The following is a 56954-nucleotide window of genomic DNA, read 5'->3' on the forward strand; positions in this document are numbered from 1 at the left end:
CGGTACGGATCGGCGCCGCCGAGGATCCCGGGCAGCTCGGGCGCCACCTTGGCGACCACGTCGGCCCGTTTGGCGGCCAGGGCCCGGGCCTGCACCCGGATCCGCCGCCGGTCGAACCCCTCGGGCACGGGCGTCCCGGCCACCAGCGCCGACAGCAGCGCGGCCTGCCCGAGCCCCACCCGGGTCCGTGCCGCCTCGACGCTGCCCGAGTCCGGCGCCACCCCCACAGCCTCCGCAGCCCCCGGAACGTCCGCAGCGCCCGCAGCCCCTGAAACGTCCGCAGCGCCCGGAGCCTCCGGCGCGCCCGGGACGTCCGCAGCCGCCGGCAGCGCCGGAGCCGTCAGCACCGCGCGGATCGCCGTCAGTTCGCCCGCGAGCTCCGCCTCCGGCGGGAAGTCGTCGTCCCGCTCCAGCAGCACCCCCGGCGGGTCCACGCGCGAGCACAGCCCGGCCAGCAGGTCGAGCACCACCGGCGGCACCGGGTGCGCGTGGGTGTCGTGCCAGACGCCGCCCTTCTCCACGCCGCCCGCCACGTGCACGTACGCCAGCGCCTCCAGCGGGATCGCGTCGAGCACGGCGGCCGGGTCCTCGCCCCGGTTGACCCGGTTGGTGTGCAGGTTGGCCACGTCGATGAGCAGGCGTACGCCGGTCCGCTCGACCAGCTCCGTCAGGAACTGCCCCTCCGTCAGCTCCTCGTCCGGCCAGGAGAACAGCGCGGCGATGTTCTCCAGCGCCAGCGGCACCGGCAGGGCGTCCTGCGCGATCCGCACGTTCTCGCACAGCACGTCCAGCGCGTCCCGCGTGCGCGGCACCGGCAGCAGGTGGCCCGCCTCCAGCGGGGGCGAGGACGTCCGTACGAAGGCGATGTGCTCGGTGACGAGCGGCGCCCCCAGCGCCACCGCCCGCTCGCCGAGCGCCGCGAGCTTCGCCGGGTCGGGGCGGTCGGCGCCGCCGATGCCGAGCGAGACCCCGTGCGGCACGACGCGGACCCCGCGCTCGCGCAGCCGCACCAGGGAGTCCGGCAGGTGGTCCGGGCAGATGTTTTCGGCCACCACCTCGACCCAGTCCAGGCCGGGCAGCCGCTCGACGGCGTCCGTGATCTCGGGCCGCCAGCCGATGCCCACTCCCAGTCGTGCCATGGGCTTCATGTCCCCCGCCCCCTTCGATCCGGCCGTGTGCCGATGACATCCGTGTGATGGCCCCGCCGAAGCCGGGCCAATCCGCCGGAGGGGACGTTCAGAGCAACATTTGAGGTTCCCCGGGCCACGACGGCCGGGGCACGCTACGGCCTACAGCCGCCCCCGCAGCGCAGGATGGTCCGCGACCACCGTGCAGGAGCCGGGCGCGATCTCCGTGAAACCGGCGTCCCGGACCACGGGCAGCCCGCTCCCGCTCAGCTCCGCCCACCGCTCGCGCGGGGCGGTGCGCACCGCCAGGCGGAAGCCGCCGTCCTTCCACGCCCGCCGCTCCGCCCCGGTCAGCTCCCACCACGCCAGCTGCGCCCCGTGCCCGGCCTGGGCCATCGCCTTGCCGGCCGACATGTCGAGGTCGGGATTGAGCCACAGCACGGGCAGCCCCGGCTCGCTCTCCGGACCGACCGGCTCGGGGTCGTCCAGGTCGGTGCCCGACACCTGGAGCTTCGCCAGTTCCTTGGGCCAGCCGTCGAGCGGCACCGGAGGGAAGACCCGCACCTCGGAGGTGTCGCCGTGCACCGTGACACCCGGCAGGGTCCCGGCCTTGCGCCACTCCGCCCCGCGAGCCCGGCGGACCACCTTGCGGATCCGCGCGTCCTGCCAGTCCCGCACCGCCTCGGCCCACTCGCCCTCGCCGTGCGCGCGCTCGTCGGAGAGCAGCACGAGCACCGCGCGGGCCGCCGTCTCCAGCGCGTCCGTCCGGGCGGGCGGCGCGGTCTTCTCGATCCGGACCACCAGTGGGAGGACGAACTGCGGGGCCTCGTCGCGCAGGACGTGCTCCTGCCGGAACGGGCTGTCCGCCCCGACCGCGGGTACCTGTGAAGCGTCGTGCGCGTGCTGGCTGCTCATCCGGCCAAGCATGCCAGGGTCACCCTCCAGGATGATGCCGAGGGTGCCCGGGCCGGGCGAGGATCGGCGGCATGAAGAGTGATCCTTCCGCCTCCGCTACGGGAGCCCCGCGCTGAACCTCACCGCCGTGGGCCGCCGCTACGGACGCCGCCGCCCCTGGGTGCTGCGCGGCATCTCCCTGGAGCTGCCGCCCGGAGCCCTCGTCCGGATCGAAGGCGGCAACGGGGGCGGCAAGTCCACCCTGCTGCGCCTCGTCGCCGGGATCGACACCCCGACCGAGGGGCGCATCGCCGGGCGTCCGCGCCGTACGGCCTACGTGCCCGAGCGCTTCCCGGCGGCCCTGCCGCTGGGCGCCGCGGCCTACCTGACCCACCTGGGCCGGGTGCACGGCCTGCCGCGCGCCGAGGCGGCCCGGCGGGCGGGGGAGTGGCTGGAGCGGTTCGGGGCCGCCGGGCACGCCCGCACCCCGATGGCAGAACTGTCCAAGGGCACCAGCCAGAAGGTGGCCGTCGCCCAGGCCCTGCTCGCCGGACCGGGGCTGCTCGTGCTCGACGAGGCCTGGACCGGGCTCGACGCCCCGGCCCGGACCGAGCTGGACCGCGCCGTCGCCGAACGCACTGCCGCCGGAGCCACCGTGGTCTTCGTCGACCACGACCCCCGGCGGCTCGCGGGTGCCGCCGACGCGCACTACCGGGTGCAGGGCGGCGCCCTCGCCCCGGTGTCCGGCGCGGCCGGTCCCCTCGTCCGGATCCACGCCACCGCGGCGCCCGGGCAGGAGCTGCCGTCCGGCCTGGCCGGCGCGCCCGCTCCCGGCGGCGGAGTCCTGCTCACGGTGGAGGCCGCCCGCTCCGACGAGGTGCTGCGCTCCCTGCTCACGGCCCCGACGCCCTGGCACATCCGCGCCGTGGAGGAACCGAAGTGACCGCTCTGATCCGCTACCAGGGCGCCCTGCTGCTGCGCTCCCAGCGCTGGATCGCCCCGCTGGTCGTGTACGCCGCCTTCGTGGCCGCGGGGATCCGGCCGGGCGATCCGGTGCCGGACTCCCTCGGCTTCGCCGCCGCCGGTCTGGTCCCGCAGGCAGCCTGGCTGGTACGGATCTGCGTCACCGGCGAGCCCGACGCGGCCCGTGACTGCGCGGCCGCGGCGGCCGGTCCCGTACGGGTGCACGCCGCGGCCCTGGCCGTCGCCCTCACCGGCACGCTGCTCGCCGGAGCGGCGGGAGCCGCGGTGGCGCTGCTGCTCGGCGCCCCCGCGGGGGCGGGACCCGGCCGGGCGGCCCTCGCCGGGGCCACCGCGGTGGCGGCCTGCGCGCTGACCGGCGCGGCCGTCGGAGCCCTGTGCAGCCGGCCGCTGATACGGCGGCGCGGCTACGCGGTGCTGGCCGGGGCCCTCGGCTCGCTGCTGGCCTGGGTCCTCGCCGGCTCCCCGGCCCGCGTGGCGGTGTCCTCGCTGGTCACGGGTTCGGCGTGGCCGCCGCTGGGCGCCCTTGCGGGAGCGCTGCTGCTGGCGGGCGGTGCGGGCGCCGCGGCCTGTCTGCTCGCCGCCCGGCGGGGGTGATCAGTGCACGGCGACCGGTGACGAGCCGTTCGGTACGAGGAGCCGGGGTGCCCCGGTGCCGTCCGCCGGGACCGACCAGACGTCGCTCGCGCGGCCGTCGGCCCCCGGCAGCGCGTAGGCGACGGTCGAGTCGTCCAGCCAGGCCGCCTGGTCGTCGACGCCGTGCGGCTCGGCCAGCGGACGCTCCGTCATGGCCGCCAGGTCGAGGACGTACAGCCGCCAGGGATCGCGGGGATCGTCGGAGACCTTCTTCTTGAAGGCGACGCGGGTGCCGTCCGGTGACAGGGAGGGGCATTCGACGTTCTCGCGCAGCGCCTTCGCCGACCAGTTCCGCAGGTCGCCCTCGACGAGGTGGGTGCGGCCGCCGGTGGAGACGGTGGCGTAGAAGCGGTTGTCGTCGCCGGCGAAGCTCACGCCCCAGTAGTTGACGTCGGGGCTGTGGTGGCGGGCCCCGCCGAGGGTGAGCGGGATCTGTTCCATGGACTTGACGAGGTAGCCGGTGCGCAGGTCCAGGATCGAGGTCCGGGTGGAGAAGCCGGAGGCGGCGTACGAGTCTCCGGCCGCGAAGGTCGTCCAGGAGAGGAGCTGCCCCGAGGCGGAGACGCGGGCCCGGGTGGGGATGCCGGGAACGGTCACCCGGCGGACCTCCCGCAGGCCCCGGTCGAGTACGAGGGCCTCCGTCCGGGCGGGGGAGCCGGGCAGCGCGCGCAGGCACAGGGCGTGTTCCCCGGCGGCGTGGAAGCGGTCGCAGGAGGGCCCGCCGGCCATGCGCCCCGGCGCGTCGCCGGTCTGCCGCGCGACCCGCCCGGTGGCCGCGTCCCGGAAGTACAGGCCGGGCTCCGCGACGCCGAACGAGGCCTCGGCACCGGCCTGCCGGAGCGGCCCGGCGCGGTGTCTGGCGTGCAGTACGTAGCCGAGCGAGCCGCCCGCGAGGAGGAGCACGGCGGTGATGACGAGGGCGAGGCGCAGCCGCCGCGGGCGGGGGCTCATGACGGCTCCACGGGAGGGACGGGGGCGGGGGCAGGGGCGGCGGTACGGGCGGGCAGGACGCGCCGGGCGGCCGCGAGGGCCCCGGCCAGCGCGAGGGCGGCGGCCCAGAGCGCCGGCCGCTGCCCCCAGAAGGTCCAGGCCGCCCCGAATCCGGCGGCGCCGAGGAGCCGGGCCAGTGCCTGGCCGGTCTGCAGCACGGCGAGTCCGCCCGCACGGCCGTGCGCGGGCAGCACGGGCGCGGCGAGTGCCATCAGGACGCCGTCCGTGGCGGCGTAGAAGATGCCCAGCAGGGCCAGTACGCCCACCACGGTCGGCAGGCCGACGGGGGCGAGCAGCAGGCCGTACGCGCCGAGCAGGGCGAGGTGCCCGAGCAGGAAGGCCGCCGGCCGCCCCGTCCGGTCGGCGATCCGGCCCGCCGGGACGGCGAGCAGCAGGTAGACGGCGGCGGCACCGAGCGGCAGCAGCGTGAACAGGGCGGGCGACAGGTCGAGTCCGCGCAGGAGCAGCAGGTAGAGGAAGGCGTCGCCGATGGTGGTGGCGCCCAGCAGGGCCGCGGCGTACAGGATGCGGCGGAAGGCGGGGTCGCGCAGCGCGGTGCGGGTGGGGGCGGGCCTGCGGGCGGCGGCGGCCGGGGGCACGGCCGGGACGTACACGGCGAGCAGGAGCACCCCGAGCAGGCCCGTGCAGAAGCTGACGGCGAACACCGCGTCGTAGGCGTCGGCGGTGGCCCACAGCACGGCGAACGCGGCGAGCGGGCCGAGCAGGGCGCCGGTGGTGTCCATGGCGCGGTGCACGCCGAAGGACCGGCCCAGCGACTCCGGGGGCCCGCTGAGCGAGATCATGGCGTCCCGCGGCGCGGTGCGGATGCCCTTGCCCAGCCGGTCGGCGGCGAGCGCGGCCGCGATGCCGGCGGTGGCGCCGCCCGCGAGGAGCAGGCCGAGCCGGGACAGCGAGGACAGCAGGTACCCGGCCCCGGCGACCCGCTTGTGGTGGCCGCCGCGGTCGGCGAGCCGTCCGCCGAGCAGCCGTACGAGGGCGGTCGCGCCGTTGAACATGCCGTCCAGGAAGCCGAACTGGAGCGGGGACAGGCCGAGTCCGAGGACGAGGTAGAGCGGCAGGACCGCCGTGACCATCTCCGAGGAGACGTCGGTGACGAGGCTCACCGTGCCGAGCGCGAGGACGGCGGCGGGGACGCGCCGCCGGGCCCCTGGGGTGCGGGGCGGCGCGTCCGGGCGGCCGTTGGCGGCCAGGTACATCAGTGGCAGCTGTACGTGGGGCCGGTGTCCTTGACCTGTCCGTCGGTCCCGACGTAGCTCCATCCGTAGCCGCTGTCGGTGAAGTCCAGCTTCAGGACGCCGTACGGACCGCTGATCCGCTTCTGGCTGTTGGGCTGGACCTGTTCGATCGGGTAGGGCTCGGCGCCTCCCATCCCGCCGACGATCTCCACGATCCCGTCGGCGGTCGCCCTGCCCTCGGGGTCCTGCGGGGCGAACCGCTCGTAGTGGTGGTCGTGCCCGTTCAGGACGAGGTCGGCCTTCGCCCCGTACAGGATCTTCCACACCGGCTTGGAGACCGGGTCGTTGCCGTGCCCGCCGGAGGAGAACAGCGGGTGGTGCCAGTAGGCGGCCACGCACTTCTTGCCGTTGGCGGCGAGGTCGGCCTTGAGCCAGTCGATCTGGGCGGCCTGGTCGAAGGAGTTGGAGTCGAGGGCGATGAAGTGCCAGTTGCCCTCGTCGTAGCTGTACCAGCTCTTGCCCTGGGGGAAGGCGATGCTCCCGAAGTACGCCTTGTACCCGGCGAGGGAGCCGGCCGGGTCGTACGTCTCGTGGTTGCCCGGGACCGGCCGGGTCTTCGCCTTGAAGGCGCCCCAGCTCTTGTCGTAGTAGGCGCGGTAGTCGGAGAGCCGGGCGTCGTCGTACTGGTTGTCACCCATCGTCAGGTAGAACTTCGGGTTCAGCTGCTGGGCGAGCGCGGCGGTCTTGGGGTGCGCGCAGCCGCTGTCGGAGGCCGTGCACCGGTCCGCGATGTCACCGGCCGCGACCACGGTGAAGGCGCCGCCGGGCTGCGGCCCGCCGCCGGCGGTGCCGTACACCTCGGCCTCGAAGAGCGAGTAGCCGTACGAGGTGCCGCGCGCGGTCCCGTACACGCGCAGGTAGCGGCCCTTGCCGGACAGGCCGGTCCAGTCGTCGGTACCGCCGTTGCCCGCGGACTCGGTGGCGAGCGTGCTCCAGGCGGTGCCGTCGGCGGAGATCTCGACGCGGTAGGCCTTGGCGTAGGCGGCCTCCCAGGTCAGCCGCACCCGGGAGACGGTGGCGGAGGCGCCGAGGTCGACCCGGATCCACTGCGGGTCCTTGCCCTCGGCGCTGGCCCAGCGGGTGGCGGCGTTGCCGTCGAAGGCGTTCTTGGCGCCCAGCGACGAACTCTCGGTGGAGGAGGCGGTCGCGGGCTTCCCGCGCGATATGAGGGGGTCGGCGGCGGTCCCGGAGGCTCCTGCCGCCCCGGCCCGTTCGGGCCAGGAGACGAGGAGGCCGCCGGCGAGCGCGAGGACGGCGGCGCCGACGAGCAGGAGGGTGCGGAGTTTGGTGCGGAAGGTCTTCAGGTGCATACCTGGACTCCCTGGCCTGGGGGGCGGCGAGAGCTGGACACCGGTGCGGGACGCCGCGCCCCGCCCGCGGGCGGGCAGGAGGCGGCGCCTGGCGGCCGGGTCAGAGCTCTCACTGAGCGCGTCATGCCGGGGGAAGGACCGGCACCGCGCCAAGCCGCCGCCGGGGACACTAACAGGAAGGAAAGTTTCCTACCAGTGGTCGTGCAGTCCGGTGTGACGGCTTGTTGCGGACCAGTCGGAGGAAACCGGGCCGTACCGCCCTGCCGAGCGGGCCCGGGCCGCACCGCCCCTGCCGAGGGGGCCCGGCCGAGGGGGCCCGGTGCGGGCCTACTTCCCGATCAGTTCGGAGACCTTCACGAAGCGGTAGCCCCGCTTGCGCAGCTCCGGGACGATCTTCCGGATGGCCTCCTCGGTGACGGGGGCCGCGCTGCGCGTGCAGTGCATGACCACCACCGAGCCCGGCTTCACCCCGGCGAGCACCTGCTCGGCGACCGGGCCGGGGTCCTTCGCGAAGGCGTCCCCGCTCACCACGTCCCACTGGACCGCCGTGACCTTGGCCGTGGACAGGGCGCGCAGCGCGGCGTCGTCGTAGCAGCCGCCGGGGAAGCGGAAGTAGGGGACGGTGTTGACCGCGCCCGCCTTGCGGAAGGCCTCGAAGGCCCGGTCCACGTCGGCCCGGGCGGCGGCCTCGTCGAGCGCCGGCAGCCCGTAGCAGGGGGACTTGAAGGCATGGTGGCTGTAGGAGTGGTTCGCGATCTCGAAGTTCTGGTCGGTGCCGATGGACTTCGCCTGGTCCGGGTACTCCTCGGCCCAGCGGCCCGTCATGAAGATCGTCGAGGGCACCTTCAGGCTGCGCAGGGTCGAGATCAGCTGGGGGTTGTCGAAGTGCTCCCCCGCCTCGGCGCGCGGCCCCTGATCGGAGGTCATGTCGGCGTCGAAGGTCAGGGCGACGGTCTTCTCGGTGTGCTGCCGGGCCCGCTCGAACACCGGGGTCAGGCCGTTCGGGCCGGGCGCCAGCACGGGGGCCTTGGCGGGGGCGCCGGGCTGCGGGGAGGCCGGGGCGGAGGCGGGTGCCGATGCGCCCGCCGAGGGGCTCGCGGGCGCCGCGGGAGTGCCCATGCGGGCCTGGGGGCCGGCGCCGGCCGTACCGGTGGAGCCCCCGCAACCCGAGAGGCAGACACCGAGGGCGGCACTGAGGGCGGCCGCGGCGGCCGCTTTGCGCACAGAAATGGTCACGCAGGCAAAATATATGACTATGTGGTGAGTGGCCGTCTGCGGCACTCCCGCACGCCGAAGTCACCCTTCCGGCACACGGCCTCCGCCACCGGTCGCACGCGACCGCGGGTCAGTGCCGCCAGGGCCCCGTCACCGCGAACGTCGTCCCGGGCGCGTACTGGTTGACGTACATCGTCCGCAGGCCGGGGGAGAAGGTGACCCCGGCGAACTCCCCGAACTCCGCCGCGCCTCCCGCCGCTCCGGTCTCCTCGGCGTTGCGCGCCACCGGGTAGACCTCGCCGCCCTGCGTCACACCGAAGACGTACTGGTCCCCGCCGCCGTCCTCGCACACCATCAGGCCGCCGTCCGGGGCCAGGCAGATGTTGTCCGGGGAGTCCCCGGGCAGCCGCACGTCCGCGGCCGGCCCGAAGCGCACCTCCAGCCGGATCGTGCCGCGCACCGGGTCGTGGAACCACACCTGGCCGTGGTGGTCGGCCGCCGAGCCCTCGCCGCTGCGGGCGAAGCTGGAGACGAAGTGGACCCCGCCGAGGGGCCCGCCGCCCCAGTAGCAGCCCTCCAGCTTCTGCGCGTGCGTGATCCCGCCCGGCCCGAAGTCCTGGTACCGGATCGGGGTCCCCGCCGCCGAGGGGTCCGGCACCGGCACCCACTGCACCGGGAACTCCGCCCCGGGCCGGTCCACCACCGACAGGTCCGGGAGGCCGGGCACCCGCAGCGCCTCCAGCAGTCCCCCCGCCCGCAGTGAGCCGAGCCCGCCGAGCGGCCGCTCCGGGAGGAAGCGGTAGAACAGCCCGAACGGGCGCACGAAGGCGTCCTCCGTCAGGTAGACCACCCCCCGGTACGGATCCACGGCGACGGCCTCGTGCGCGAAGCGCCCCATCGCGGTCAGCGGGACGGCGCCCGAGCGCCGAGGGTCGGCCGGGTCCACCTCGAAGACGTAGCCGTGGTCCCGGGTGTACCCGGAGGTGCCCGCCCGGTCCTCGGTCTCCTCACAGCTCAGCCAGGTGTTCCAGGGGGTGCGGCCGCCCGCGCAGTTGACGGCGGTGCCGGCCAGCGCGACCCGCTCGGCGGTGACCCGCCCGTCCGCGCCGAGCTCCAGGACCGTGCAGCCGCCGAGCCCCTCCGGGTCATACGTCATCCCCCCGACGGCGGGCACCCGCAGGGCGGCGGTGACCCGGTTCTCGTGGTTGCGCACCAGCCGCACGCGCCCGCCCCCGGCGCCGAAGGCGGCCATGCCGTCGCAGTTGGCGGGGACGGCGCCCTCGCCGGAGCGCAGCGGGTCCCCCGCGCGCGAGAGCACCCGGTAGGAGAAGCCGGCCGGCAGATCGAGGAGACCGCGCGGGTCGGGCAGCAGCGGCCCGTACCCCCGCTCGCGCGCACGGGCGGTCCCGGCCCCGCCGGCGAACAGGGCTCCGAGCGCGCCGCTGAAGGCGATCCCGCCGGCGGCGAGCAGGCTGCGTCGGGTGACGGACATCGGCAACTCCCGGCAGTGGAACAGGACATGTGACCGGGTCGTCCTACCACGCACCCCGCCCCCAGGCCCCCCGCCGCGAGGCGCCCGGCCGCCGGGTCACCCGGGTGGTGGCGGGACCACGGGCGGGCACGCGGAGGTTTGCCGTCCGGTGACGGGTGGGGATCCCTGCTGGTGTGCGGGGGCCGGGAGGACCGGGATCGTCACAAGGGGGTGGGATCGTGCGCAAACCAAGGCTGTTCATCGCGTCGTCGTCGGAGGGGCTCCCCTACGCCGAGGCCATATTCTCCCAGCTGGAACGGACGACCGAACCGAGTCTGTGGACCCACGACCTGTTCAAGCCGAGCGAGACGTTCGTGGAGAGCCTGGAACGCATCGTCACCAGTACGGACTACGCGGTGGCGGTCCTGTCGCCGGACGACGTCCGCGTGATGCGCGGCACGACCACGACCGTGCCCCGCGACAACGTGATCTTCGAGATGGGCCTGCTGGTGGGCAAACTAGGCCGCAGCAAGGTCTTCCTGGTCACCCCCCAGGGCAGGGACACCGGCCTGCCGAGCGACATCTCGGGCGTCTCCCTGCTCGGCTACGCGCAGCGGCAGGACGGGAACGTCGTCGCGAGCGTCGCCACCGCCTGCCGGAGGATCTCCGACAGCCTCACCACCCGCAGCCGCAGCCGCAGTCCGTTCTCCACCGTCGCCTTCTGGAACAACGTGCAGGAGCGCCACCGGGCCGGCCTGGACCTGCGGAGCCTGGTGGAGGACGCACAGGAGTCCGTCTTCGTCTCCGGCATCTCGCTGAGGTACCTGGTCCACCTGTGCTCCAACCAGCTCCGCCAGGCGCTCGCCTCCGGCGCCACGGTCGACGTGCTGCTGCCGTCGGACGAGTCGGTGGACAACGGTCACTACGACCGGCACAAGTCCTACGTCCGGGAGGAGTTCCCGCTGGCCGTCGCCCGCTGGCGGGAGTTCGCGCGGAGCCTCGGCGACGAGGACCGGTCCCGGCTGAGCATCACCCAGACCCCGCTGCTGCTCACCCATTCCATCGGCGTCTACGACGGCGCGATGTACGTCAATTCCTTCTGCGCCGGCCTGGATTCGCAGGAACTCCCCAGCTTCCGCATCGACGCCGACTTCGGCGCCTACCGTGCCTACCTGACCGACATCGACACGCATCTGAGAGCCGGGCGCAGGACGGCGGGGGACCGCACCGGGAACATCGTCCACACCCTGCTCGAACAGACGGACCGGAGTGCATGAGCATCAGCGTTGTCTTCTTCGACTGCTGGGACACCCTCCTCCAGGATTCCGTGGAGCTGAGCGAGGAGATCGACGCGCGCATCGCCGATCTGCTCTCGGCCGCCCTCGGGGTGGAGCGCGGATTCGTCGAACGGGCCGTGCGCGGCGAGGGCGAGGAGTTCTCCGCGGCCATCCGCGACGGCCGCACGGTGGTGACGCCCGCCACGCGCATCGGGTCCGTCCTCGACGCCCTGGCCGCCTCCGGCGCGGTGGCGGCCGTCCCGGAGCGCGCCGGGGAGCTGACCGCCCGGACCCTGGCGGCCGTGGACGACGCGATCCGGCAGGTGCCCCCGCAGGTCGTCCCGGGCGCCCGCGAGCTGCTGCGGGAGCTGCGCTCCGCCGGGGTGCTCATGTGCGTCGTGTCCAACACCGGATGGACCTCGACGGAGGCGGTCACCCGTGCACTCGACCGGCAGGGGCTGCTGGCCTACTTCAGCGCCTGCTACTTCTCCGGCGACGGATACCGCCCCAAGCCGAGCCCGGAGATGTTCGTCCGGGCGCTGCACGACCTCGGGCTCGACCCCCCGCGCGCGCTGCACTTCGGCGACCAGGCCCGGACCGACGCCGCAGCGGCGCTCGCCGCGGGGCTGCGGGGCGTCGTACTGCTGGAAGGAGGATCACGCTACGGTGCCCGCCAGGGAGCAGGACCGGGAGAAGACCGGCGGATCATCAGGGTCGGCTCGCTCGACGCCGGACGCGAACTCGTCCTCGGCCTCATCGGCCGGCCAGGCTGACGAGGAGGGGCTCGCCCTCTGGCTGGGCGGGCGGAGCCGGGACGAGGTCGTCCGGGACCGGCTGTCCGCGTTCGGCCGGAAACCGGAGCGGGTGCCCGCGGAGGGCGCGGCCGGCCTCGCCGAGCACGCCGAGCTGCTGCGCCCGTACCTCCCGCGCATGGACCGGCGCCACTGGCTGCGGCGGTCGCGCGGCGTCGACCCGCCCGTGGACCTGAAGCTGGTGCAGGACAGCTACGTATGGCGGCGGATCCTGGAGGAGACCGGCCTGCGGACGGGCGGCAGCCTGCTCGAACTGCTCCCGGGCTTCTCCCGGACCGTCCCCTTCGCACTGTGCGGGGCGGGCGTCGATTGCCGGCTGACCCGGATCGACCGGGACACCTCCTGGGCCGCTCCCCGGTCCGCCGGGGACAAGGTGGCCCTGCGGCTGCTCGAACTGGACCTCTTCAGCCCGGAGCACTCCTGGGCCGGATACGACTTCGTGGTCGGCAACCACGTACTGGACGACCTGATCATCGCCGCGTGGGACGACCGCAGGTACCGCCTCTCCTTCGGCCGGGCCGAGGAATCGGCTCTGCTGTGGCGGGATTTCCGGTCCTGCGGCGAGAGCGCCCGCGTGATCGCGGAGGTGACGGACCTCTTCGCGCGGCTGATCCGCACGATGGATCCGGGGGCCGTCCTCGTGCTGAGGGAATACCCCGCGACCTTCGCGCTGGTCAACGGCATACGCGAGCAGATGGAGCTGCACTGGCGGATCTACCGGGCCGTCGCCGGGCTCGTCGCCTCGCTGCCCGGCACGGCCTGGGAGCAGGACGTGTCGGCGCTCCCCGTCGCCGACGGTTCGCGGCTGACGGGAGGCGTGCTCTGCTTCCGCAGCGGCCCCGCCCCCGCCGGGTGACGCCTCCGGCGGGTGACGCGCCCGCCGGGGTGACGCCCGCGGCCGCCGGGGTGACGCCCGCGGCCGCCGCCGGAGCCGGTGCTCCGGTGGCGGCCGCGAGGTGCCGTGAAGGGCGTCAGGCGAGCTTGGCGCTCAGGGTGATCGTCGTACCCGTCAGGGCCTGGCTGACCGGGCAGTTCTTCTTGGCGTCCTCGGCCGCGGCGACGAAGGCGTCGTTGTCGATGCCCGGGACCTCGCCCTCCACCGTGAGGTGGATGCCCGTGATGCCCTCGCCCGGCTGGAAGGTGACGTCGGCCTTGGTCTCCAGCTTGGTGGGCGGGGTGCCCTTGCCCGCGAGGCCGTGGGACAGCGCCATCGAGAAGCAACTGGAGTGGGCTGCGGCGATCAGCTCCTCCGGGCTGGTCTTGCCGTTCGCGGCCTCGGCACGGGAGGGCCAGGAGACGTCGAACGAGCCCTGTCCGGAGGAGTCGAGGGTGACCTGACCCTTGCCCTCCAGCAGGTTCCCTTCCCAGACGGTGTGCGCGTGGCGTGTGGTGGCCATGGTGGATCCCTTCGCAGAAGTGGGAACGGCCGGGGCCCCGAGGGACCCGGCGGTCCCCAACCTACTGGGACACCAGGGGCTTTGCGTCGCGTGCCAGCGCGGTGAGCCGCGAGATGGCACGGAAGTACTTCTTGCGGTAGCCGCCGTTCAGCATCTCGTCGCTGAACAGCCGGTCGAAGGCGACACCCGAGGCGAGCACGGGTATCTCGCGGTCGTACAGCCGGTCGGCCAGGACCACGAGCCGCAGGGCCGTCGACTGGTCCGGCACCGCGCCCACGTCGGTGAGGCAGACCGCCGTGATCCCGTCGGTCAGCGCGCCGTAGCGGCTCGGGTGGACCTTCGCGAGGTGGTCCAGCAGGTGCGGGAAGTCGTCGAGGCTCGCGCCCGGGGTCGCGTACGCGGCCTTGGCGACCTGCTCGTCGGAGAACGGCGCCGGGGCCTCCGGCAGGCCGCGGTGGCGGTAGTCCTGGCCGTCGATGCGCAGCGGCCGGAAGTGCGCCGACAGGCCCTGGATCTCCCGCAGGAAGTCGACGGCGGCGAAGCGGCCCTCGCCGAGCTTGCCGGGCAGCGTGTTGGAGGTCGCGGCCAGCGCCACGCCCTGCTCGACGAGGCGGCTGAGCAGCGAGGACACCAGGACGGTGTCGCCCGGGTCGTCCAGCTCGAATTCGTCGATGCACAGCAGCCGGTGCCCGCCCAGGGTCTGCACGGTCTGCTGGAAGCCGAGTGCGCCGACCAGGTTCGTCAGCTCCACGAAGGTGCCGAAGGCCTTGAGCGCGGGCTCGGCCGGGGTGGCGTGCCACAGCGAGGCCAGCAGGTGCGTCTTGCCGACGCCGTAGCCGCCGTCGAGGTAGACCCCGCGCGGGGCGGTGGGAGCGGCCGGCTTCTTCGAGAACCAGCGCTTCTTCGCCGCACCGCTCGCGTGCGCCCCGCCGAGCCCCGCGGCGAAGCCGCTGAGCACGGTGACGGCCTCGGCCTGGCTCGGCTGGGTCGGATCCGGGTCGTACGTGTCGAAGCGCACCGCGTCGAAACGCGGCGGCGGGACCATCTCGGCCACCAGCCGTTCGGCGGGGACGTGCGGTTCGCGGGCGCACAGTGCCTGCGGACCCGCGTCGGCTATCGGGGGCCGGGAGGCGGAACCGGGGGCGGAGAGAGATGTCGGCACAGCCCTTAACTCTACGGGGCGTGTCAGACTGCACCGATGCGACGCCTGTTCCCTGTGACCGATCAGACATCCGCCTCCCCGGAGGACCTGGCCGACCGGGAGTGGTCCCTGGACGAGCTCGCGGAGGCCTACGCCTACCCGGCGCTCGGCCCCGCCGACCACTGGCTGCGGGCGAACATGGTCTCCACCCTGGACGGGGCCGGCCAGCACGACGGCCGCTCGCAGCCCATCTCCGGCGAGACCGACATGCGGATCTTCGGCACCCTGCGGGCCCTGGCCGATGTGGTGGTCGTCGGAGCGGAAACGGTTCGCCAGGAGGGCTACCGCCCGGCCCGGGCCCGGGAGGCCTTCGCGGCCCGCCGCGCGGCCGCCGGCCAGGGCCCCGCCCCCGTCATCGCGGTGGTCACCGCGAGCCTGGCCCTGGACTTCACGCTGCCCCTCTTCACCTCCCCCCTGGTGCGCACCCTGGTGCTCACCGGCGCCGCCGCGCCCGCCGAGCGCGTGGCCGAGGCCGTCGGGGCAGGGGCCGAGGTCGTGGTGGCGGGCGAGGGCGCGGGCGTGGACCCGGCCCGCGTCGTGCAGGAGCTCGCCGCGCGGGGCCTGCGCCGCCAGCTCACCGAGGGCGGGCCCCGGCTGCTGGGCCAGTTCGTGGCGGCCGACGCCCTCGACGAGCTGTGCCTGACGATCTCACCGATGCTCACTGCGGGTGACGCTCAGCGGATCGCCGGAGGACCTTCCGTCACGGTTCCGCACCGGCTCGCGCCCGCCTGCGTACTGGAAGAGGCCGGGTTCCTGTTCACGCGTTACCGTCGGATCTGAAAAAGGCGGAATTTATCGTTCCGCTTAGCTTCCGCCGGGCAGATACGTGGGCACGTATATCTGCGTATGGCCCCGCGCGGGAGCGGGGCAGGATGGTTTCCGCAGGGGGCCGGCCGGCCGGCCTCGGCCCATGAAGGAGAGGGCGTCCGTGTTCACGAGCGTATTGATGATCGAGCAGCCCCTGACCACGGTGGACGTGGACTTCGTCACCACCCTGCACGGAGACGACTCGGTCTCCTTCGTCGTCCTCATGCAACCCCGCGGCGACCAGGACCGACTGCTGCGCGCCATCGACGACGTAGCGCTCGGTGAGCTCCCCGAGGCCATTCACGAGGGCGACGAACCCGAGGGCGACGCGGCACGCGGCCCCGCCGAACAGGCACTCGAGTACTCGATGGAGGCCCTGAGAAAGAAGGGCGCCAACGTCATCGGGCAGATCATCGAGCGCCACCCGCTCGACAAACTGAAGTCGGTGGTGGAGGAGACCGGCGCCGACGAGGTGATCGTCCTGACCGCCCCGCACTTCGTGGAGGAGTTCTTCCACCGGGACTGGGCCTCCCGGGCCCGTCACAAGGTGGGCGTTCCGGTGCTCAAGCTCTTCGCCCACAACGAATAGGCTTGGGTCCGCGGGCCCGGCCCGAAGCGCCCCACCGCCACAGCACGACACAGCACAGCACTCAGCAATCGATCCTGGAGCGACCTGAATGAAGCCCGGCCTGCCGACCGCCATGGAACGGCCCCACTTCATCGGCATCGGCGGCGCCGGCATGTCCGGCATCGCGAAGATCCTCGCCCAGCGCGGCGCCAAGGTGGCCGGCAGCGACGCCCGTGACTCCGAGACCGCCCAGGCGCTGCGCGCCCACGGCGCGACGGTCCACATCGGGCACGCCGCCGGCCACCTCGCCGGGGACGCCACCTGCGTGGTCGTCTCCAGCGCCATCCGCGCCGACAACCCGGAGCTGGCCCGCGCCGCCGAGCTCGGCATCCCCGTCGTGCACCGCTCCGACGCCCTCGCCGCGCTGATGGACGGGCTGCGGCCCATCGCGGTCGCCGGTACGCACGGCAAGACCACCACCACCTCGATGCTGGCGGTGTCCCTCTCGGCGCTCGGCCTGGACCCCTCGTACGCCATCGGCGGCGACCTGGACGCCCCCGGCTCCAACGCCCACCACGGCGAGGGCGACATCTTCGTCGCCGAGGCGGACGAGAGCGACCGCAGCTTCCACAAGTACACCCCGCAGGTCGCCATCATTCTCAACGCGGAGCTCGACCACCACGCGAACTACGCGTCGATGGACGAGATCTACGAGTCGTTCGAGACCTTCGTCGGCAAGGTCGTGCCCGGCGGCACCCTCGTCGTCGCCCACGGCCAGGAGGGCGCCGCCGAGATCGCCCGCCGCGTCGCCGGCCGCGAGGGGCTCACCGTCGTCACGTACGGCGAGGAGCCCGGGGCCGACGTACGCATCACCAAGATCGCCCCGCGCGGTCTGACCAGCGAGGTCACCGTCGTCATCGACGGCCGGATGCTCACCTTCACCGTCTCCGTGCCCGGCCGCCACTACGCGCACAACGCCGTCGCGGCCCTCGCCGCCGGCGTCGCCCTCGGCATCCCGGCGCACAACCTGGCCTCCGCGCTCGGCAAGTACACCGGTGTCAAGCGCCGCCTCCAGCTCAAGGGCGAGGCGGCCGGCGTGCAGGTCATCGACTCGTACGCACACCACCCGACGGAGATGACCGCCGACCTGGAGGCGATCCGCGGCGCCGCCGGGGACTCCCGGATCCTGGTCGTCTTCCAGCCCCACCTCTTCTCCCGCACCCAGGAGCTGGGCAAGGAGATGGGCCAGTCCCTCTCCCTCGCCGACGCCTCCGTCGTCCTGGACATCTACCCGGCCCGCGAGGACCCGATCCCGGGCGTGACCAGCGAGATCATCATCGCCGCCGCCCGCGCCGCCGGGGCCGACGTCACCGCCGAGCACTTCAAGGAGGCCGTCGCCGACGTGATCGCGGGAATGGCCAAGCCCGGCGATCTCGTTCTCACGATGGGCGCGGGCGACGTCACGGATCTGGGACCGCAGATCCTCGCCCGGCTGTCGAGCTGAGGGAGCGGGAACGTCATGTCGTACGAGGTCCAGAAGACGGACGAGCAGTGGCAGGCCGAGCTGACCCCGTCCGAGTACCAGGTGCTCCGCCTCGCGGGCACCGAGCCGGCCTTCCGCGGTGAGTACACGGACACCAAGACGGAGGGCGTGTACTCCTGTCGCGGCTGCGGCGCCGAACTGTTCCGCTCCTCGGAGAAGTTCGAGTCGCACTGCGGCTGGCCGTCGTTCTTCGACCCGAAGGACAGCGAGGCCGTCGAGCTGCTCGCCGACACCTCCCACGGCATGGTCCGCACCGAGGTCCGCTGCGCGAAGTGCGGCTCCCACCTGGGCCACGTCTTCGAGGGCGAGGGCTACCCGACCCCCACGGACCAGCGCTACTGCATCAACAGCATCTCGCTGCGGCTGACCCCCGCGGAGGGCTGAGCGGCCGGGACCGCGGGGCGATCGCAGCACAGTCCCGCAGTCCCATCTCCCTTTGTCCCCCGGGTCGTTAGCATGTGAGATCAGGGCCCGGCCTTGTGATCGCAGGGGGATGAGGACAGGTGTGGCTCAACAGGTCTTCGGACGGCGTACCCCGCAGCCTGCGCAAGGCGCTGAAGGCGGTGGAGCAGAGCTTCCGGCCCGCACTGCTGACCGGAAGAGACCTGGACCAGGCCGCCGAGGCCTTCGGTCGGGCGCTCGTGGAGGCGCTCGGCCACGATCCGGCGCTGGCCGCCGACCTGCTGGAGCGGCCGGGCCGCCGACTGCCCCCCGAGGGCTATGCGGGGGCCCTGGTGCCGGCCCGCAGGGCGGCGCTGCACGAGGCCGCCGTCCACGGCGACCGCACCGTCCTCACGGTGGTCGCCGAGGCGGCGGGCCGCGCCGGGGACCACGCACTGGCGCGTGAGGCCGGGGGCCGGCTGGCGGTGCTGGCGGGTGAGCAGGACAACGCCGACACCCTCGTCTCCTGGCTGCGGCGCCGCCAGGACGCGGGCCTCCTCGACATCGGCACGACGACGGGGGCCCTGCGGGCGTACACGGCGAGGGCCGCCCTCGCCAAGGACGCCGCGCTGTGGAGCGCCTTCTTCGACCACCTCGCCGATCCCCTGGTGCCGGACCTGTACCCGGTGAAGCTCTTCCTCGGCCGCGGCGCCGATGCCGTTCGGCTCGCGGACAACCCCGTGCGCAAGCGCGAGGCCCTGGACTGCTGTGCGGCCTCGCAGCGCCTCGACGACGTCCTGGCCGCACTGGAACTGGCCCGGACCGAAGGCCTGTCCGAGCGTGCCCCGGACTTCCACCGGCGGGCCGGTGAACTCCTCCTCGCCGCAGGCCGGCCCGCCGAGGCGCTGGCGCACTGCGAGCAGGCCGGCCGGCGCGATCTGGTGAGCCGCTGCCACGAGGCACTCGGCGACCACCGGGCCGCGCTGGAGACCTGCCCCGCGGAGGACCCCGACCGGCTGGCCCTGCTGGCCGCCGCCTGTCGCCCGTACATCGACGACCAGGTGGAAGGCGGCGACCGGACGGCCGCCGTCGGGCTCGTCTCGGACATCCTCGGCCAACTGGAACGGGCCGCGGTCCCGACCGAGCGGATCGCCGCGGAGAAGGCCGAGCTGGAGGTTCTACGCGCGGCCGTCGTCGCGGTCGAGGGGCGCCGGCTGGACGATCTGCTGCGGCAGGCCCCCGCCGCCGACCGCCCGGCCGTGCAGAGGGAGTGGAGCCGGTTCGAGGAGGCGGTCGGCCGACCGGAGCAGGCGGCCAAGCACGCCGAGGACGCCGGTGATCTCTACCGCGCGCACACCCTCTTCCGGAAGGCCGAGCGGTTCGGCGACGCCGACCGCGTCCTCCAGAGCGAGGACTCGGTCGAGGGGCGGGCGGCTCGCGCCGCGGCCCGGGAGGCCGGAGGGGACCTGCTCGGCGCGGCCCGCCTGCACGAGCAGGACGGACGGCACGAGGAGGCCGTGGCCCTCTACGGCCGGGCGGACGACGCCTGGGCGGCGGCCCGCTGCCTGATCCGCTGGAAGGGCGAGGAGGCGATCGAGGACCCGCGGCTGGCCCCGTTCCTGCGCCGCACGGGCGACATCGCCGAACTCGTCGAGCTGTGCCTCGACGCCATGGAGCGCAGGGGACGCGATTCGGCGGCCGTCGGGCTGCTGAGGACGCTGGTCGAGCAGGACGACACGGCCGTCCCCGAGCTGCAGCGGGAACGGGTGGGCCGGGCCCTGGAGGCGATCGGCGCGGTCGGCCGCAAGGCGTTCGAGGAGCGGGCCGCCGAATGGGCGCAGCGGGCCCGCGCCGAGACGGACGCCCGCTTCGCCGCCGTCTGGGGTCTCGACCTCGGGACCCACTCGTGCGTCGCCGCCGTGTACGACGCGCACCGCGGACAGCCGGTGATCTGCCCGGACGGGGTGGACTCCCAGTTCGCCTCCACCCTGACGGTGACCGAGGCGGGCGAGGAGATCGTCGGACTGAGCGGCGACCGGATCCTCGCCCCCTGGGTGGTCGGCCACATCAGCGCCTCCAAGCGCCGGATGGGCGACGGCATGTCGTACACCGTCCTCGACCGCTCCTACCGCCCGGAAGAGGTTGCCGCCCGGCTGATCGCGCACGCCCGGACGCTGGTGGAGAAGCACCTCGCCGGGCAGGTACGGGAACGGCTCGGCGAGCTGGCCCGCGAGGAGCTCGGGCAGGTCCGCGACGAGTGGCTGGAGTGGGCGGCCGAGCACCACGACCTCACCCTGCAAAGGGACCAGGTGATCCTCACCATCCCCGCGTACTTCCGCAACAACGCCAAGCACGCCACCCGGAGCGCCTGCAAGATCGCCGACGTGAAGGCCAGGCGCCTGATCCACGAGCCGACCGCGGCCTGCCTCGCGGCCGCCGCCCAGCGGCGGCTGAGCGGCGAGGTCACCGTCGTGGACCTCGGCGCGGGCACCCTCGACGTGAGCGCCATGGAAGTCGAGGGCAACCACTACCAGGTCCGCAGCATCCTCGGCGACAACGAGTACGGCGGGTACGACTTCGACCGCATCGTGGCCGACGAGCTCACGCGGCGGCTCGCCGCCCGCGGACTCGTCGTCCCGGCGACCGGCAGGGCGCGCCGGCGCCTCGAACTGGCCGCCGAGCACCTCAAGATCGCCCTCTCCTCCCAGCACGAGGCCGAATACGTCCTCAACGCCTACCTCGGGCAGCCGGAGGTGCGCCTGGAGCTGACCCGCGACGACCTCGCCGCCCTGCTCGCCGACTCGCTGAACACCCTGCGCGAGGTCTGCGAGCGGATGATGGAGGAGCGCGGTCTCCCGCCCGACCACCTCGTCCTGGTCGGCGGCCCGATGCTCTCGCCGCTGGTCAGCGGGACCGTGGAAGGGGTCTTCGAGGTCGGCCGCACCGTCCTGTCGGATGCCCGGACGGCCGTGGCCTGCGGTGCCGCACTGGAAGGGGCGGTGCTCTCCGGCCACCTGAAGGACGTCCAGCTGAAGGACGTGACCCCCTTCGACCTCGGGATCGCGGTCGCGGAGGCCGACGGCGCCACGGGCTTCTCCGTCCTCATCAAGCGGAACACGCCCATTCCGACCAAGGAGTCGAAGACCTACACCACGACCCAGGACCTCCAGACGGAGGTGGCGGTCAAGGTCTACATCGGCCGGATCGAGCCCCGTTCGCTGGTGGGGGTCCTGCGGCTCACGGGCATTCCGCCGGTCGCGCGCGGAGTACCGCAGATCGAAGTGACCTTCGGCTTCGACAAGAGCTGCGTCCTGACGGTCACGGCGCGCGACACGGTGACGGGGAACAGCAGCTCGGCCGAGTTCACCGACACGACCCTGCTCGCACCGGGCGAAATCGATTCGATGTCGCAGCGGCACACCGTCCAGCGCGAACTGGAGGAACTCAGGCGCGTCCTGCGCGCGCTGGTCGAGGAGGCGGCCGAACTCGGCGACTGCGAGCCGCTCTGCCACGAGTTCCGGGAGCGCCTGAGCGCCCACCGGCCGTCCCGCCGGGCCCTGGACCCGGCCACCCAGGGCATGCTCGCCGAGATGTACGGCCCGCAGTCGGCCGAGCTGGAAGCCGAACTCCTCTCCCTGCGAGCCCCGTTGAAGGATCTGACGGCCACCGCGCGGGACTACCTGACCCAGCGGGTGCTCGCCGAACGGGCAGCCGCGGGACGGCACCTCGCCCACCAGCTCGGGGTGCACCTCGCCGCCATGCGGCAGGGCATGGCCCGGCTGACGCGCTGGAACGGCGTGCTCGCGGCCCTCGCCGCGGTGGACAGCGACCCGCTGACGCGTTTCCGCGCCCTGCACGACGCGGGTGACCACGGCCGGGCGCTCCAGGCGCTGGAGGAACTGGCCGGCCCGCTCACCGACCCCGACGACCTCCGGCGGCGGCTGCACTGCCTCGCCGGCGCCGGAGACGTGGAGGGCTACCGGCGGACGCTCCTGGCAGACGCCGACCGGCTGCGCGTGGTCGTGCTCGACTCCGACGACCCGGGGCCCTTCCTGGCGTCCGCCAGGTCCGCCCTGGTGCGGGTGGCCGACGGCAGCGGCCGGGAGGGCAGCGGTGTCCTGATCTCGGACCGCCACGTCCTGACCAGCCGGCGGTGGACGGCGGCGCAGGACGCCGGGGGAACGACGGTGCGGCTGGCCGAAGGGGAGCGGACCGTACGCCGCGTCTTCCTCGCCGACTCCTCCGCCATCGACACGGCCGTGCTGCTCCTGGCCGAGCCGGTGCAGGCGGCGCCGCTGCGCCTGGGCTTCCCCCGGCTCGTCCACATCGGCGACCTCGTCTGGGCCCACGCCCCGGACGACGACACCCTGTCGTCCGGCATCGTCGAGAAGTTCGAGGTCTTCCCGGAGCAGCGGCTCCAGCTGTTCAAGACCGATCTGAACCTGACGCCCGATGCGGCCGGCGGCCCCCTGCTCAACGGACTCGGTGAGGTGGTCGGCACGCTCGTCCTGCGTGCGGAGACGGAGCCCGCCTTCGCCGTCACGGCCGACTCGCTGGCCGCGCTGCTCGCGAGCGCCGGATTCGGTCTGACGGGCGCGGCCGGCGGAGACGGCGGGTGAGCCCCATGGCCGGCGCCACGGAGGGCCGGCTGCTCGGCGGGCGCTACCGGCTGCGCGTGCTGCTGGGGGCGGGCGGGATGGGTGAGGTGTGGCGCGCCCACGACGAACTGCTCGACCGGGACGTCGCCCTCAAGCTGATCCACCCCTCCGCGGCGCAGGACGCGCACTTCCGGACCCGGTTCGAGCGCGAGGCCAGTTTCACCGCACGGCTGGCCGGGGACCCGCACATCGTCACGGTCTACGACTTCAGGAAGGACCCCTGCTACCACGTGGTCATGGAGCTGGTCGAGGGCAGCTCGCTGGACACCCTGGTCCGCGGCGGGTCACCGCCGCCGCTGACCGACGTACTCGGCTGGGCGCGCCAGATCTGCGCCGCGCTGCACTCCGCGCACGCGAAGAACATCGTCCACCGGGACCTCAAGCCGTCGAACGTGATCCTGACCCGGACCGGAACCGTCAAGGTCGTGGACTTCGGCATCGCCGCGATGCTGCCCGGTACCGCGCCGGGCCGCCGGGGCCTGACCAAGCTGACGGTGAGCGGCCACTTCCTCGGCAGCCCGCCCTACGCCTCCCCGGAACAGATCCAGGGCGCGGCGGTCGACCCCCGCACCGACCTCTACTCGCTCGGCTGCCTCCTGTACGAACTGGCCACCGGGGCACCGCCGTTCGGAACCGGAGAAGTCCACTCCGTCCTTGGCCGCCACCTCCACGACCCCGTGCCCCCGCCGACGCAGCTCCGCCCCGACCTGCCCGCCGGCCTGGAACGGCTCATCCTCGACCTGCTGGCCAAGGACCGCGAGGCCCGGCCGCCGGACGCCGCGGCCGTCGGCGAACGGCTCCGGCAGCTGGAGGCCCCCCGCGGCCGTACCCCCACGCTGACCGACCCGCTCGCCGAGGCGGACGCCCCACGGCCGCCGGACGTCGGGACGTCCCCGGCCACCGCGCTGCACCTCGCGCGGGTCTTCGACCACCGCGGGCCCGACGGAGCCCCCGTCATCGCGCCCGACCGCGCGCACGTGACCTCCGCCGAGGAATGCGCCGCCCTGCTCACGGCCCTCAGGCAGGCCCCCGTCGCCCTGCACGGACTGGTCCCGGAACCGGACCGCCTCGATCCCGCCCGGAGCAGGGTGGTGCCCGCCGGCTTCCGTACCGACGGCCTCTGGGTCTGGTCCGACCAGATCGCCTACTACCTCGAGCGCTACCGGTGCGCCCCGGACCCCGCCCTGCGCCACCACCTCGCGCAGCGCGCAGAGCAGCGGCCGGAGGTCCCGGCGCGGCTCCTGAGCGCCGCCGGGAAGCTCGTACGGGGCGAGCCCCGGGGATCGCTGACCGGCCGGCCGGCCACCGGCGCCGGGTAGGGCCTGCCCGGACGGAGCAGGTCACGGGGCGGGCGGTCGTACGGACGTGCCGGCGCGGTGCGGCAGCCAGAAGCAGGCCGCGGCCAGGAGGGCCGTCGCCGCGGCGCCCGTCAGCACGGGGACGTTCCCCAGCCGGCCCGCCAGCGCGCCCGCGGACAGGGCGCCGACCGGGACGGTGGTCAGGAGCGCCGCCTGGGCGAAGCCGGCCACGCGGCCCTGGAGGTGCTGCGGGGCGATCAGCTGCTGGGTGGTCGTCATGGAGATGGCCCAGACCGTCGCCGTGACGCCGAAGAGCAGCTGGTAGGCGAGCAGCGCCGGGAAGGCGGGACCCAGCGACGCCGCCGGGACGAGGAAGATCGCGAGGGCCGCCACCACCGCGCACACCCGTGTCGCCCGGTACAGCTCCACGGACGTCCCGAACCGGCCCGCGAGCAGGACCCCGGCGACGGTGGCCACGCTGAACGCGGCGTAGACGAGCCCCAACTGCCATGCCGGGAGGGAGAGCTCCCGGCTCGCGTACACCACGAAGAGCGCGTCCGCGCCCCCGCTGCCGAGGTTGAACCCGGCGCCCGCGAGCACCTGCCGGCGCAGCACCGGTTCCGCCCGGACCACCGCGAACCCCTCACGGAGCGCGGCGAGCCGGGGCCGCCGGTCCCCGGTGGGCACGGCCGGCCGGTTCAGCGACGCGGGCAGGGCGAACAGCAGCACGGCCTCGACGGCGTAGGCGGCACTGCCCGCCAGCAGGGCGGGGGACGCCCCGGCCAGACCCACGAGGACGCCGCCCAGGGCGGGGCCGCCGATCTGGCCCGCCGTACGGGCGCCGGTCAGGGCCGAGTTGCCCGTCAGCAGCTGCTCCGGCCGGACCACCCGGGGCAGCGCCGCCTGCAGCGCCACCGAGAGGGTCCAGGTCAGCGCACCCGACACGGCGGCCACCGCGTACAGGTGCGGCAGCCGGAGGCTCCCGAGCGCACCGGCGAGCGGGACCGAACCGACGACCACCACCTGCAGCGAGGTGAGGGTGACGGCCAGGGTGCGCAGCCGCGCCCGGTCGGCGAGCACACCGGCCAGCGGGCTGAGCACGGCGCCGGGGAGGTAGGTCAGGGCCAGCAGCGCCGACGCCCCCAACGGGCCCGCGTCCAGCCGCGTCACGGCCAGCAGCGCCAGTGCCAGCGCCGTGATCTGCCGCCCGACGGAACTGGCCGCCTGCTCGCCGCAGAGCAGCAGGAACGGGCGGTGCCGGCGCAGCGCACCCCACGGCGTGCCGCGGCCGTCGGCGGCCGTCGGCGGGGGTCGGGTCGGCGACGAGGTCACGGCTCAGACGCTCGTGCAGGGGACGGGCCAGCGGCGCAGCCGCGGCGGCAGTGCCACCGCCCACCCCTGCGTGACGAGGACGAGCCGTTCGTCCGCGAGCAGGGACACGGCCGCGCGGTGCGCGGCGTCGAGGGCGTCCAGGGCCGTGGGCTCCTGCACGGCGAGGAAGGCGGCGAGCAGGGCGGGCCGCTCGAGCGTGAACCGGGCCGAGGCCGCCGGGTCCCTGCGGTCCATGACCGTCACGAAATCCGGCCCGCGGCGGTGGTAGAGCAACCCGTACGCGTACCGGGACCGCCATGCGGCCGGCTCGCCGGAGCTGCCGGACCCGCCCCACGAGACCGGTGGCGGGAGGTGGTGCAGCAGCCCGGTGTCGAAGGGCAGGGCGTCGCGGTCCGGGACCCACCGCACCGCGACCGCCCGGCTCTGGCAGTCGCGCAGGAAGCGCACGGCCTCCGCCGCGCCGCGTCCGCCCGCGCCCAGCGGCAGCGGCTCGTCCACCACTATCTGTCCGACCTGTCCGCCGGTCACCGGGCCACCGCCTCGGTGTCGGCCCCGGCGTCGCCGGTGACGGTGCCGACCGGAGCGTTCCGCATGGGCAGCGACACGTACGACCGCCCGTCGGAGAACAGCAGCCCCAGGGACACGCACGCGCCGAGCCACTCCGTGAGCCGCCCGGCCGCGACCGCATGCCCTTCCTCGGTGAGGAGCCGGTGCAGGGCGGGCCCGGAGCGGCCGTGCCCCAGGTGCCGGAACGCGGCGGCCTCCCATCCGTCCAGCCGGTGCGTCCGGGCCGGCCAGCCGCGCCGCCGGTCGTGGACCAGCAGCGAGCCGTCCGCGCCGGATTCCATCAGCAGTGTCGAACCGGCGTGCCCGGCACGCCAGTCGGCGACGGCACGGGCCAGCCGCTCCTCGGTCCGCCCGCCGATCCCGCGGGGCGGGGTGTCGAAGAGGTAGACGAGATCGGTCAGTTCCGCCTCGGGGAGGTCGTACACATGGCCGTACATGGCCGCGGGCGTCCGCTCGGCGAACCCGAGGGCCGGATCGGCGAAGTGCGGGCTGAACCGCTCCAGCTGGATGCGGAACGCACCGCCCGGCGGCTGCAGATGGACGAGCGCGGGGATCTGGTCGACGACCGGGTCGTAGTCCTCCGCGGTCTCGCCCGGGAACCCGTACAGGTAGTTCCACGTGCAGGTGAGCGACAGGTCGGCGCAGTCCCGGAGCGTGCGTACGTTGCGCGAGCCGGTGACGCCCTTGTCCATGAGGTCGAGGACACGGTTGTTGAGGCTCTCGATGCCCGGCTGGATGTGCACCGCGCCCGAGCGGGCCAGGAGCGCCAACTGGTCCGTGGTCAGGTTGGACTTGACCTCGTAGTGCATCAGCAGGTCCCAGCCGCTGTCGGCGGCGAGCGGCAGGAAGTCCGTGAAGTACGACATGTCGATGATGTTGTCGACGGTGACGACGTCGAGGATCCGGTGCCGCCGGACGAGCCGGTCGACCTCGGCCCACAACTGCTCGCCGGGCTTGGCGCGGAAGGCCATCGCCGAGCCGTTGAGGCCGCAGAACGTGCAGTGGTGCTTCTCGCCCCACCAGCAGCCGCGCGCACCTTCCACGACCAGCTTCGGACGGACGTACTCGGCCACCGGGGAGGCGTCCAGCTCCGCCTGCCAGATGTCGTAGTCGGGCGAGGCCATGTCCCGCGGCGCCACCACCCGGCGGGTCTCCTCGTTGGCCCGCGAGGTGCCGCCTTCCCACCAGCACAGGCCCGGTACGTCGGCCGGCGGGGTCCCGGCGTCCAGATGGGCCAGCAGGGCGGGGAACGCGTACTCCCCCTCGCCGCGCACCACGTGGTCGACGAAGGGATGGTTGCGGTGCAGGGCGTGGCCCATCGGCCCGTCGCAGTTGCTGCCGCCGAAGACCACGGTGAGGCCGGGGCGGCGGAGCTTGAGCTCGGCGGCGAGTGCGAGCGAAGCCACGTTCTGCATGAACGTGCTGGTGAACCCGACGACGTCCGGGTCCTGCGCGAGGATCTCGGAGGCGCTGAGGGAGACGAACTCCGCCGCGTGCACCCGCATGGCATGCGCCGTGTCCACCGGGATCCCGCGCTGCTCCGCGTACGCGTCGAGCCGTGCGGCGCCCCAGCCGGGGTCCCCGTAGAGCACGCCCGAGAAGACCCAGTCGCCGAGCCCGTCGAAGATGGAGTCGCTGCCCACCTCGGCATGGTCGGCCGGGCGCAGCAGCCCGTCCGTCCGCTCCAGCAGGAACTCCGCCCAGCGCAGCGAGCCGTGGTACTCGCGGACCACGTCGGAGGGCCGCGTGCGGGTCAACAGGGCGTGCAGCAGGCCGATCTGGAGGGAGGGCAGGTCGAGCGGCTGCCAGGGCATGGTCACCAGGTGAATGCGCATGCGGTCCTCCCCGCCCGGCGGACCGGCCGGGCGGCAGCCCGGCACGGGGAACCGGTGCCCGGCATCCGCAGAGCAGTGCCGGGCGCCGGCTCGCACCCGGTCAGGTCGCAGGCCGCTTGTCGATGGTGAGCCGGTCGCGCTTCCTGCCCTCGTCGCGGACGGCCACCTTCTTGATCTCCGGCTCGGTCCGGGTGTCGTCCTCTGGCGTGCGGTCGCTCTCCACGGTTCCTCCCGTTCCTCAAGTCCCGTGACGCTAAAGCCTGTTACCCGTGGTACGCAAGCGATGATTTCGGCCGGATGCGGTGAACTCCGGGTACGGTCATCGGGAGATCGAATCAGGGGAGAGGGCATGATCAAGGGGGACAACGCCTTCGTGCCGACTGCGCCGCTTCGGATCGCGGTGCGGAGCGGGCTCGACGCGGTGGCGCTGCTGGTGACGGAGCAGGGCAGGGTCAGGGGGGACGGGGACATCGTGTTCCACGGTGCGCCGGTCCATCCGTCGGGCGCCGTACGGCTGCTCGGGGACGAGAACGGCACGGCGTGGCTGGAGGCCGCCCTGGCGGGGGTCGAGGAGGAGATCGTCCGCGTCCTCGTCGTCGGGTCGACGGAGCGCGGGGCGATGCGGGACGTGCACGGGCTGTCCGTGGAGGCGTTCGCGCCGGACGGTGCGTCGGTCGCACGGTACGAAGTGGCCGAAGCCGGCGGCGAGACGGCGATGGTGCTCGCGGAGCTGTACCGGCGGGCGGGCGGCTGGAAGTTCCGTGCGGTGGGCCAGGGGTACGTGAACGGCCTCGTGGGCCTGGTGACGGACCACGGCGTGGACGTGGCGGAAGCGGCCCCGGTTCCGGTTCCGGCCCCCGCTCCGGTTCCGGCTCCGGCCCCCGCTCCGGTTCCGGCTCCGGTTCCGGTTCCGGTTCCGGCTCAGGCTCCGGTCCCCTTCCAGGTCCCGGCCCCCGTCCAGGCTCCGCACCCGGCTCAGACTCCGGTTTCGTTCCAGGCCCCGCCCTCGGCTCCTGCCCCGGCCCCGTTCCGGGCCCCGGTCCCCGCGCAGGGCTCGTTCCGGGCCCCGGCGCCGCCCCCGGCGCCCGCCCCCGTCCCGGTGCCCGCGCCCGTGGCAGGGGCAGCGCCGGTTCCGCAGTGGGTGTTCGGGGCCGGCTTCGAGCCGTACGTCCAGAGCGGCCGGGACAACGACGTGATCACGGTGAACGGCCTGCCGCCCGGGCCGGTCATCGTCGAACTCGCCGTCCGCGGCGACGGGTACACGGGCCTGTGGCCCCTCACCCGGTTCAACAAGGAGGGCGACAGCCTCGTCAACAGCTGCGAGGACAACTTCCGGGGCCGGGTGCTCACCCTGGTCCCGGGGAACGGGCGGCTGCGGCTCCAGCTGAAGGCCGAAGGGCGCTGGCAGCTCCGGGTGCTGCCGCTGGCCGCGGCGACCCTGCTGACGGAGCAGGAGCTGGAGGGCGGCGGCCCCGACGTCCTGTTGCACACCGGCGGAACGGCGGACCTCCACCTGCACTACCGCGGCGACGACAACCTCATCGTCAACCTCTACGAGCTGGCGGACCACGACGACCCCACCGAACTCCCGACGGACGACAACGCCGTCAACGAGATCGGCAAGCGGCGGGAGACCGTGCCCCTGCCCGAGGGCCCGGTCATCGTTCAGCTGGAGATGGCGGACGGGCCGTGGCGGGCCCGGCTGAAGGACCTGCAGCCGCACAGCGGACCGTCGGACACCGGCGGCCTGGCGAAGGTGACCGATATCCGCAGGGGCCAGGGGCGCTCCTGGTGGGGCAGGTCCTGACCGGCTGACCCGCTGACGGGCCGGCCTGCTGAAGGACCGGTCGGCTGACAGACCGACAGTCGGCGGTTTTTGGGCTGATATTCCGGATCTGAGCAGCCCCGGTGACCAGATGGCGGTCTCCGGGGCCCGTCTTGGTGTCGGGGACGTCGCGGTTGGGTTCCGATCAGGTCTCCCGGCGGCGGTGATCCGCCGCCGATAGCACGCTTTGGCCTCGGAAGACACCTATCTGTTTCCTCGTGGTGGCTGGTTATGATCGGCACCCTCACATCCCGCCACAGTCGGAGTGGTTGATTCCGGTCCGGCTGTCAGGCTGCCCCTGCCGCCCCGTTCCCGAGGTCCGATGTCTGTCATAGAACCCGAAGGCGTACGCGGGCAGTCGACGGCCCGCCGACGCCGCAGGGTGCGCCTGCGCACCCTGCTCATCTGGCTGGCCGTGGTCCCGACCGTGGCGATGGGCACCCAAGTCGCGGTGACCGCGGGACGGTTGCTGTCGCAGGCGGAGCACCTGCGGGCCGACGTCGCGGCCGCCGAGCGGGTCGGCGCACCGCTGTACACGCTCATGGTCGACATGCAGGCCGAGCGGACGATGACCGCCTCCGTGTGGGCGGGCACCGCCGGGGCCGAGGACGAGCTGCGGATCCGGCGGGAGGCCACGGACCGGGGCGCGGCCGAGTTCCGCCGGGTGGCGTCCGGTACGAACGCCTCCTTCGACGAAGTGGAGCAGAAGCTCGACGGGCTGGCCGCGTTCCGCCAGCGCGCGGACGCCCGTACCGGCTCACCCGACGGCCCGCTCTCGTACTACACAGGGGTGATCGGCTCGGTCATCCAGGCGTACCAGCGCGAGTTCAGCCACGCGGACGACGCCGAGATCGTCAAGGAGAGCCGGCCCGTGGTGGCCATGCTCACCGCGACCGAGATGGTGGCGCGCGAGGACACGATCCTGTCCCTCGCCGGGCCGTCCAGGCAACTGGACTCCGCCGCGTTCGACCAGTTCGTCAACGCCATGGGAGCCCACCGGCACCTGTACGAGGCCTGGGTCGTGCCCTACCTCCCCGAGGTCGACAAGCGGTTCTACGACCGGATCACCGCCTCCTCGGACTGGAAGACGAAGATCCGCATCGAGAACGCGGTCGTCTCCGAGCACACGGACACCAACTCCGGCATCAAGCTGCCCGCCGAAACCGCCCTCTGGCGCTCCGCGCACGAGAACTTCTCCGTACAGATGGCCTCGCTCAACGTCGACCGCGCGAGGAAGGTGCTCACGCGCGGCGAGGCCAAGGCCGCGGAACTGGACACCGAGGTCGCCTGGCTCATCGGGGGGAGCTCCGGCGGGCTGCTGATCGTCGTGGTCGTCGTCGTGTTCACCACGCGATCGGTCCTGCGCCGCCTGCACGACCTGCACGAACGCACGGTGACCGTCGCCGAGGAGACCCTCCCGGACGTCGTCGCCCGGCTCCAGCGCGGCCAGTCCGTCGACAACGCCGTCCTGCCGACGGTGCGCGGCGACGGGGACGAGGTCGGCCGCATCAGCGACGCCTTCGCCCGCGCCGTCGCCGTGTCCGTCGACGGACACCGCAGGCTCGCCGACGAGCGTCACGGGTTCGGCCTGTTCGCCACGGGCATCGCCTCGCGCACCGGGAACCTGGTCAGCCGCCAGCTGAGCCTCACCGAGGACCTGCAGGACACCTTCGGCCACGACGAAGCCCTGCTCGCCCAGCTGATGCGCTCCGACCAGCTGACGGTCGGCATGCGGCGGCAGATCGAGAACCTCCTCATCCTGGCGGGCGGCGAGGTCCCCGACCCGCACACCGAGCCCATGCGCATCGCGGACGTGCTGCGCGAAGCCGCCGCGGAGGTCGAGGACTTCCGCCGCATCGAGCGGCAGGCCCTGGACGAGACCAGCGTGGAGCCCGGCGCCATCAGCCAGGTCAGCCACCTGCTCGCGGAGCTGCTCGACAACGCCACCCGCTTCTCCCCGCCGCGGTCCAAGGTGGTCATCCGCGCGGAACTCGTCACGGACGGCCTGTCGGTCGAGATCGAGGACCGCGGGCCGCGGGTGACCCCCGAGCGGTACGAGGAGATGAACGGCCGCCTGCACCAGGCCCCGCCGTACTCCGTCCTGGCGCAGAACGCGCACCGGCTCGGCCTCTTCGTGGTCGGTCACCTCGCCGACCAGCTCCAGGCGAACGTCACCCTGCGCCGCTCGGTGTACGGCGGCACCTCCGCCGTGGTGATCTTCCCCGCGGAACTGCTGGTGGCCGGCGCCGCGGCGGAACCACGGCGCGAGCCCGCGCCCAAGCCGGCACCCGCGCCCGAGCCCGTGCCCGCGCCCGCCCCCGCGGCCCCCGAGCCGGCCGCCGCCGCCCCGGCGCCCCGCCTGTCCGGCGAACGGCGGTCCGAGCCCGTCGTGCGCACGGCCGCCGGGCTGCCGAGCCGCACCACGAAGGTGCAGGCACCCGCGCCCGTACCTGCGCCCGCAGCCGCGCCTGCGCCCGCGCCGGTGACCGTGCCCGGGGCCCGGCCCGCCCTCCCCGAGCGCGTGCCGCAGACCCACATCGCAGAGCAGCTTCGCGAGCCCCGCGCCGCGGAAACCCCCGTCCGGCAGGACGCGGCGACACCCGAAGAGGTGGCCGACGCCTGGGCGGACTACGAACACGGGACCCAGACAGTGGAAGAAGAGCTCCGACGGGATCGGCCATGACTACCTCACCGAACACTGCGACATCCAACGACGCGATCTACAGCGTGCTGGACAACAACCTGAACAGGATCGCCGGCATCCAGGGAGCGGTGCTCCTGTCGAACGACGGCATCAAGCTCAGCGCCTACATGCTGGACGAGCCCCAGGCCGAGCGCATGGCGGCCGCCGCCTCCGGCGTCGCGGCCACGATGAAGGCGATATCCCGGGAGATCGACGGGGGCCGCGTCATCCGCCAACTGGTCGAGATGGACGACCGCTACCTCTGCATCGTGGGATGCGGCGACGGCAGCACGCTCATCGTCGTGACCAACCGCAAGGCGCGCCTCGGAGAGCTCGGCGGCGAGGCCGTGCGGACCGCGCAGGCGCTCGGCGAATGGCTGGGCACCCCCGAGCGCGGCCAGGTGCCGACCGCGTAATGCCGCAGGACGAGCCCCAGCCCGCGAGCCGCCGCCGGACGCGGCTGTACGCCCTCACCGACGGACGTACGGCCGCCGCGCACACCGTCCTCACCATGGACACGACGGTCACGGCGGCGGCGGCCGCGGCCGCCCAGGCCGGACTGCCCAGCGAATGGCAGGAGATCCTCGTCATGTGCGCGGCGCCGGCCGGTCTCGCAGTCGCGGAGATCGCGGCACGGATGCACATGCGCCTCACCCCGATGACGCTGCTCCTCGGCGAACTCGCCGACCGCGGGCTGATCCACCACCGGCCGCCCCTGGCGGCGACCGAGACCACCGACGTCGACCTGCTCATGAGAATCAGGGACAGCCTTGCCCGGATATGACATTCCCGCCCCCCGGGATTCCGCCCCCGTCAAGATCCTGATCGCCGGTGGTTTCGGAGTCGGCAAGACCACCTTGGTGGAGACGATCTCCGAGATCGAGCCGCTGCGCACGGAGGAACGGCTGACGGCCGCGGGCGTCGGAGTCGACGACCTCGACGGGATCGAGTCCAAAGCGGTCACCACCGTCGCCATGGACTTCGGCCGGATCACCCTCACCGACGCCGGAGTCGTCCTGTACCTCTTCGGCACACCCGGCCAGGAACGCTTCTGGTTCATGTGGGACGACCTGCTCGCCGGGGCGCTCGGGGCGATCGTGCTGGTCGACACCCGCCGCCTCGACCGCAGTTTCCCGGCCGTCGACTTCTTCGAGAGCCGCGGACTGCCGTTCGTGGTCGGCGCGAACTGCTTCCACGGCGAACAGCCGTACACCGCCGAGGAGATCGCGGCAGCCCTGCACATGCGTGACCCGAGCACCCCCGTCCTCATGCTGGACGCCCGCTCCCGCACGGACGTCCGCGCGGCCCTGCTCTCCCTCCTCGACGTACTCATCGCCAAGGCGGCAGCCGCGGCGACCGCGTAGGCGCCCGGGACCGGCCGGGCTCTACGGGCTGGGCAGCGGCACCACCGGACTGGCCCGGGCGGCCGCCGCGGCGGCCGCCCTCGCCGTCGCGCACGGCACCGACCGGCCGGTGGACCTCGCCCCGGCACCGGCCCCGAGGTGGAGCACCGGCTGCTGGAGCCGAAACGGGCCAACGTGGTCCCGTACACGGCGCGCGCCGAGCGCACCAACCCGTTCGTCGGCAGCGGCCAGAAGATCAAGGAGATGGTCTGGCAGCCCATCGGCCGCGGGGCGGAGCCGTACCCCTGGCCGCCCTGCTGCGGTCCCTGCCCGGGCTGGTTGATGGTGCCGCCGGCGCAGCCGGTCGGACAGCAGGTCGGCCCCGACGTGCGCCACACACCGGGCTGGCCCTGGCCCAGGAGATCACCCGCCTGCTGGTCTGACCCCCGCCGCGGCGCCGACGGGCGCGGGCCGTCTCACTTCGACCGTACGACGGCCCGCGCCCCGCCGAAATCCAGCTCCAGGCCGGAGCGCAGGGGCACGGTCTGCCCCGGGGCGATCTCCTGCGTGGTGCCGTCCGCCCGGGTGCCCGTCCACGAGCTCCCGGACCGGTTGGCGAGCCCGAACTTCCCCGGACGCTGCGGGTGTTCGGTCAGCTGCGCCACCAGCGTGGCGTCTCCGTAGTCGTGCCGGGCCGGCTCCGGCGCCAGGTGGTGCGCCTGCACCCGCGAGGTGCGGTGCAGCAGGATGTGGTGCTCGGTGCGCGGCGGGGGAGTGGTCAGCACCAGCCGGGGCGGCAGCACCAGCGTGGCGCGGCAGGACCAGCAGCTGCCCGGCACCGCGGACAGGGGTTCGGTCATGTTCTGCTTGCCGCAGTGGGCGCAGTCCACCACCGCGTCGAGCACCGCCCGCAGGGTGTCCCGCCACTGCGATTCGCGCACCCGCGCCGCAGGGTCGCGCAGCCCCGTGGTGAAGTTCTTGACGAACAGGTCGCGCAGCGAGGGCGGTGCCACCTCCCACGTGGCCAGCACCGTCCTGTGCTCCACGGGATCCGGCTCGTTGGAGCGGTCCACCGGGTCGAAGACGAACAGCGGCTGCTTCCCGTACAGCTTGCGCTCGGCAGCCTCGTCCAGGCAGCGGATCGCCAACTCCAGCCGACCCTTGAGCGGGTGGTGGTTCATCAGGAGCATGAACAGCAGCACCGACAGGGAGTGCAGGTCGCTCTGGGTGCCGGGGGAGACCCCCGGGTCCCCGCGCACCAGCTCGGGCGCCATGAACTCCATCGTCCCGGAGATGCCGGTGCTGTCGCCCTCCACCACCGCGTTGTCGTTGTCGCAGACCAGCACCTCCCCGGTGGCCGGGTCGAAGAAGATGTTGCCCCAGGAGATGTCCCGGTAGGCGATCCCGCGCGAGTGCAGCGCCTGGTACGCCTCGACGGTGTAGAGGCAGGCGGCGAGCAGCGCCCGCGGGGACGTCTTCAACTGGCGGCGGAACAGGGCGGGAAGCCCCTTGAAGCGGTCCGGCCGGATGTCCATGAGGTACCCGAAACCGCCGCGCCCGTCGGACACGAAGTCCCGCGGCCACAGGAACCGGTCGTCGTCGAAGTCCCGGTCCACCAGCTGGCGGACGATGTCCTCCTGCGCCGGTGTCGCGCACGTCGGGTAGTACCACTTCAGCGCCCGCTCCCCGGCGGGGGTCCGGACCCGGTACACCTCCCCCTGCCCGCCCGCGCCGAGCAGGTCGCAGACCTCCACGCTCGTACCGCTGTCGGCCGTCAGCCGGGTGCTGCTGTCGAGCATGCCGCTCATTCTTCACTCCTGTACGGGTCTCGCAGGTCTTCCATTTCCACCGGACCCACCGGGTCCACGGCATTCGCCGGGTCCACCGGATCCACGGGGGCCACCGGTCCCAGCGGCCCGGTCAGGGCCACCGTCACGGCCATCGGGTCCGCCGGTTCCGGCGGGTCCACCGGATCCGGCGACGCTCCCCCCGCGTGCCAGGCCGCCACCAGCGTGGTGTCGTCCCCCGAGTGCTGCGAGGCCTTGGCCAGCCACTCCGGCAGCACGGCCCGGACGCACTCGGTGCCCTCCGCCGACAGCCGTTCGTCCAGCCCGGCCACGAACTGCCGGAACCCCCTGTCGGAGGCGAAGCTCTTGGACAGCCCGTCCGTGGACAGCGCGACCAGCCGGGGCGCCCGCGAGGGCGCCGTCACCGGAGCCCAGTGGGTCCGCACCCGCAGCCACGCCTTCCGGGTGCACAGCGACTCCGTCTCGTCGCCCAGATCGGCCTCCTTCGGCGCGAGCGGTACGCTCACCCGCCCGTCCTCGCCGACCAGCGTCAGCTCGCCGTCGCCGAGCTGCCAGGCCGCGAAGACCCGGGGCGTCAGCACGGCGCCGACGAACGTGCTGCCGTACAGCAGCAGCTTCTCCTCGTCCGGCACCGGCGGCTCACCGGGCGGGCTGCTGCGCTCCCAGTTGCCCAGCACCTTCTCCCGCCAGGCGCTGACCAGCTGGCGCGGGAAGGCGTACTCGGCGTAGCGCATCAGCCAGGCCAGGCTCGGCGGCCGTTCCTCGCCCCGGGGCTGGGCGAGCGACGCGAACAGCCGTGCCTCCTGGACGAACAGGTCCACGGCGAACCGGGACCCCAGATGGCTGCGCGAGTGCACCGCCGAGCCGTGGCCGTCCGCCACCGCCATGATCAGCGGGGCTCCGGCCGTGCCGAGGCCCTCCACCTCGTAGTGGTCCTGGTTGCGCGTCTTGTTCACGCCCTGGACGCTGCCGTGCAGCGACTCCCAGAGCGGGGGTGCGGATCCGTCGGTCGGCAAGGGCCCGCTCACCACACGTCGTCATCGTCGTCGTCGAGCGCGGGCGGGGCGTACGGCGGCTGCTTCACGATGGTGTCCGCGGAGCCCGCCATCGGCTGGGAGGCCGCCTTGACCGCAGCCGTCGAGGCCCAGCGGATCGCCGCCGCCAGCTGCTTGGGGCTGTTCGCGTCCAGCGGCTGGAGCTCGGGATTGCCGAGGAACTCCTGGAGCACCGTACGGTCCGCGTCCGCGCCGATCGCGATGGCCACCCGTACGGCCTTGCGGCCCCACGGGGTCGCGTCCACCGCCCGCAGCCCGGCCTTCCAGTCGTCCGTCGGCACCCCGTCGGAGACGAGAGCCAGCACCGGCTTCAGGGCCCGCTGCGGCATCGGCGGCGTGTCCAGTTCGCGCGAGACGAGGTGGAGGGCGTCACCCAGGTTGGTCATGCCGTCCACTTGTACGTCCTGCCAGGTGAACTGCTCGACCGGTACCGGGTCCTGGTGGTGCCAGCGGGCCGTCGTGGAGAACGTCATGGTGCGCAGCAGCAGTTGGGCCGCCGGATTGTCCTGCGCGACCGAGCGCATGGCCGGAACGGCCTCCCTGATCGCGTAGTTGAGCTGGCCGATCTTCTCGCCCTGCATCGAGTACGAGCAGTCGAGCAGCCAGATGAAATGGACGGGCCTGTTCGCCATCGGCCCGCCGGGGATGTCACTCACCGCATGTCTCCTTCAACTCCCGCTCCATTGCGGCACGAACCGCACCAACGCCGCCACCACGGCGGCAGCCGTCACCACGACCGCCACCACGAACAGGGCCAGCATCAGCCGCCGGCCCCGCGCGATCTGCGGTGTAATCATGGGGTCTTGCTCCCTTCCGACGCGATCCGGCCCGGCGCCGGTCCGTGCGCCCCCGGGCCGCCTGCCGCCGGCCGGGCCGCGGCCAGACTCCCGACGCGCAGCCCGCTCCGTGCGAGCAGCCACAGCACCGGCTCCGCCGCCCGCAGCTGCTCGGAGCCCAGTGCGCCCGCCCCGGTCGCCGCGCGGGCGCTCACCGTCCAGTAGCGGGCCGCCGCGAAGTCGTGGCCGATGCTGCGCACGAGGTCGTCGAGGCCGATGCCGCGCAGCCAGTCGTCGACCGGTTCCGCGGGCCGCGGCAGGGTGGTCAGCCGGTCGAGGGTGTCCCGCTTGGTGACCACCGTGGCCACCGCCAGCCGCCCCCGGCGGCCGCTGAGCCCCTGCAGCTCGCCGGCCAGCACCGCGTACGTCTCCACGGGCCCGAGGTCGGCCGGCCGCGCGGCCGCCGCCAGCCCGGGGTCGCCCGCCCGCAGGGAGCGGCGCACGACGGGCGAGGCGAGCACGTCCGCGACGAACAGGATCCCGTCGGCGTGCGCGAGGTACCCCTGCAGCCGCGTGTTGACCGCGTCGCGCAGGGACTCTCCCATCGGGTCGTACAAGTAGAGCAGCCTGCGCCGGAAGCCCCGCCCGACCAGCAGCATCAGCGCCCGGGGCTGCCCGCCCTGGGTCTTCAGCGTCCACCCCGAGTCCTTCAGCTGCCTGCCCAGCACGTTGGCCTCGCGCAGATCCTCCGGCGAGGCGAACTCGACCTTCAGCGACGACTGGTGCGACCAGGACCGCAGGCCCTCCAGCACGGCCGCCATCAGCATGGTCTTCCCGGCCGAGGTGCCGCCGACCAGCGGCAGGTGCACCACCCGGGTGGTGCCGACGGCCGGGGGCAGCGGCCGGTCGCAGTGCGGGCAGTGGGCGGTGAGCCGGCGCCGCCCCGTGAAGACGGTGGTGGGCAGCGCCCGGCCGCAACGGCACACGTGCCGCCATGCACCGAAGCCGCCGGGCCGCAGTGCGCGGTGGGCCGCCCCGCAGCCCGGGCACAGGTGCACGGCCAGCGCGAACGGACGGTAGCAGCGCGGGTAGGGGCACTTCATCCGCACGCCCCGGGCCAGCTTCCACACCCGCTCGGCAACTCGCCCGGCGGCAACGGCGGCGACGGCCGCGAGGGCGACCAGGGCCAGCTGGACGGCGAAGACCGCCGCGATGCAGAGCAGCAGCGCCGAGGCGAGCACCGCGGACAGCACGGCGGCCAGCGCCGTACCGGGGGCGAGCAGGCGCCTCAGCGTCCGGCCGAACCCGCTGTCGGAGCGCATGCCGGTGCGGCCGCTGCGGCCCTGCAGCAGTCGGTCCCGCACCACCTTCCCGAGCCAGTGACGGCTGAGCAGGTAGTGGACGGTGCGGGCGGCGAACAGCGCGGCGTCACCGCAGTCCCGCCACATCTGGAAGGCCCAGTAGGCGCGGTGGGCCGGCTCGCTGCCGGGGTACGGGACGACCCGCTGGTCGGGGGTGAGGCGCTCCCGGGGCCCGAAGGCCCGTCCGGCGGCCCCCAGGGCCAGCCCGAGGAACTGCCACAGCCCGTAGGACAGGCACACGCCGACGGCGACGATCCCGGTGCCGTACAGCAGGCTCCGGATGACGATCCCGGTGTTCACCAGCCGCCTCCCCGGCTGCCGCTCGCATCGCCCCGGCCCCCGCTCCCGTCGCCCCGGCCCGTGCCGTCCGGACCGTCCGAGCGGCGGGTACCGGTTCCCTCCCGGCCGGAGCCGCCCGGAGCGTCCGCGGCACCCGCACGGGAGGTCTCGCCCGCCCCCGGCCGGGAAGAGCCGGAGCGCCGCTTGAACCGGTCCCGCAGGCGTCCGATCGCGCTCGGGCGCTGCCAGGTGCGGAACTCCTCCGCCGGGCGGCCCCCCAGCCGGGCCAGGGCTTCCTCCACCGAGGCGAGCTGCTCCGGAGCCAGCCCCCGCACGACGGGCCGCAGTACCCCCTCGAGCAGGTCCGTACGGGCCTCCTGCCAGACCGGGCCCGCCTGAGGCTGCGAGGACCACGCCGTGAAGCAGTCCGCGACGAAGGCGGGGGCCAGCCGCAGCCGGGCGGTCACCTCCGGCTCCCGCGCGGCCTGCCGGTACGCGGCCAGCAGCTCCGCGTCGTCGCTCTCGATCAGGGCCCGCAGCTCGTGCTCCGGCCGCTCCCCGGCCAGCAGCAGCCGCGCGGACAGCGCCGCGTACGCCTGCGCCTGGGCACCCGGCTCCGGACCCGTCGACCCCAGGTCCAGGGCCTGGCGCACCCAGCCCGGGCCCGCCGTGCCCGCCCGCAGGTTCCGGGCCAGCTCCAGGATCAGCAGCGACGGCCGCAGCGAGGCGGGGAGTTCCTCCTGGAAGCGGGCCAGGATCTCCGGGGCCAGCTCCGCCGCCGCCGGGTCCCCGGCGGGGGCGCCGGCCGCCGCCCGCGCCAGCAGCTCCCAGGTCCCGGCCTCCCGGTGGACCTGCGCGCCGGTCGCCCCGAGCACCATGGCGGCCTCGCCCGCACCCGGCGCCTCCCCGTCCCAGACCAGCCGCATCGCGGTCCGCAGCACCAGCGGCTCCGCGTACAGCGAGACCCCGGACTCGCCGAGCAGCGCGTGCAGCGCGGCCACCCGGTCCGGGGCGGCCGCGACCACCCCCGCGGCCGAAGCGCACATCCGCAGGTGCGGGCGGGCGTCGGCGGCCGTCAGCCGCAGCCCGGTGCGGGCGAACAGCTTCCGCGCCGCGGCCGGATCGCCCGCCGCGAGGGAGTCCAGCCGGTCGAGTACGAGGGCCCGCAGCACCGGCAGCTCCGCGAGCGCCGCCCGCACCCCCGGGCCGTCCACCCGCTCCGGATCGGCGAGCAGTGCGAGCGCCAGCTGCCGGGCCACGTCGGGCAGCAGGTCGGCCGTGTCCGTCCCCAGCACCGAGGCGACCCGCAACAGCCCGGCCCGGTCGCCCGGTTCGGCCCCCGGAGCGCCGAGCGCGGCCCGCAGCTCCGGTTCCAGCGCGGCCGCGAGCCGGGCCCGCGCGGGCCCGCCCAGCGCCCCGGCGGAGGGCAGCTCCGCGGGCACGGCCGGGCCGCGCACCGCCTCGGCGAGGGCCCGCTCCGCCAGGGGCTCGCACACGGCGGCCGGGGCCCAGCCGTCCAGGGCCGCCAGCAGCCGCCCGCACGCGGCGGCCTCGGCCGCGTCCCGGTCCCCGTCCGGGGATCCCGCGCCGAGCGCCAGGGTCAGCGCGTGCAGCCGGGCCCCGTCCAGGGCGTCGCGGTGACCGGCGGTCCAGTCCGCGGCGGCGGCCCGGGCGGCGGAGGCCAGGGGGACGTCCGCGGCGAGGGCGAGCGCGGCCAGGGGGCCCGCGTCGTAAGGGTCGGCGCCGAGCCGGCGGACCTCCGCGAACAGCTCCTGGCGCCGCGCCTGCCAGATCCGGGCCGCGGTGTCGGCCCACGCGTCGGGGGCCACGGAGACGGGGGCGGTCGCGCGCGGCACGTCGTACACCCGGTAGCGGTGCTCCTGCCCGGCCAGGGCCGGGCCGTCCTCGGGGACCACGCCGATGATCTGCTGCCGGGCCAGCTGCGGGCGCCGCGTGTAGGTGGTGAAGGTGAGCCACTGGCCCCGCTGGTGCGGCAGCACGCTGCACGCCAGCATGATCCAGCGGGCCACCGCCTCGCTGTCCGCCTCCACCAGCACGATCTGCGGGGCCGCCGGGTCCTCGCCGAGCCGGCGGACATCGGCGAAGAACCGGGCGAGCCACGGCCCCCGGTCGCTGACGAACCCGGCCAGCCCCACCGGATCGTGCGGCCCCGGAAGCGGCACGGCCGTCATCGCGGGCGCCCCGCCCGCCGGGGTGTCCACGGCCCACTGCGGCGAGCCCCAGGAGGTGATCGGCAGCGCGCCGACGGCCGGACCGGAGCCCGCCTGCTGCGGCAGGTGCACCGCATGGGCGTGGAAGTTGCCCCAGCGGCCGCTGTAGTCGGCGCCCGTGTACACCGAACGGGCCAGCAGCCGGCTCCCGTCCGCCAGCACGCTCAGGCTCAACGCCTGCGGGAAGGAGCCCAGTTCGTCCGGGCCCGGCCGTGGGGGCGCCTCCCGGGGCGGCTCGTAGCCGATCAGCTGCTCCGCCTCGCGCAGCAGCGCGGCCGGCACCCCGGGGGTGACGGCCGTGAACCGGAACCCGGAGCCGTCGGGGCCGGGCGGCGCCGAGGTGTAGTGCAGTTGCGCGAGCTTCACGCCTCTCCCTCCGCACCGCTGCGACCGCCCGAACGCGCCGCGCCGGAAGCCTGCGGCAGCAGCCCGCCGAGGCCCAGCAGCCACAGCAGCGGATCCTCCACGCGCAGCGGCTGCGGACCCGATTTCGGGGCGTCGGCCGGCGCGTGCGCGGGCGGCGGCGAGCCGAGCGCCGACAGCCCGAACAGGGACAGCTGCGCGAAGTCCCGCTCCAGCTGCCGCAGCAGGGCGCCGGAGTCCCAGCCGTCCAGCAGCGAACGCATCTCCTCGTGCACCGCGAGCCGGTCGTCCTCGTCGACCGCGCCGGCCCCGTGGTCCGCGTTGCGCAGCAGCGGGGAGTGCGGGTCCAGCAGCGGGGCGAGGGAATCGGTCTTCGTCACGGCCACGGCCACCGGGGTGGTGACCCGGCCCCGGGAGGAGCCCCGGCCGCGGGCCCGGAGCTGCGCCGCGAGGTCACCGGCGATCTGCTGCGGCGGGGTCTCCACGACGGGCAGCGGCAGCTCGGAGTCGACGGGCAGCCGGTCGCGCACCGCCCGCATCTGCAAGGGGTCGACCAGCATGATGATCCCGTCGGCGGCGGCCAGGTACGTCGTGTACCGGTCCATGGCCTCGGCGCTGCCCAGGTCCTCGCCCGCTGCGTCGAAGAACACCAGCGCGGTGTGCCGGCTGCCGTCCCCGCGCAGCCGGCGGCGCAGCGGGAGGCTCAGCCGGTACAGCAGCGGGTCGTTGAAGCCGAGCGCGGCCGGTCGCGTGGCCTCGGGCAGCCGCAGCCGGTCGTAGAGGTCCTCGGCCATCTCGCGGTCACGGCGCTGGGTCTCGCCGCCCATCGGGGTGAGCGAGGCCCCGAAGGCCCGGCCCACCCTGCCGCGCAGTTCGTTGACCAGGACCGAGACGTACGTGCTCTTGCCCGAGCCCTTGGGGCCGAGCAGGGCGATGATCCGGGTGTCCTGGTCGCAGTAGTCGCTCGGGAAGTCGCTGTGGCACCGCCGGCAGACCCGCACCGGCGTGGACACCCCGCATGCGGGGCAGTCCGCACGGGACCCCCCGCCGCCGAGCGGCAGCTGCCGCGGGATCCGCCCGCCGAGCCCGCGCGCGGCGGTGAACACGGGCCCGCGCATCCGCAGCGCGGGAGGCGCGGCCGGCCCGATGAACTCGGCCCACACCGAATCGAGTTCGGCGGTGCAGGGCTTGCCGCCGCGCACGCCCGTGGGGGACATCTGGCAGCGGTAGGGGAGCTTGGCGGCCGGTGACCGGTCGAAGCAGTAGGGGCAGACGACGGAGGTCAAGTCAGCGCACCACCAGGGAGTGGATCGGGGGCTCTTCGAGCCGGACGGAGGCGGCACGGCCGCCGAGGAGGAAACCACGGACGGCGTACGGACGTCCGGGCGCGGCAGCAGGGTCGATCTCGCGCTCCAACGTCCTGGCGGACGCGAGCTCTTCACCGGTCAGGCGGCACAGGGTCGTACCGCTGGTGGGGCCGGGCGGGCGCTGCGGGTTGCGGCCGCCGCCACGGGCGACCAGCACGAAGCCGGGGAGGTCCGCGGCGCCGCCGGGTGCCCGCACGGTGACCCGCAGGACCGCGGGCCCGCGGCGCAGGCCGCGCCGGGCGCCCGGCAGGAGTTCGTAGGCGATGGCCACGTCGGCGGGCAGCTCGGCCCGCGCGTCGCCGGAGCCGGCGGCGCGTACGGACCGCGCGCCGCGGGGCGCCGCGTACGCCTCGACGTGCAGGGCCGCGGGCGCGACCGGCAGCCGGAGCCCCTCGCGCAGGAACACGCTGCGGGCCACGGCGTGCTCGGTGACCCGGCCGTCCTGCGCGACGGCGGCGGTGACGGTGCCGGCGCCGCCGGGCCAGTCGAAGGTGAGCTGCACCTGCCCGGGCGCGGTACGCCGCACCGCGAGCCCGGTCACCGGGAGCGGAGCCTCGACCAGCACCCCGGGCCCGGCCACGGCCCGCTCCCCGAGCACGGCCACGGCCGTCACGGTCAGCAGCGCCCCGGCCGGCGGCCGCCCGGCCGCGATCGCGGTCACCGGCGTCCCGCGGGGCGGCCCCGCCGGGCCGCCGGTGCCCCGCGCGGCAGTACCGGGCGCATCCGCGGGCGTCCCGGGCGAGCCGCCTCCGTCGTCGCGCCGGCCGGCCCCGGCCGGGGTGATCCAGTCCAGGGCGGGCGGCAGATCGGCCGTCCGCAGTTCCGCGCCCGCAGCGGGCGGGGCAGTCTGCCACTCGACCAGGCGCACCTCGGCGCCTTCCGCACCCTTCACGTGGAAGAGCAGCCCGTGCGATGCGTCGGGGGTGGCCGTCAGTGCGTCCACGGGGGCCGGCCACCGGTGGACGGTGGCCGGGGCCGTCACCGGGGCCGAGAGGACCGCGCGGCCGGAGGGGCCCGGCGCCGGGTAGCGGGCCCGGACCGCCAGTTCGTACGGGCCCGGCTCCAGGCCGTCGAAGCGCACGTCCTGCCCGGCCGCGTCCGCCACCCGGCGGCTCCCCGGCCCGGTCAGGGTCGCCTGCGCGCCGGCCGCGCCCGCCGGGGCGGTCCAGGAGGCCTCGAGCCGGCCGTTGCCGTCGGCGACGCGCAGCCCCGTCACCGCCGGGGCGACGGCCACCGGGGCCCCGATCAGCGGCGGGCCGTCCACCGCGCCGTCGTCCCCGACCGGCAGGGCGACATGGCGCACGCGCACCCCGATCCCGGTGTCCCGGTCCAGGAGGACGCCGTCGCGGGGCCGCCCCGCCACCTCGGCGAGGGGTAAGCCCGCGGGCTCGCCCTGGGTGAGCCGCACCACCCGCCAGGTCCTGCCCCTGAACAGGACCGCGGGCCAGCGCACTTCGACCCCGCCGGGGACGGGGACGGATTCCAGCGGGCCCGGATCGCCCGGCTCCGGCCGGTAGGTGCGGACCAGCCCGCGCACCGCGTGCGGGCAGTCCCCCGCGAGCCGGGCCGCCTCCTCGTACTGGACGGACGCCCGGTCGGGATCGCCCTGCTCCTCGTGGCGCCGCGCCTCGCCGAGTGCGGCGTCGGCGGCCGCGGCCCGGTCGGCCAGCCCGGCGAGCCGGGCCCCCAGGGCCCGGTCCCCGCCTCCCGCCGGCAGGAGGGCCGCCTTCCGCTGGGCCGCGCGCACCCGGCTGCTGCGCCAGTCGTCCTCCAGGCCCTCGGCGGCGGCCCGCTGCCCCGCGTCCAGCCGGGGCAGCGCTGCGACGGCGTGGACCAGTGCGGCGGTCTCGGCCGGGTCGACCCCGAGGCCGGCCGCGGTGGCGGGCAGGTGGCCGGCCGGGTGGTCGTGGAGCAGCCGGGCGAACTGGTAGAGCAGGATCCGCCGCAGCGCCGCCGGGTCCTCCTCCTGGATCCCCGCCAGCCGGTCCAGCAGCCATGCCGCCTCGGGCCGCTCCGACCGCAGTCCGCGCAGCACCCCGGCGTTCACATGGGCGCGCCGGCCGGGCCGCTCGACGCGGAAGACCCCGTCGAGCACCCGTAAGCGGCCGCTCCCGGGGGTCAGAAGTTCACCCAAGTGGCTGAAGCCGAGGGTCTGTTGCGCGGAGACGAGTTCCCCGTACCCTCCCACGAGCGGCGAGAGCGGCAGACCGGAGAGCGCGCGGGCAAGCCCGAGGGCATGCCCGAAGTCGTTCCCGGCCATCCGTTGTGCGCCCCCCGTGCAGTTGTGTGGGAGGTCATTCCAGCAGACAAGCGGGCCGTCCGGGAGAGCTTTCGTTCTCCAGGTGTACGGCGCACCGTCACGAAGTGATCTCCGTCCGGTACCCCGGGGGCGCTGTTCTTGGGGCGCCCCCCGACACCCCCCTCACCCGCAGAGGACGTCACTCCATGACCGAATTCAATCGGCGCAGGTTCCTGCAGATAGCCGGTGGCACTGCCGCCGTCGCGATGCTGGGCGAGAGCATCGCCCGCGCGGCCGCCATCTCGGCGCAGGGCACCACGGGCACGATCCAGGACATCGAGCACATCGTCGTCCTCATGCAGGAGAACCGGTCCTTCGACCAGTACTTCGGGACCATGAAGGGTGTCCGCGGCTTCGGCGACCCCCGTCCCGTCCTCCAGGACAACGGCAAGTCCGTGTTCTACCAGTCCAACGGGACGAAGGACATCCTCCCCTTCAACCCGCAGGTCAACGACCTCGGCATGCAGTTCGTCGAGGGGCTCAACCACGACTGGGCCGGCGGCCACGCCGCCTACAACAACGGCAAGTACGACAAGTGGGTCCCGGCGAAGACGGCCACGACCATGTCGTACATGACCCGGGGCAACATCCCGTTCCACTACGCCCTCGCCGACGCCTTCACGGTGTGCGACGCCTACCACTGCTCCTTCATCGGCGCCACGGACCCCAACCGCTACTACATGTGGTCGGGTTACACGGGCAACGACGGCGTCGGCGGCGGCCCGGTCCTCGGCAACCAGGAGGCCGGCTACGGCTGGAAGACCTACCCGGAGCGCCTGGAGGCGGCCGGAGTGTCCTGGAAGGTCTACCAGGACATCGGCGACGGCCTGAACGCCGCCGGTTCCTGGGGCTGGATCAGCGACGCCTTCCGCGGCAACTACGGCGACAACTCGCTGCTGTACTTCAACAACTACCGCAACGCCCAGCCCGGCAGCGCCCTGTACGAGAAGGCCCGCACGGGCACCGACGTCAAGGCGGGCGACGGCTACTTCGACCGCCTGCGCGCGGACGTCACCAACGGCACCCTCCCGCAGGTCTCCTGGATCGCAGCCCCGGAGGCCTTCAGCGAGCACCCGAACTGGCCCGTCAACTTCGGCGCCTGGTACATCTCCCAGGTCCTCGACGCGCTCACCTCGAACCCGGCGGTCTGGGCGAAGACGGCGCTGTTCATCACCTACGACGAGAACGACGGCTTCTTCGACCACGTCGTCCCGCCGTACCCGCCGGCCTCCTCGGCGTGGGGCCTGTCCACGGCGAGCGTCACCGGAGACCTCTACAACGGGGGCGGCGGTTACGCGGCCGGACCGTACGGGCTCGGCCCGCGCGTCCCGATGATCGTGGTCTCCCCGTGGAGCAAGGGCGGTTACGTCTGCTCCGAGACCTTCGACCACACCTCGGTGATCCGCTTCATGGAGAAGCGCTTCGGCGTGCAGGAGCCGAACATCTCGCCGTGGCGCCGCGCCGTCTGCGGTGACCTGACCTCGGCCTTCGACTTCACCAAGACGGACGCGACCCCCGCCTCGCTCCCGTCGACGGACGCCTACCTGCCGCCGGACCACAACGCGCACCCCTCCTACCACCCGGTCCCGCCGGCCACGGGCACGCTGCCGAAGCAGGAGGCCGGGTCCAAGCCGACCCGCGCCCTGGGCTACAGCCCGTACGTGGACGGCCGGGCCACCACCTCCACCGGCAAGTTCACCCTGACCTTCTCCTCCGGCCCGACCCTCGGCGCGCACTTCCACAGCACCTCGGGCAACCGTACGGACGGCCCCTGGCCCTACACGGTCGAGGCCGGCAAGACCCTCTCGGACACCTGGTCCACGAGCAGCTCCACCGGAAACCAGATCAACCTCACGGTCTGGGGCCCGAACGGCTTCCTGCGCACCTGGAAGGGCCCGGCGAAGAAGGCCGGCCCCGAGGTCACGGCCCGCCACGACGGGGCCACCGGGAACCTGAAGCTGACCCTGGCCAACTCCGGCTCGGCCGCGGTCAACCTCACGGTGACCAACTCCTACAACGGCGCGACCCAGACCCTGCGGGTCGCGGCGGGCGGCACGGCCGCGTACACGGCGGACCTGGGCGCGACGGGCCGCTGGTACGACGTCACGGTCGTCTCCGACGCGGACGCCACCTTCCTGCGCCGCTTCGCGGGCCACGTGGAGACGGGCGCCCCGGGCGTCTCCGACCCGGCGATCAAGACCGTCTGACCCGGTCCTCCACCGCCCGCAGCAGCCGCCGCTCCAGGACCGGGAGGTCCCCGGGGCGGTGGCTGCGCGCATGCCGGAGCAGCAGGTCGCGGGCGGTGTCCGGGACCCGGCGGCGCTTGGGGTGCCGGGTGGTGAACTCCTCGCTCGCGAAGAACCGTACGGCGCCCTCGAGCCCCGCCCGGTCCGTCTCGCGCACCGCCCAGGCCAGCTCCTCCGTCGCCACCCCGGCCAGCAGCCGCCAGGGGCCCCGCTCGGCGAGCAGCCACGCGGCGTCGCGGGGCTCCTCCCGTACGGCGCCCAGCCAGCTGAACACGACGGCCGGCGGCACCCCGCGCGGCGGGCCGGGCTCCTCCTCGCCCCAGGCCAGCGCGGCGGCGTACTCCCGCAGCCCCTCCGGCGCGGCCGCCGCCCACCGGGCACGGTGCCGGGCGGGGATGCCCTCGGGGGAGAGGGGGTCGAGCAGGCGGCGGTATCCGGGCGTGGCGGGAGCCGGGGCCCATCCCTCGTGGCACATGCACTCCATCCCGCCCCCGGCGAAACCGGTGTGCCGTTCGGGCGGCCGCACGGCCAGCACCTCGGCGATCTCGGCGGGGTCGCTGACCGTGTAGCTCCGCGGGTGGTGCGGGTGGCGCGCCCCGTCGCTGCGCGAGAAGTCCCCCATGACCAGCGGCTCTGCGCCCGGTGTCGGTTTCACGGTGTGATGGTAGGCGCGCTGGGCAGAAGGTACGGCGTCGGCAGTCCCCACCCCCGTCACCGAGGGAGAACGCATGGCCATCGCCCACCGCAGGATCGGTACCGGACCCGTCCGCGTCATCGTGCTGCACGACTGGTTCGGGACCTCCGCGAACTGGGGCTCCGTACTGGACTACCTGGACCCCGAGGAGTTCTCGTACGCCTTCCTCGACTACCGGGGCTACGGCGAGCGCCGGGACGTGTCCGGCCGCCACACCCTCGCCGAGATCGCCGACGACGTGCTCGAACTGGCCGACCAGCTCGGCTGGGACACCTTCTCCCTCCTCGGCCACTCCATGGGCGGCAAGGCGATCCAGCAGGTCCTCGTCCGGGCCCCCGAGCGGGTGGAGAAGCTGATCGGGCTGACGCCCGTCCCGGCCGCCCCGTACGAGATGGACGACGCGACCCACGCGCTCTTCTACGGCGCCGCCGAGGACCCCGCCAAGCGCCGCGCCATCCTCGACCTGGTCACCGGCAACCGCGCGAGCCGCCACTGGCTCGACCACATGGTCGAGCACTCCCTGAGCGTCTCCCGCCCCGAGGCCTTCGCCGGCTACCTCGCGAGCTGGCAGCCGCTCGACCTGTCCTCCGCGGTGAAGGGCAACACCGTCCCGGTGCTGGTCCTGGTGGGGGAGTACGACCTCGCGCTCACCGCCGACGTGATGCGGGCCACGTGGCAGGCCTGGTACCCGAACTGCCGGATCGTCACGATCACGGGCTCCGGCCACTACCCGCCGCACGAGACCCCCGTGGCCTTCGCCACCGAGGTCGAGGCCTTCCTGAGGGCGTAGGCCCGGGGGAACCCCGTCGCAAACGCCCGTGAGGGGTACGAGGAAACCTCGTACCCCTCACGGGACCTACAGGGTGAGTGACGGGACTTGAACCCGCGGCCACCTGGACCACAACCAGGTGCTCTACCAACTGAGCTACACCCACCACGAAGGGCGGCGGACCGCCCGTTCGATGTGCATGCACAGCATAGCCGATCAGAAGGGTGGTCCTGCGACCCGTTATTCCGCGACGGCGGCGGCCGGGCGCGCGGTGGTGGCGTGGGTCACAGCGGCCACGGCGAGGGCCCGGACGATCGGGTGCGGGACCGTCCCGTCCCCGTGCAGCTCCGGCTGGAACAGGGTCGCCAGGAAGAAGGGGTGCCCGGGCAGCTCCGCGATGCGCACCTGCCCGTCCTCGTCGTGCCCCGACAGGCGCAGCCCGTGCGCGGCGAGGGCGGGCAGGTGGCGCGGATCGGGGCCGTAGTTGCAGTGGTAGCGCTCGGTCGACCGCTCCGCGCCGAGCGCGGCCTCGGCGAGCGAGCCGGGCTCGGCCCGTACGAGGCCCTCGTGCCCCACGAGCGAGCAGGAGAGCGGCGTGATCAGCGGGTCGGCGGCGCCGGGGTCGTTCTCGGCGTGCGCGGCTCCGGCCAGACCGCACACCGTGCGGGCGTACTCGAGCAGCGTGTGCTGGAAGCCGCCGCAGGTACCGAGGAAGGGGATGCGCTCCTCCCGGGCCACCCGGATCGCGGCCAGCACCCCGGACTCGCTGGCGTAGGGGCTGCCGGGCAGCACCCACATCGCGTCGAAGCGGCTCAGCGTCCCCGCGGCGGCCTCGGCCCCGGCGTCGCCGGTGGGGATCCAGTAGGCGTCCAGCACCAGACCGTCGCGCGCGGCCAGGGCGTCGAGGAGGAGCGGGATGCGGACGTGGGACTTGACGTGCGGGGAGCGGTCGCCGACGAGGGCGATCCGCGCGGTGTGTGCGGTGGTCATGCGGATCATCTTGCGGCGGGAGCCCACTTCACCGCCAACGATGGTTCCTGTACGCGCGATAAGCGCTGCTGATGCATCCCGTGCCCCGGGCCTGCCCGGGGAACGGTGGAAGGGCGGGGCGGGGACCGGCTCCTCGCAGCGGCAGCCCGGGGCGGCCGCCGGGGCCGGGCGCGCGCCGGGGCACCTCCTCGGCCGTCGAACGTTTCCAGGGGTCGGAGGGGAGAGCGGTGGTTGCGTTCGACGCCCTGCGGGCGCCCCACCGCACACGCGACCCCGCCGGCGCGGGGGAACGGGCTGCGGGGGGGGGCGACCCGGCAGGGGTGCCGGGGGCGGGGTGTGCGCGGTGAGCGCCCCGCAGGGGGCACGGCATGCTGGGCGGATGGATCCGCATCTGCTCCGTACCTTCGTCGCCGTCGTCCGGCTGGGTTCCTTCTCCGCCGCCGCGAGGGAGCTGGGCTACACCCAGTCCGCCGTCTCCCAGCACATCGCCGGCCTGGAGGCCGACCTGCGGACCGAGCTGCTCACCCGGCGGCCCGTGGCGCCGACCCCGGCGGGGACGCGGCTGCTGGAGCACGCCGGGCTGCTGCTGCTGCGGCTCGACGCCGCCCGGGCCGACGTGCTGCGGCTGGCCGCCGCCCCGCCCGGCCGGGTCACGCTCGCCGCGTCCCCCCTCTCCGTCGGGCCCCGGCTGCTCGCCGCCCTGCCCGCCACCGGGGTCACCCTGCGGGTCATGCCCCCGGCCGAGGTGCCCGCCGCCGTCGCCACCGGCGGCTGCGACCTGGGCCTGGTCGACGGGCCGGCCGCGCCCAGCGACCCGCTGAGGCTGCCCGACGTGGCCCCGCTGACCGTGACGGGGGTGGGCGAGGAGGAGGTCGCCGTCCTGCTGCCCGCCGGGCACCCCTTCGCCGGGCGGCCCTCCCTGCGGCTGGACGACCTCGTCGACGCGCGCTGGCTCGACGCCCCCGGCCTGTGCACCCCGCCGCTGGACCCCGCCCGCTCGGCCTCCCTGCGCTACGACGGCACCGACCTGCTCGGGCTCTGCGCCCTCGCCGCCGCCGGCCACGGCCTCGTGCTGCTGCCGCGCCGCGTCGCCGAGGCCGCCGGCGCGGGGGTCGCCGTACCGCTGTCCGCACCGCGGCTGGTGCACCGTACGGAGCTGCTCTCACCGGGCAGCCCGACCGGCGCGGCCGCTGCGCTCGCCGGGCGCCTCGCGGCAGGATCACCCGTATGACACGTGACGCCGCATCCAAAGGCCCGGCACCCTTCACGGCCGACGACTACGCCGCCCGGATGGCCTCCGCCGCGCAGACCGCCGCCGACGCGGGACTCGCCGGGCTGCTCATCGCCCCCGGGCCCGACCTCGCCCACCTCACCGGCTACCGCCCCACCGCCGAGACCGAGCGGCTGACCGTCCTCGTCCTGGCCGCCGGACAGGACCCCGTCCTCGTGGTGCCCGCCCTGGAGGCCCCCGACGCCGCCAAGGCCGCCGGCGCCCCGGCGCTGGCCCTGCGGGACTGGGCCGACGGGAAGAACCCGTACGCCGTGACCGCCCCGCTGCTGGACGCCGCCGGCCGCTTCGGGGTCAGCGACAACACCTGGGCCCTGCACCTCCTCGGCCTCCAGCGGGAGTTGCCCGCCACCTCCTACGTGCCGCTCACCGACTCCCTGCCCATGCTCCGCGCGGTGAAGGACGCACGGGAACTGGAGCGCCTCGCGGCGGCGGGGGAGGCCGCCGACGCCGCCTACGAGCAGATCCTCCACGTCCCCTTCGCGGGCCGCCGGGAGACCGACGTCGCCGAGGACCTGGCCGCCCTGCTGCGCGCGCACGGCCACTCCCAGGTCGACTTCACCGTCGTCGGATCCGGCCCCAACGGCGCCAACCCGCACCACGAGGCCGGCGATCGGGTCATCCGGCACGGGGACATGGTCGTCCTCGACTTCGGGGGCCTGCGCCACGGATACGGCTCCGACATCTCCCGCACCGTGCACGTGGGCGAGCCGACCCCCGAGGAGCAGCGCGTGCACGACATCGTCCGCGAGGCCCAGCAGGCCGGCTTCGCGGCGGTCCGTCCGGGCGTCTCCTGCCAGGAGGTGGACCGGGCGGCCCGCGCCGTGATCACCGAATTCGGCTACGGGGACCGCTTCATCCACCGCACCGGCCACGGCATCGGCGTCACCACCCACGAACCCCCGTACATGGTCGAGGGCGAGGAGCAGCCGCTCGTCCCCGGCATGTGCTTCTCCGTGGAGCCGGGCGTCTACCTGCCCGGCCGGTTCGGCGTCCGCATCGAGGACATCGTGACCGTCACCGAGGACGGCGGGCGCCGCCTCAACAACGCCCCGCGCGAGCTCGCGATCGTCGAATAGCCCCCTTACGGGCCCAGGACCACCGCCGATTCGCCCGGTACGTGGATCCGGCCGTCCGGCCCCGGGTGTTCGACCGGCTCCCAGGCGGCCAGCACCCGGACCCCGTTGCGGCCGAGCGCGATCGTCACCGGCTCCGGGGACAGGTTCACCGTGACCCGGACGTCCCCGCGCCGGAAGGTGAGCCAGCGCCGCTCCTCGTCGTACGCGACCCGGACCGCCGCCAGGTCCGGGTCGCGCAGGTCCGGATGGGTGCGGCGGAGCGCGACGAGCGTGCGGTACCAGGCCAGCAGGCGGGCGTGCCCGGCCCGTCCGGGCTCCGCCCAGTCCAGGCAGGAGCGGTCCCGGGTGGCCGGGTCCTGCGGGTCCGGGATCTCCTCCGCCTTCCAGCCGTGCGCCGCGAACTCCCGCCGCCGGCCCGCCCGTACGGCCTCGGCCAGCCCGGGGTCGGGATGGTCGGTGAAGTACTGCCAGGGCGTTCCGGCCCCCCACTCCTCGCCCATGAACAGCATCGGCACGAAGGGCCCGGTCAGCGCCACCGTCGCGGCGCACGCCAGCAGGCCCGGGGAGAGCGAGGCGGAAAGCCGGTCGCCGAGCGCCCGGTTGCCGATCTGGTCGTGGGTCTGGGTGTAGCCGAGGAACCGGTGCGCCGGGGTCAGGCGGCGTTCCACCGGCCGCCCGTGGGTGCGGCCGCGGAAGGAGGACCAGGTGCCGTCGTGGAAGAAGACCCGGGTCATGGTCTTGGCGAGGGCGGCGAGCGGCGCCGCGGCGAAGTCGCCGTAGTACGCCTGCGATTCACCGGTCAGCGCGCAGTGCAGGGCGTGGTGGAAGTCGTCGTTCCACTGGGCGTGCAGGCCCAGCCCCCCGTCGGCGCGCGGGGTGACGGTGCGCGGGTCGCACCGGTCCGACTCGGCGATCAGGAACAGCGGGCGACCGGTCTCCGCCGCCAACGCGTCGACGGCCGCGCCGAGTTCCTCCAGGAAGGTCAGCGCCCGGCCGTCGGCGAGCGCGTGCACGGCGTCCAGCCGCAGCCCGTCGATCCCGTAGTCCCGCAGCCAGGCCAGCGCACTGCCCAGGAGGTACGCGCGGACCTCGTCGGAGCCCGGCGCGTCCAGGTTGACGGCCGAGCCCCACGGGGTGTGGTGCGTGTCGGTGAAGTACGGGCCGAAGGCGGGGAGGTGGTTGCCGGAGGGGCCGAGGTGGTTGTGGACCACGTCCAGCACCACGCCCAGCCCCGCCGCGTGCGCGGCCTCCGTGAAGCGGACCAGCCCGGCGGGGCCGCCGTACGGCTCGTGCACCGACCAGGGCGCGACCCCGTCGTACCCCCAGCCGTGCCGGCCGGGGAAGGAGCACACCGGCATCAGCTCCACGTGCGTGACGCCGAGGGCGGTGAGGTGGCCGAGGCGGGCGGCGGCGGCGTCGAAGGTGCCCTCGGGGGTGAAGGTGCCGACGTGGAGCTCGTACAGGACGGCGTCCTGGAGCCGGGTGCGGGGCGACGGGACGGGCACCGGTGAGGCGAGGGCCGCGAAGTCCACCACGGCCGACAGCCCGTCGGGGCCGTCCGGCAGCCGCCGGCCGCGTGGGTCGGGCCGCGGGGCGGTCTCGGCGTCCAGCAGGAACCCGTACCGGCTGCCGTCCCCGGCCGGCGCCTCCGTGGTCCACCAGCCCTCGCGGGCCGGATCGCGCGCCATGTCGTACGTCGTGTCGTCGACTCGCAAGGCGACACGACCTGTCAGTGGTGCCCACACCTCGAACTGCACGGACGGGTCCCCTCGTCTCCGGCGGTGTCCAGCATGCGTATCGTGCCCATCATTCCGGGCGTGGCGGGGGAGTTCTGGACACTCCGCCCCCGACGGGCCGACAATCACCCTGTGACGTCGAGTTTCGAGTTCCCCGCCTACCCCGTGCCGCGGCTCTCCGACGCCGAGCGTGACCGGGCGCTGGGCCAGCTCCGCGAGGGCGCGGCCCTCGGGAAGCTGTCCCACGACACCTTCCTGCGCCGGATGGAACTCGCCCTGGTCGCGCGCCGTTCCGAGGACCTGGCCGTCCTGACCGCCGATCTGCAGACCAGGGCGGGCGCCGAAAGCGGCTGGACCCGTCGGCTGTTCGGCTGGGTCGGCCGGGCCTCCGCCGTGAGCGTCGGCGTCCGGCGCGCCTGGGCGGCTGAGAAGCTGCCCAAGCTGATGCTCCCGCACCCGAGCTCGACGCCCCTGCGGATCGGCCGCGACCCGGGCAACGGTCTGCGGCTCAGCCACGAGACGGTGTCCCGGGTGCACGCGGAGCTCGGTATGCAGGACGGGGTCTGGGTGGTACGGGACCTCGGCTCGACCAACGGGACCACGGTCAACGGGCTCCGGGTCACGGGCACCGCGGTGGTGCGCGACGGCGACCAGATCAGCTTCGGGAAGATGGCCTTCCGCCTCTCGGCGGGCTAGGGCCGTGCGCTTCACCGACCGGCACAACCTGTCGGACCCGTACGACGAGACCCCCGCGGAGCGCCCGCTGCTGCGCGAGGGATTCCTCGCGACGACCAACCCGCTCGACCGGGAGGAGTTCACGGCGCGGCTGCGCTGGATGCTCCTGGACGGGGACGGGGACGGGGACGGGGACGGGGACGGGGACGGTCCGGAGCGGAGGTTCGCCTCGGTCGCACCCGATCTCCCGCGTGCTACCGGCTCCGGCCACCTGCTCCTGGCCAACGGCTGCCCCTGAGGCAGCATGGGCGCCATGGAACCGCAGCACACCCCCGTCATCCGCCGGGCGCGCCCCGCCGACCTGCCGCGCCTGATCGAGCTCATCCACGAGCACGTCGCCTACGAGAAGTCCGAGCCGCGCCCGCCCGGGCTCGCCGAGCGGCTCGGCCCGCAGCTGTTCGCCGAGGACGCCCCGCTGTGGGTGCTCCTGGCCGAGACCCCCGGCGGCGAGGTCGCCGGATACGCAGCCTGCTCGACCGAGTTCGCCTTCTGGGACGGCCGCCATCACCTCCACATGGACTGCCTCTACCTCGCGGAGGGGGCCCGGGGGCACGGTCTCGGAGCCGCCCTGATGGACGCGGTCCGGGGACTGGCCCGCGAGCTCGGCCTCGGCCACGTCGAGTGGCAGACCCCCGACTGGAACGAGGGCGCCATCCGCTTCTACGACCGGCTCGGCGCCACCGGCCGCCCCAAGCGCCGGTACGCGCTGCCGGCGGACCCCGCCGGAGCCTGAGCACGGGCTACCGTTCGGCCGCCACGAGGCGTTCGTACGCCGCCAGGACCGTGCGGGACTGGTGCTCCACCTGGGTGGCCACCGGGACCCAGCGGGCCCCGAAGCGGGCCGAGAACTCCTCGCACCACCCGGTGACCAGCCGGTCCAGCCCCGGCGCCGCCGGCCCGCCCTGAGCGCGGAGCACCCGCAGCAGCATCGCCGCGGCGCGCAGCGACAGGCGCCGCCCGAAGGCGTCGATGCTGGCGATGTACGCGGCCGTGGCCTCCGCAGGTGCACCGGCACCGGTCCACTCCGCGGCGATCCGGGGGATGAGGGAGAGGGTCCAGTCCACGGCGCGCAGCAGGGCCCCGGCCGTCGGGTCGGGCCCGGCAGCGGCCCCCTCCCGGGCCCGGGCGACGAGCGCGGCGTCCGCCGTGAGCCGGCCGGCCAGCAGGCGCAGGGCGCCGCGCGGGTCGGGGTGCGGCGCGGGATCGTCCACCAGGTCGGAGGCCCACATGGGTACTTCGACGATGGCGGTGGTGCCGGCGTACCGGTGTGCGTGGTACCAGGTGCTGAGCCGGGTGTCCTCCGGGTGGAAGGCCCCGGCGGCCTCGCTCCCCGGCTCCGGGATCACGAAGATGCCCGCTCCCGGGGAGGGCCAGCCGGCGGCGTCCGAGGCCCCGTACTCCACGGGGATGCGCAGCTCCGCGGCCGATTTGCCGAAGGGCTCGGCGAGGCCGGGTATGTCCCGGGTGAGCTGCACCCAGGAACCTCCGAGGTCCGTCGCGTGCAGGGAGACCTGCAGGACGGGACGGAGTTCGTCGATGAGGGCGGTCAGGGCGAGGGTCTCGGGCGGCAGCCGGTCCGGGGGCAGTAAGGACGGCGCCCACTCGGGCTGTTCGGGCCCGGGGGGCCGGTAGAAGCTGCGGTGGTAGTCGAGGAGCGAGTAGGGGCGGGGCGTGCGGTGCAGGCCGGCTCCGTCGGGATCGGCGCAGAGCAGGAAGTGCCAGCCGCAGCCGGCCCGGGGTGCGGGCTCGCGGAGCAACCGCCGCGCCAGGGCCAGCGCGGTGGCCCCGCCGACGGGCTCGTTGGCGTGCGCTCCGGCGACGACGAGCACGTTGCGGGCGGTGCCGGGTCCCGTGGGCGCGAGGGACAGCACCCACAGGGGCTGCCCGCCCCGGGAGGCGCCGGCCTGGCGGAGCCGGGCGTCGCCGGGGTGGTCGTCGGCCAGGGCCCGGGCGGTCAGGGCGAGTTCGTGCGGTGTGGGGTAGCGCGTGTCACGGAGGAGGGTCACAAGTGATGCCATGCCCGCCGGGACGCCGGACTACTGCTCCACGGGCCCCGAACTTCCCCGGGTGAAACCCCTGGCCAAGGCCCTGTCCCGCAGGGCGCGGCGGTGTGCGCTCGGCGGGGCAGGCCCGTCTGCCCCCCCGCGCCGCCGGGGCCGGGTGTGCAGCGGGGCGCCCCCGCAGGGCGTCGAACGCAACCACCGCTCTCCCCTCCGACCCCTGGAAACGTTCGACGGCCGAGGAGGTGCCCCGGCGCGCGGCCGGGCCCGGCGGCCCCTGCCCGTGCGGGGCGCGGGTGGGGGCCGCTGCGCGGAGCCGTCCCCTACCCGCCCTTCCACCGTTCCCCGGGGCTCCGCCCCGGACCCCGTGCCTCAAGCGGCGGCGGGGCTGACAACCTGCCCCGGACCCCTACTCGGTACGGACGAGGGCCGCCGCCGGCCGGGTGGCCAGGAGCCCGGACAGGTCCGCGT

The 56954-nt window shown here is 74.4% G+C and carries 49 protein-coding genes and 1 tRNA gene (2 of these 50 cut by a window edge); 23 read left to right on the plus strand and 27 right to left on the minus strand.

The annotated features are described in order from the left end of the window. Positions 1-1139 carry the 5' portion of a DUF692 domain-containing protein gene (locus ACIGFK_RS26430; RefSeq protein ID WP_400053819.1) on the minus strand. It extends 214 nt beyond the left edge of the window, so the window shows 1139 of its 1353 coding nt (coding positions 1-1139); its start codon is at positions 1137-1139; the stop codon falls past the left edge of the window. A 150-nt stretch (positions 1140-1289) separates the two neighbouring features. Continuing rightward, a complete protein-coding gene (locus ACIGFK_RS26435) occupies positions 1290-2042 on the minus strand; it encodes a peptidyl-tRNA hydrolase (protein WP_376656950.1) in 753 nt (250 codons plus the stop codon). A gap of 112 nt (positions 2043-2154) precedes the next feature. Here ACIGFK_RS26435 and ACIGFK_RS26440 point away from each other — a divergent pair, with 112 nt between their 5' ends. Both ACIGFK_RS26440 and ACIGFK_RS26445 read left to right on the plus strand, forming a co-directional pair. Beyond that, a complete protein-coding gene (locus ACIGFK_RS26440) occupies positions 2155-2964 on the plus strand; it encodes an ATP-binding cassette domain-containing protein (protein ID WP_376656964.1) in 810 nt (269 codons plus the stop codon). Next, entirely contained in the window at positions 2961-3599 is a 639-nt protein-coding gene (locus ACIGFK_RS26445) for an ABC transporter (RefSeq protein WP_376656949.1), read from the plus strand. Before ACIGFK_RS26440 ends, ACIGFK_RS26445 begins: the two co-directional genes overlap by 4 nt. On the opposite strand, the gene ACIGFK_RS26450 is transcribed toward ACIGFK_RS26445, so the two are convergent. The 5 genes from ACIGFK_RS26450 to ACIGFK_RS26470 form a co-directional block, all read right to left on the minus strand. Continuing rightward, on the minus strand, positions 3600-4589 hold the full coding sequence (locus tag ACIGFK_RS26450; RefSeq protein WP_376656948.1) for a hypothetical protein: 990 nt from the start codon (positions 4587-4589) through the stop codon (positions 3600-3602). Continuing rightward, complete coding sequence (locus ACIGFK_RS26455; RefSeq protein WP_376656947.1) at positions 4586-5845, minus strand: MFS transporter; 1260 nt, start codon at positions 5843-5845, stop codon at positions 4586-4588. The genes ACIGFK_RS26450 and ACIGFK_RS26455 overlap by 4 nt, the downstream gene beginning before the upstream one ends. Continuing rightward, positions 5845-7194 carry a discoidin domain-containing protein gene (locus tag ACIGFK_RS26460; protein WP_376656946.1) on the minus strand — a complete coding sequence of 450 codons (1350 nt, stop codon included), beginning with the start codon at positions 7192-7194 and terminating at the stop codon, positions 5845-5847. The genes ACIGFK_RS26455 and ACIGFK_RS26460 overlap by 1 nt, the downstream gene beginning before the upstream one ends. Before the next feature lie 327 nt (positions 7195-7521). After that, a complete protein-coding gene (locus ACIGFK_RS26465; RefSeq protein ID WP_376656945.1) occupies positions 7522-8430 on the minus strand; it encodes a polysaccharide deacetylase family protein in 909 nt (302 codons plus the stop codon). Positions 8431-8539: 109 nt separating this feature from the next. Beyond that, entirely contained in the window at positions 8540-9901 is a 1362-nt protein-coding gene (locus tag ACIGFK_RS26470; RefSeq protein WP_376656944.1) for an alkaline phosphatase PhoX, read from the minus strand. Positions 9902-10119: 218 nt separating this feature from the next. Here ACIGFK_RS26470 and ACIGFK_RS26475 point away from each other — a divergent pair, with 218 nt between their 5' ends. From ACIGFK_RS26475 to ACIGFK_RS26485, 3 genes are read left to right on the plus strand one after another with little or no spacing between them, the layout of a single operon-like run. Then, a complete protein-coding gene (locus ACIGFK_RS26475) occupies positions 10120-11157 on the plus strand; it encodes a TIR domain-containing protein (RefSeq protein WP_400053823.1) in 1038 nt (345 codons plus the stop codon). Next, on the plus strand, positions 11154-11930 hold the full coding sequence (locus tag ACIGFK_RS26480) for an HAD family hydrolase (RefSeq protein WP_376656942.1): 777 nt from the start codon (positions 11154-11156) through the stop codon (positions 11928-11930). The genes ACIGFK_RS26475 and ACIGFK_RS26480 overlap by 4 nt, the downstream gene beginning before the upstream one ends. Next, positions 11824-12825 (plus strand): hypothetical protein, encoded by a 1002-nt coding sequence (locus ACIGFK_RS26485; RefSeq protein WP_376656941.1) that lies wholly within the window; start codon positions 11824-11826, stop codon positions 12823-12825. The genes ACIGFK_RS26480 and ACIGFK_RS26485 overlap by 107 nt, the downstream gene beginning before the upstream one ends. Before the next feature lie 115 nt (positions 12826-12940). Here the strand turns inward: ACIGFK_RS26485 and ACIGFK_RS26490 are convergent, their stop codons facing one another. Further along, positions 12941-13366 (minus strand): OsmC family protein, encoded by a 426-nt coding sequence (locus ACIGFK_RS26490; RefSeq protein WP_376656940.1) that lies wholly within the window; start codon positions 13364-13366, stop codon positions 12941-12943. Between the two features lie 61 nt (positions 13367-13427). Continuing rightward, positions 13428-14528, minus strand: coding sequence for a cell division protein ZapE (gene zapE / locus ACIGFK_RS26495; RefSeq protein WP_376656939.1), 1101 nt, complete (start codon positions 14526-14528; stop codon positions 13428-13430). 36 nt (positions 14529-14564) lie between these two features. Here zapE and ACIGFK_RS26500 point away from each other — a divergent pair, with 36 nt between their 5' ends. From ACIGFK_RS26500 to ACIGFK_RS26525, 6 genes are all read left to right on the plus strand, one after another. Beyond that, positions 14565-15347 (plus strand): pyrimidine reductase family protein, encoded by a 783-nt coding sequence (locus tag ACIGFK_RS26500; RefSeq protein ID WP_376656938.1) that lies wholly within the window; start codon positions 14565-14567, stop codon positions 15345-15347. Positions 15348-15495: 148 nt separating this feature from the next. Beyond that, a complete protein-coding gene (locus tag ACIGFK_RS26505) occupies positions 15496-15963 on the plus strand; it encodes an indole-3-glycerol phosphate synthase (protein WP_376656937.1) in 468 nt (155 codons plus the stop codon). 88 nt (positions 15964-16051) lie between these two features. Then, a complete protein-coding gene (murC, locus tag ACIGFK_RS26510; RefSeq protein ID WP_400053826.1) occupies positions 16052-17446 on the plus strand; it encodes a UDP-N-acetylmuramate--L-alanine ligase in 1395 nt (464 codons plus the stop codon). 15 nt (positions 17447-17461) lie between these two features. Continuing rightward, entirely contained in the window at positions 17462-17869 is a 408-nt protein-coding gene (msrB, locus tag ACIGFK_RS26515; protein WP_376656935.1) for a peptide-methionine (R)-S-oxide reductase MsrB, read from the plus strand. Positions 17870-17988: 119 nt separating this feature from the next. Further along, the gene (locus ACIGFK_RS26520) at positions 17989-22485 is read left to right on the plus strand and encodes an Hsp70 family protein (protein ID WP_400053828.1); all 4497 of its coding nucleotides are present in this window, start codon (positions 17989-17991) and stop codon (positions 22483-22485) included. Positions 22486-22490: 5 nt separating this feature from the next. After that, a complete protein-coding gene (locus tag ACIGFK_RS26525; RefSeq protein WP_376656933.1) occupies positions 22491-23843 on the plus strand; it encodes a serine/threonine-protein kinase in 1353 nt (450 codons plus the stop codon). A 21-nt stretch (positions 23844-23864) separates the two neighbouring features. Here the strand turns inward: ACIGFK_RS26525 and ACIGFK_RS26530 are convergent, their stop codons facing one another. The 4 genes from ACIGFK_RS26530 to ACIGFK_RS26545 form a co-directional block, all read right to left on the minus strand. After that, positions 23865-25154: an MFS transporter gene (locus ACIGFK_RS26530; protein WP_400053829.1), complete on the minus strand. Its 1290-nt coding sequence runs from the start codon at positions 25152-25154 to the stop codon at positions 23865-23867. A 3-nt stretch (positions 25155-25157) separates the two neighbouring features. After that, complete coding sequence (locus ACIGFK_RS26535) at positions 25158-25682, minus strand: DUF5825 family protein (RefSeq protein WP_400053831.1); 525 nt, start codon at positions 25680-25682, stop codon at positions 25158-25160. Continuing rightward, positions 25679-27556, minus strand: a complete 1878-nt coding sequence (locus tag ACIGFK_RS26540; protein ID WP_400053833.1) for a RiPP maturation radical SAM C-methyltransferase — start codon at positions 27554-27556, stop codon at positions 25679-25681. The genes ACIGFK_RS26535 and ACIGFK_RS26540 overlap by 4 nt, the downstream gene beginning before the upstream one ends. 100 nt (positions 27557-27656) lie before the next feature. Then, entirely contained in the window at positions 27657-27779 is a 123-nt protein-coding gene (locus ACIGFK_RS26545; RefSeq protein ID WP_400053834.1) for a hypothetical protein, read from the minus strand. Positions 27780-27905: 126 nt separating this feature from the next. Between ACIGFK_RS26545 and ACIGFK_RS26550 the strand changes: the two genes are divergently transcribed. From ACIGFK_RS26550 to ACIGFK_RS26570, 5 genes are all read left to right on the plus strand, one after another. After that, positions 27906-29363: a TerD family protein gene (locus ACIGFK_RS26550; RefSeq protein ID WP_400053836.1), complete on the plus strand. Its 1458-nt coding sequence runs from the start codon at positions 27906-27908 to the stop codon at positions 29361-29363. Between the two features lie 340 nt (positions 29364-29703). After that, positions 29704-32064 (plus strand): nitrate- and nitrite sensing domain-containing protein, encoded by a 2361-nt coding sequence (locus ACIGFK_RS26555; protein ID WP_386466486.1) that lies wholly within the window; start codon positions 29704-29706, stop codon positions 32062-32064. Beyond that, positions 32061-32480, plus strand: a complete 420-nt coding sequence (locus ACIGFK_RS26560; RefSeq protein WP_376659385.1) for a roadblock/LC7 domain-containing protein — start codon at positions 32061-32063, stop codon at positions 32478-32480. Before ACIGFK_RS26555 ends, ACIGFK_RS26560 begins: the two co-directional genes overlap by 4 nt. Continuing rightward, positions 32480-32848 (plus strand): DUF742 domain-containing protein, encoded by a 369-nt coding sequence (locus ACIGFK_RS26565; protein ID WP_386466488.1) that lies wholly within the window; start codon positions 32480-32482, stop codon positions 32846-32848. The genes ACIGFK_RS26560 and ACIGFK_RS26565 overlap by 1 nt, the downstream gene beginning before the upstream one ends. Next, the gene (locus ACIGFK_RS26570; protein ID WP_400053838.1) at positions 32835-33428 is read left to right on the plus strand and encodes a GTP-binding protein; all 594 of its coding nucleotides are present in this window, start codon (positions 32835-32837) and stop codon (positions 33426-33428) included. The genes ACIGFK_RS26565 and ACIGFK_RS26570 overlap by 14 nt, the downstream gene beginning before the upstream one ends. Before the next feature lie 455 nt (positions 33429-33883). Here the strand turns inward: ACIGFK_RS26570 and ACIGFK_RS26575 are convergent, their stop codons facing one another. Genes ACIGFK_RS26575 through ACIGFK_RS26610 form a run of 8 tightly spaced genes read right to left on the minus strand, consistent with a single transcriptional unit; the run spans position 33884 to position 44907 of the window. Then, positions 33884-35215, minus strand: a complete 1332-nt coding sequence (locus ACIGFK_RS26575; RefSeq protein WP_376659382.1) for a protein kinase — start codon at positions 35213-35215, stop codon at positions 33884-33886. Beyond that, positions 35212-36231, minus strand: coding sequence for a protein phosphatase 2C domain-containing protein (locus ACIGFK_RS26580; protein ID WP_376659381.1), 1020 nt, complete (start codon positions 36229-36231; stop codon positions 35212-35214). The genes ACIGFK_RS26575 and ACIGFK_RS26580 overlap by 4 nt, the downstream gene beginning before the upstream one ends. Positions 36232-36239: 8 nt before the next feature. Further along, positions 36240-36902 (minus strand): tellurium resistance protein, encoded by a 663-nt coding sequence (locus ACIGFK_RS26585; protein WP_376659386.1) that lies wholly within the window; start codon positions 36900-36902, stop codon positions 36240-36242. 36 nt (positions 36903-36938) lie between these two features. Continuing rightward, positions 36939-37067, minus strand: a complete 129-nt coding sequence (locus tag ACIGFK_RS26590) for a hypothetical protein (RefSeq protein ID WP_376659380.1) — start codon at positions 37065-37067, stop codon at positions 36939-36941. Continuing rightward, on the minus strand, positions 37064-38707 hold the full coding sequence (locus ACIGFK_RS26595; protein WP_376659379.1) for a hypothetical protein: 1644 nt from the start codon (positions 38705-38707) through the stop codon (positions 37064-37066). The genes ACIGFK_RS26590 and ACIGFK_RS26595 overlap by 4 nt, the downstream gene beginning before the upstream one ends. Continuing rightward, positions 38704-41283, minus strand: a complete 2580-nt coding sequence (locus ACIGFK_RS26600; RefSeq protein ID WP_400053841.1) for a GTPase-associated protein 1-related protein — start codon at positions 41281-41283, stop codon at positions 38704-38706. The genes ACIGFK_RS26595 and ACIGFK_RS26600 overlap by 4 nt, the downstream gene beginning before the upstream one ends. After that, on the minus strand, positions 41280-42566 hold the full coding sequence (locus tag ACIGFK_RS26605; protein ID WP_376659377.1) for a hypothetical protein: 1287 nt from the start codon (positions 42564-42566) through the stop codon (positions 41280-41282). Before ACIGFK_RS26605 ends, ACIGFK_RS26600 begins: the two co-directional genes overlap by 4 nt. 1 nt (position 42567) lies before the next feature. Then, complete coding sequence (locus tag ACIGFK_RS26610; protein WP_400053844.1) at positions 42568-44907, minus strand: hypothetical protein; 2340 nt, start codon at positions 44905-44907, stop codon at positions 42568-42570. A 185-nt stretch (positions 44908-45092) separates the two neighbouring features. On the opposite strand from ACIGFK_RS26610, the gene ACIGFK_RS26615 reads away from it, so the two are divergent. Continuing rightward, positions 45093-47153: a phosphocholine-specific phospholipase C gene (locus tag ACIGFK_RS26615; protein ID WP_400053846.1), complete on the plus strand. Its 2061-nt coding sequence runs from the start codon at positions 45093-45095 to the stop codon at positions 47151-47153. On the opposite strand, the gene ACIGFK_RS26620 is transcribed toward ACIGFK_RS26615, so the two are convergent. Further along, positions 47140-47847, minus strand: a complete 708-nt coding sequence (locus ACIGFK_RS26620) for a hypothetical protein (RefSeq protein WP_400053848.1) — start codon at positions 47845-47847, stop codon at positions 47140-47142. The genes ACIGFK_RS26615 and ACIGFK_RS26620 overlap by 14 nt on opposite strands. Positions 47848-47920: 73 nt before the next feature. Here ACIGFK_RS26620 and ACIGFK_RS26625 point away from each other — a divergent pair, with 73 nt between their 5' ends. Further along, positions 47921-48676, plus strand: a complete 756-nt coding sequence (locus tag ACIGFK_RS26625) for an alpha/beta fold hydrolase (RefSeq protein ID WP_376659373.1) — start codon at positions 47921-47923, stop codon at positions 48674-48676. A gap of 72 nt (positions 48677-48748) precedes the next feature. Here the strand turns inward: ACIGFK_RS26625 and ACIGFK_RS26630 are convergent. Beyond that, positions 48749-48821, minus strand: a tRNA-His gene (locus tag ACIGFK_RS26630). 74 nt (positions 48822-48895) lie between these two features. After that, positions 48896-49645 (minus strand): hypothetical protein, encoded by a 750-nt coding sequence (locus tag ACIGFK_RS26635; RefSeq protein WP_376659372.1) that lies wholly within the window; start codon positions 49643-49645, stop codon positions 48896-48898. Positions 49646-50024: 379 nt separating this feature from the next. Here ACIGFK_RS26635 and ACIGFK_RS26640 point away from each other — a divergent pair, with 379 nt between their 5' ends. Together ACIGFK_RS26640 and ACIGFK_RS26645 are read left to right on the plus strand one after the other, a co-directional pair. Next, entirely contained in the window at positions 50025-50876 is an 852-nt protein-coding gene (locus ACIGFK_RS26640) for a LysR family transcriptional regulator (RefSeq protein WP_400053850.1), read from the plus strand. Further along, positions 50873-52012, plus strand: coding sequence for a M24 family metallopeptidase (locus ACIGFK_RS26645; RefSeq protein ID WP_376659370.1), 1140 nt, complete (start codon positions 50873-50875; stop codon positions 52010-52012). The genes ACIGFK_RS26640 and ACIGFK_RS26645 overlap by 4 nt, the downstream gene beginning before the upstream one ends. 5 nt (positions 52013-52017) lie before the next feature. Here ACIGFK_RS26645 and treZ read toward each other — a convergent pair whose 3' ends face one another. Then, a complete protein-coding gene (treZ, locus tag ACIGFK_RS26650; RefSeq protein WP_400053853.1) occupies positions 52018-53769 on the minus strand; it encodes a malto-oligosyltrehalose trehalohydrolase in 1752 nt (583 codons plus the stop codon). A gap of 111 nt (positions 53770-53880) precedes the next feature. On the opposite strand from treZ, the gene ACIGFK_RS26655 reads away from it, so the two are divergent. From ACIGFK_RS26655 to ACIGFK_RS26665, 3 genes are read left to right on the plus strand one after another with little or no spacing between them, the layout of a single operon-like run. Beyond that, positions 53881-54444 (plus strand): FHA domain-containing protein, encoded by a 564-nt coding sequence (locus ACIGFK_RS26655; protein WP_376659368.1) that lies wholly within the window; start codon positions 53881-53883, stop codon positions 54442-54444. Positions 54445-54448: 4 nt separating this feature from the next. After that, complete coding sequence (locus ACIGFK_RS26660; protein ID WP_400053855.1) at positions 54449-54721, plus strand: hypothetical protein; 273 nt, start codon at positions 54449-54451, stop codon at positions 54719-54721. A 15-nt stretch (positions 54722-54736) separates the two neighbouring features. After that, positions 54737-55216, plus strand: coding sequence for a GNAT family N-acetyltransferase (locus ACIGFK_RS26665; RefSeq protein ID WP_376659366.1), 480 nt, complete (start codon positions 54737-54739; stop codon positions 55214-55216). Positions 55217-55223: 7 nt separating this feature from the next. Here the strand turns inward: ACIGFK_RS26665 and ACIGFK_RS26670 are convergent, their stop codons facing one another. Next, positions 55224-56501 (minus strand): M14 family zinc carboxypeptidase, encoded by a 1278-nt coding sequence (locus ACIGFK_RS26670; protein WP_386466509.1) that lies wholly within the window; start codon positions 56499-56501, stop codon positions 55224-55226. Positions 56502-56892: 391 nt separating this feature from the next. After that, a protein-coding gene (gene treY, locus ACIGFK_RS26675) for a malto-oligosyltrehalose synthase (protein ID WP_400053857.1) crosses the window boundary here: on the minus strand, positions 56893-56954 show its 3' portion. Its footprint extends 2218 nt past the window's final position; the window shows 62 of its 2280 coding nt (coding positions 2219-2280); the start codon falls outside the window, past its right edge; its stop codon occupies positions 56893-56895.

The organism is Streptomyces sp. NPDC085524, assembly GCF_044541755.1.
Classification (GTDB): domain Bacteria; phylum Actinomycetota; class Actinomycetes; order Streptomycetales; family Streptomycetaceae; genus Streptomyces.

Bases quoted from the DNA above. Each gene is read 5' to 3' on its own strand.
- ACIGFK_RS26560 (WP_376659385.1), top strand. From the start codon at position 32,061: ATGACTACCTCACCGAACACTGCGACATCCAACGACGCGATCTACAGC.
- ACIGFK_RS26525 (WP_376656933.1), top strand. From the start codon at position 22,491: ATGGCCGGCGCCACGGAGGGCCGGCTGCTCGGCGGGCGCTACCGGCTG.
- ACIGFK_RS26470 (WP_376656944.1), bottom strand. From the start codon at position 9,901: ATGTCCGTCACCCGACGCAGCCTGCTCGCCGCCGGCGGGATCGCCTTC.
- ACIGFK_RS26480 (WP_376656942.1), top strand. From the start codon at position 11,154: ATGAGCATCAGCGTTGTCTTCTTCGACTGCTGGGACACCCTCCTCCAG.
- ACIGFK_RS26640 (WP_400053850.1), top strand. From the start codon at position 50,025: ATGGATCCGCATCTGCTCCGTACCTTCGTCGCCGTCGTCCGGCTGGGT.
- ACIGFK_RS26670 (WP_386466509.1), bottom strand. From the start codon at position 56,501: ATGGCATCACTTGTGACCCTCCTCCGTGACACGCGCTACCCCACACCG.
- ACIGFK_RS26550 (WP_400053836.1), top strand. From the start codon at position 27,906: ATGATCAAGGGGGACAACGCCTTCGTGCCGACTGCGCCGCTTCGGATC.
- ACIGFK_RS26645 (WP_376659370.1), top strand. From the start codon at position 50,873: ATGACACGTGACGCCGCATCCAAAGGCCCGGCACCCTTCACGGCCGAC.
- ACIGFK_RS26490 (WP_376656940.1), bottom strand. From the start codon at position 13,366: ATGGCCACCACACGCCACGCGCACACCGTCTGGGAAGGGAACCTGCTG.
- ACIGFK_RS26500 (WP_376656938.1), top strand. From the start codon at position 14,565: ATGCGACGCCTGTTCCCTGTGACCGATCAGACATCCGCCTCCCCGGAG.
- ACIGFK_RS26435 (WP_376656950.1), bottom strand. From the start codon at position 2,042: ATGAGCAGCCAGCACGCGCACGACGCTTCACAGGTACCCGCGGTCGGG.
- ACIGFK_RS26585 (WP_376659386.1), bottom strand. From the start codon at position 36,902: ATGGCGAACAGGCCCGTCCATTTCATCTGGCTGCTCGACTGCTCGTAC.
- ACIGFK_RS26460 (WP_376656946.1), bottom strand. From the start codon at position 7,194: ATGCACCTGAAGACCTTCCGCACCAAACTCCGCACCCTCCTGCTCGTC.
- ACIGFK_RS26565 (WP_386466488.1), top strand. From the start codon at position 32,480: ATGCCGCAGGACGAGCCCCAGCCCGCGAGCCGCCGCCGGACGCGGCTG.
- ACIGFK_RS26615 (WP_400053846.1), top strand. From the start codon at position 45,093: ATGACCGAATTCAATCGGCGCAGGTTCCTGCAGATAGCCGGTGGCACT.
- ACIGFK_RS26555 (WP_386466486.1), top strand. From the start codon at position 29,704: ATGTCTGTCATAGAACCCGAAGGCGTACGCGGGCAGTCGACGGCCCGC.
- ACIGFK_RS26665 (WP_376659366.1), top strand. From the start codon at position 54,737: ATGGAACCGCAGCACACCCCCGTCATCCGCCGGGCGCGCCCCGCCGAC.
- ACIGFK_RS26540 (WP_400053833.1), bottom strand. From the start codon at position 27,556: ATGCGCATTCACCTGGTGACCATGCCCTGGCAGCCGCTCGACCTGCCC.
- ACIGFK_RS26610 (WP_400053844.1), bottom strand. From the start codon at position 44,907: ATGGCCGGGAACGACTTCGGGCATGCCCTCGGGCTTGCCCGCGCGCTC.
- ACIGFK_RS26455 (WP_376656947.1), bottom strand. From the start codon at position 5,845: ATGTACCTGGCCGCCAACGGCCGCCCGGACGCGCCGCCCCGCACCCCA.
- ACIGFK_RS26450 (WP_376656948.1), bottom strand. From the start codon at position 4,589: ATGAGCCCCCGCCCGCGGCGGCTGCGCCTCGCCCTCGTCATCACCGCC.
- ACIGFK_RS26635 (WP_376659372.1), bottom strand. From the start codon at position 49,645: ATGACCACCGCACACACCGCGCGGATCGCCCTCGTCGGCGACCGCTCC.
- ACIGFK_RS26625 (WP_376659373.1), top strand. From the start codon at position 47,921: ATGGCCATCGCCCACCGCAGGATCGGTACCGGACCCGTCCGCGTCATC.
- ACIGFK_RS26590 (WP_376659380.1), bottom strand. From the start codon at position 37,067: ATGATTACACCGCAGATCGCGCGGGGCCGGCGGCTGATGCTGGCCCTG.
- ACIGFK_RS26575 (WP_376659382.1), bottom strand. From the start codon at position 35,215: ATGAGCGGCATGCTCGACAGCAGCACCCGGCTGACGGCCGACAGCGGT.
- murC (WP_400053826.1), top strand. From the start codon at position 16,052: ATGAAGCCCGGCCTGCCGACCGCCATGGAACGGCCCCACTTCATCGGC.
- msrB (WP_376656935.1), top strand. From the start codon at position 17,462: ATGTCGTACGAGGTCCAGAAGACGGACGAGCAGTGGCAGGCCGAGCTG.